Origin of the sequence: Planomonospora antibiotica (assembly GCF_014647955.1) — a bacterium.
Lineage (GTDB): Bacteria > Actinomycetota > Actinomycetes > Streptosporangiales > Streptosporangiaceae > Planomonospora > Planomonospora parontospora.
This window is the reverse complement of the sequence record NZ_BMQE01000014.1, coordinates 57,082-114,752: the sequence shown is the minus strand read 5'-3', so window position 1 is coordinate 114,752 and position 57,671 is coordinate 57,082. Positions and strand designations below refer to the sequence as shown.

The window sequence follows — 57,671 nt, the reverse complement described above, 5'->3', positions numbered from 1 at the left end:
GCTCGACCTGCTCAACGGCAGCTTCGGCGCGCTGGCCTGGATCCTGCTCAACGCGCTCGGCGCCGCCGTGCTGGCGGGGTCCGCGCTGGTCGCCTACTACGGGGTCATCCCGATCACCGCGGGGGACGTGTTCATGCTGAGCACCTTCTTCGCGACCCTGACCTCGGCGGTCACCGCGCTGCTCAGCCTGACCCCGGTGATCAGCAGGGGCCTGGCGTCCGTGCGCTCGGTCGGCGAGGTGCTCCAGGCGCCCGACCTGGAGCACAACTCCGGCAAGGCCGCGGTGGACTCCGTCCGCGGCGAGGTGGAGTTCCGCGACGTCGGCTTCGCCTACGGCGGGCGCGGCGACGGCGACGGCCACGGGGCGGACGGGACCGCCGAGGCGCCGGCCGTCGACGGCTTCACACTGAAGGTCGCCCCCGGCGAGACGATCGCGCTGGTCGGGCCGTCCGGTGCGGGCAAGTCCACCGTGCTCAGCCTGGTCATCGGCTACCTGCGGCCCACCTCCGGGCGGATCCTGCTCGACGGCCGCGACATGGAGGAGATCGACCTGCGCAGCTACCGCAGGTTCCTGTCGGTCGTGCCGCAGGAGTCCATCCTGTTCGAGGGCAGCATCCGGGAGAACGTCACCTACGGACTGTCCGGCGTCTCCGAGGAGCGGGTGCGGCAGGCGCTGCGGGACGCCAACGCCCTGGAGTTCATCGACCGCCTGCCCGGCGGGCTCGACACGGTGGTGGGGGAGCGCGGCGCCCGCCTGTCGGGCGGGCAGAAGCAGCGCCTGGCCATCGCCCGCGCCCTCATCCGGGACCCGCGCGTGCTGATCCTGGACGAGGCGACCTCCGCCCTGGACACCCGCTCGGAGGCGCTCGTGCAGGAGGCGCTGGCCCGGCTGGTCGCCGGCCGCACGGTGTTCGTCGTCGCCCACCGCCTCTCGACCGTCAGGGGCGCCGACCGGATCGTGGTCATGCGCGACGGGCGCATCGAGGAGATCGGCACCCACGAGGAGCTGATGCGGCTGCGCGGCGTCTACGCCGGGCTCCAGGGCGCCCAGCTCGCCTGAGGGACGGCGGGAAGCCCGGCCGTCACGAGAATTTTGCCGTCCCCGGTCACGGGTAGGGGCGGACCGAGGAGGATGCCATGCGAGCACTGGGAATCGACATCGGCGGGTCGGGGATCAAGGGAGCCCCGGTGGACCTGGAGAAGGGGGAGCTGACCGAGGAGCGGCTGCGGATCCCCACCCCCGACCCCGCCGGGCCCGAGGCGGTCACCGAGGTGGTCGGGCAGATCGTCCGGCACTTCGACTGGACCGGGCCGATCGGGGTCACCTTCCCCGGCGTGGTGCTGAACGGGACCACCATGACGGCCGCCAACGTGGATCCCCGATGGGTCGGGGCGGACGCGTGCGGGCTGTTCTCCGCGACGGCCGGGCGACCGGTGACGGTGCTCAACGACGCCGACGCGGCCGGGCTCGCCGAGGTGGAGATCGGCGCGGCCAAGGGCGAGTCGGGGGTCGTGCTCATGCTGACCTTCGGCACCGGCATCGGCAGCGCCCTGTTCGTCGACGGCCGCCTGGTGCCCAACACCGAGCTGGGCCACCTGGAGATCCGCGGCAAGGACGCCGAGCGGAGGGCCTCCGACAGCGCCCGGGAGCGGCACGACCTGAGCTGGGACGAGTGGGCCGAGCGGGTCGAGGAATACCTCCGCCACGTCGAGATGCTGTTCTCCCCCTCGCTGATCGTCATCGGCGGCGGGGTGAGCAAGAAGTCCGAGAAGTTCCTGCCGAAGATCAGTGTGCGGACCCGGGTGGTCCCGGCGGCGCTGCGCAACGAGGCGGGCATCGTCGGCGCCGCCATGGCCGCCGCGCACCTGTGACGCGTGCCTGCGCCGTACGCCCGCGACGCGTGCCCGTGACGGGTGCCCGCGACGCGTGCCCGTGACGGGTGCCCGCGACGCGTGCCTGCGGCGGGTGCCGGAGAGGGGCCGGCGGGCCCCTCCCGTACGGGACCGGGCGGCCTGACGTGGGGGGCCGCCCGGTCCCGCGAGGGAAAAGGCCGCCCGGATTTTGATCCCGCTTGGCGGGCGCGACCTGCCGCTCCGGGTATGTAGCCGGGGTCAGCAAGATCGTATGCGGCGGGAACGGGAAAGACGTGACACGGCCGACGGGTGCGCAGAGTCGTTCGACCGTACCGGCCTGGGCGGTGGTGCTCGGGATCCTGCTGGCGGCCGCGGGCTGCAGGGAGCGGGGGCTGCGGGAGGCGGGCCCCGGTCCGGCCCCCTCCTTCCCCGTGGTGGCGCCGGGCGGACCGCCGACCGCCGCGGCAGGGGCGGCCGGGGCGCGACCCGGACCGCGGCGGAGGGGGTGGCCGGCCCCGCTGCCCGGGACGCCCCGCAGATCCGAGCCGGTGGCGATCGCGGTGCCGCGCGCGGGGGTGGACGCGCAGCTCGTCGAGAGCGGCCTGCTGCCGGACGGCCCGCCCGGCGCGCCGCCCCTCTGGCGGGCCGGACCGGCCCGCTGGGAGCGCGGGGGACCCGCACCGGGGGAGCCCGGGCGGGCGGTCGTCTCCGGATACCTGGGCGGCGGGGACGGGCCCGCGGTGTTCGCCCGGCTGCCCTCGGTCAGGCGGAACGACACGGTGGCGGTGACCCGGCAGGACGGGACCGTGGTGGTCTTCGGGGTGACCTCCGCCCGGTGGAGCCGGAAGCCGGTCGCGGCCCGCGGGGAAAGGGGCCGGGGCGGCCCGCCGTACCCGGCGATCAGGCTCGTGGGCCACGGCGGGGGACCCCGCAGGCTCGTCGTCCACGGACATTTCGCGGGGTGGTACCGGCTGGAGGACTTCGCGCCCCGGCGGCCGTCCCGCCCGGAGCACGGCCAGCGCGTCCCGGATCCGCGCGTCCCGGATCCGCCCGGAGTGAGACGCGCGGACCGTGCTCCGGGCGGTCCGCGTGTCCCGGAGCCGCCCGGGGCGGGACGGCCGTACCCACAGTGGGGCGACCGCCCGTACCGGAGCGGGGCGGGCGGGCCGCATCTGAAACTTTCATCGAACCCGAACGGCATTCGCTGAGGTCAGCCGAGGGAAGGACTTCGCGGCACCGCCTCCGGCAGGCAACATGCTGTACACATCCAGGAAACATCCGGACTATGGGAGCGCTCCCACCCCTCGTCTGGAGATGACACTCATGAGAGATCATCCGCGCCGCCACGCCTGGCGGAACCGGGCTGCGACGACGGCGGCTCTGCTGGTCGCGGCCGCCGGCCTGGCCACCGGCCAGGCGGCGACGGCCCACGCGGCCGTCGCCTGCGACGTCACCTACACGTCCAACGACTGGCAGGGCGGTTTCACCGCCAGCGTGAACCTGAAGAACCTCGGTGACGCCCTGGACGGCTGGACCCTCGGCTTCAGCTTCACCGGCGGCCAGAAACTCGTGCAGGGGTGGTCGGCCACCTGGGCTCAGGACGGGACCAAGGTCACCGCCAAGAGCCTGGACTGGAACGGCAAGCTCGCCACCGGCGCCTCCACCAGCATCGGCTTCAACGGCTCGTGGAGCGGCTCCAACCCCAAGCCGACCGACTTCACCGTCAACGGGACCGCCTGCGGCGGCGCGCCCGGCAACCAGGCCCCGACCGTCAGCCTGACCAGCCCGGCGAGCGGCTCCTCGCACGCCGCGGGCGCGGCCGTGCCGCTCGCCGCGACGGCCTCCGACGACGGCGCGGTCAGCAAGGTCGAGTTCTACGTCGACGGCGCGCTGGTCAACAGCGACACCAGCGCCCCCTACTCCTACTCCGCCACCGGGCTGGCCGCCGGGTCCCACACCGCCAAGGCGGTGGCCTACGACAACGGCACCCCGGTCCTGAGCAAGGAGAGCGCCGAGGTCCCGTTCACCGTGACCGGCGGCGGCACCCCGTCGATCGTCGCCTCCGCCACCTCGGTGAGCGTGCCCGAGGGCGGCAGCAAGACCGTCGGGTTCAAGCTCAGCCAGGCGCCGTCCGGCAACGTCACGGTCAACCTGACCAAGACCGGTGACTCCGACGTCACCATCGCGCCCTCCACGCTGACCTTCACCGGCGCCAACTGGAACACGGCGCAGAACGTGACGGTCTCCGCGGCCGAGGACTCCGACGAGGCGAACGGCACCGCCACCATCGCGGCCGCCGCCACCGGCCACACCGGCGCCTCGGTCACCGCGACCGAGGAGGACAACGACGGCGACACGCCGCCGGTCGGCGAGCACGTCGACAACCCCTACGAGGGGGCCACCGGCTACGTGAACCCGGACTGGTCGGCCAAGGCCGCCGCCGAGCCGGGCGGCGACGCCGTGGCGGACATCTCGACCGGCGTGTGGATGGACCGCATCGCGGCCATCGAGGGCAGCTCCTCGGCCAAGGGCCTGCGCGCCCACCTGGAGGAGGCCCTCAAGCAGGACGCCGCCAACGGCAGCAAGCCGCTGACGATCCAGTTCGTCATCTACAACCTGCCCAACCGCGACTGCTCGGCCCTGGCCTCCAACGGTGAGTTGAAGATCGCCGAGAACGGCCTCAACCGCTACAAGACCGAGTACATCGACCCGATCGCCGACATCATGGACGATCCGAAGTACGCCGCGCTGCGGATCGTGACCGTCATCGAGATCGACTCGCTGCCGAACCTGATCACCAACCTCAACGTGGCCAAGTGCCAGGAGGCCAAGGACAGCGGCGCCTACGTCAACGGCGTCCGCTACGCCCTGGACAAGCTGCACGCCATCCCGAACGTCTACACCTACGTCGACGCCGGCCACCACGGCTGGCTGGGCTGGGACACGAACTTCGGCCCCTCCGCCGAGCTGTTCGCCACCACCGTCGCCGGCACCGCCAAGGGCTTCGAGAGCGTCGACGGCTTCATCACCAACACCGCCAACTACTCCGCGCTGAAGGAGCCGTTCTTCTCCGCCAGCACCAACGTCGACGGCCGGACGGTCCGCCAGTCCAAGTGGCTCGACTGGAACTTCTACGCCGACGAGCTGTCCTTCGCCCAGGCCTTCCGGCAGGAGCTCGTCCGCAGGGGCTTCAAGTCCGACATCGGAATGGTCATCGACACCTCCCGCAACGGCTGGGGCGGCTCCGCCCGTCCGACCAAGGCCAGCACCTCCACCAACGTGGACACCTTCGTCAACGAGTCCCGCGTCGACCGCCGGATCCACGCCGGCAACTGGTGCAACCAGAGCGGTGCGGGCCTCGGCGAGCGGCCGCAGGCCAACCCCGCCGCCGGTATCGACGCCTACGTCTGGATCAAGCCTCCGGGTGAGTCCGACGGCTCCAGCAAGGAGATCCCGAACAACGAGGGCAAGGGCTTCGACCGGATGTGCGACCCGACCTACGAGGGCAACGAGCGCAACCAGCACAACATGAGCGGCGCGCTGCCGGACGCCCCGGTCTCCGGCCACTGGTTCTCCGCGCAGTTCCGGGAGCTGCTGAAGAACGCCTACCCGCCCGTCCAGTAGTCACCGTGAGATGAGGGTCCCGCCGCGAGACGGGGCCCTCCCGGGACCGGCCCCCACCGGTACCGGAACGCGGCCCCGCCGCCTCCCCGAGAGGCTGCGGGGCCGTCCGCGTCTCCGGGGCCCGTCCGGCGCTCCGGCCCCCGGAGCGGCCCGCACCGCCTGAACCGCCCCGGACCCCGCCCCCTCAGGTACGGTGGCCGCGGATATCGGGATGCGCCTGGGGAACAGGTCAGGCAGCATGGGCGGTTGGCTCCTGACGTACGGGCTGAAAGTATCCTGATCTGCAGTATGGGAACGCCTCCTTTGACCTCGCCGCTCGCCGACCTCCACACGCGCCTGCCCGGGCTGACACTCCGCGACCAGCGGCGGCTGGGCCGCCGGCTCGACGGCGCCCGCCGGGTGCGCAACCGCGCCGCGCAGCAGAAGATCGCCGCGGAGATCGGCGCCGACATCGAGCGGGCCGAGCGCCGGATCGCCGAGCGGCGGGCCGGCGTGCCCGCGGTGACCTACCCGGAGGCGCTGCCGGTCAGCCGCCGCAGGGACGACATCCTGGAGGCGATCCGCGACCACCAGGTGGTGATCGTCGCCGGTGAGACGGGCTCGGGCAAGACCACCCAGCTGCCGAAGATCTGCCTGGAGCTGGGCCGGGGCGTCAGGGGCCTGATCGGGCACACCCAGCCCCGCCGGATCGCCGCCAGGACCGTGGCCGAGCGCGTCGCCGAGGAGCTCGGCGGCTCCCTCGGCGAGGCGGTGGGCTACAAGGTGCGCTTCACCGACCAGGTGGGCGAGGGCACGTTCGTCAAGGTGATGACGGACGGCATCCTCCTGGCCGAGCTGCAGGGCGACCGCGACCTCGCCCAGTACGACACGCTGATCATCGACGAGGCGCACGAGCGCAGCCTCAACATCGACTTCATCCTGGGCTACCTCAAGCAGCTCCTGCCCAGGCGCCCCGACCTGAAGGTGATCATCACCTCGGCGACCATCGACCCGGAGCGCTTCTCCCGGCACTTCGGCGACGCGCCGATCGTGGAGGTCTCCGGCCGGACCTACCCGGTCGAGGTCCGCTACCGCCCGGTGGGCGAGGACGACGACCAGATCCAGGCGATCGGCGACGCGGTGGACGAGCTCTGCCGGGAGGGGCCCGGCGACGTCCTGGTCTTCCTCAGCGGCGAGCGGGAGATCCGCGACACCGCCGACGCCCTGTCCAAACGCAAGGACATCGAGGTCCTGCCGCTGTACGCCCGGCTCTCGGCGGCCGAGCAGCACAAGGTCTTCGCCCGGCACACCGGCCGCCGGGTGGTGCTGGCCACCAACGTGGCCGAGACCTCGCTGACCGTTCCCGGCATCAAGTACGTCGTGGACACCGGCTTCGCCCGCATCTCCCGCTACAGCCACCGGACCAAGGTCCAGCGCCTGCCCATCGAGGCGATCTCGCAGGCCTCGGCCAACCAGCGAAAGGGCCGCTGCGGCCGTGTCTCCGAGGGCGTCTGCATCCGGCTGTACGAGGAGGAGGACTTCCTGGCCCGCCCGGAGTTCACCGACCCCGAGATCCTGCGGACCAACCTCGCCTCGGTCATCCTGCAGATGACCTCCATCGGCCTGGGCGACATCGCGGCCTTCCCGTTCGTCGAGCCGCCGGACCAGCGCCAGGTCAAGGACGGTTTCGACCTGCTGGTGGAGCTCGGCGCGTTCGACGCCGCCAAGCGGATCACCCCGCTCGGCCGCAAGCTCGCCGGGCTCCCGGTGGACCCGCGGCTGGCCCGGATGGTGCTGGAGGCCGACCACAACGGCTGCGCCCGCGAGGTCATGGTCATCGCCGCGGCGCTGTCCATCCAGGACCCGCGCGAGCGCCCGGCGGACAAGCAGCAGGCCGCCGACGAGATGCACCGCCGCTTCGCCGACAAGGAGTCGGACTTCATCTCCTACCTGAACCTCTGGAACCACCTCCAGGAAAAGCAGCAGGAGCTGTCCTCCAGCGCGTTCCGGCGGCTGTGCCGGGCCGAGTTCCTCAACTACCTGCGGGTGCGCGAGTGGCAGGACGTCTACAGCCAGCTCCGCCAGATGTCGAAGTCCCTCGGCGTCACCCTGAACAGCACCCCCGGCGACGAGCAGAAGATCCACATCTCGCTGCTGTCGGGCCTGCTCTCCCATGTCGGCGTCAAGGACATCGACAAGAAGGGCCCGCAAGAGGGCCAGCGCCGTCCCATGACCGAATACATCGGCGCGCGCAACGCCCGCTTCGCCGTCTTCCCCGGCTCCGCGCTGGCCAGGAAGCAGCCGCTGTGGGTGATGTCCGCCGAGCTGGTGGAGACCTCCCGGCTCTGGGCCCGGGTCAACGCCAAGATCGAGCCCGAGTGGGTCGAGCCGCTGGCGCAGCACCTGATCAAGCGCACCTACTCCGAGCCGCACTGGGAGAAGAAGCAGGCCGCCGTCATCGCCTACGAGAAGGTCACCCTGTACGGCGTGCCGATCGTGGCGCAGCGCAAGGTCAACTACGGCCGCATCGACCCCGAGCTGAGCCGCGAGCTGTTCATCCGGCACGCCCTGGTCGAGGGCGACTGGGAGACCCACCACGCCTTCTTCGCCGAGAACCGCCGGCTCCTGGAGGAGGTCGGCGAGCTGGAGGAGCGGGCCCGCCGCCGCGACATCCTGGTGGACGACGAGACCCTCTTCGACTTCTACGACCGGCGCGTCGGGCAGGAGGTCGTCTCCGGCCGCCACTTCGACTCCTGGTGGAAGAAGATCCGGCAGACCGATCCCGACCTGCTCAACTTCGAGAAGTCGATGCTGATCAGCGAGACCGCCGGGGACGTCAGCCAGCGCGACTACCCCGACGTCTGGCGCCAGGGCGGCCTGCGCTTCCCGCTGACGTACCAGTTCGAGCCCGGCGCCGACGCCGACGGCGTCACCGCCCACATCCCGCTCTCCCTGCTCAACCAGGTCAACGTCGAGGGCTTCGACTGGCAGATCCCCGGCCTGCGCGAGGAGCTGCTCACCGCGCTGATCCGCTCCCTGCCGAAGAACATCCGGCGCAACTTCGTGCCCGCCCCCAACTACGCCAGGCAGGTCCTGCAGCGGGCCGAGCCCACCCAGGAGCCCCTGCTGGCGGTGCTGGAGCGGGAGCTGCTGCGGCTCACCGGGATCCAGGTCCCGCGCGAGGCCTGGCAGCTCGACCAGGTCCCCGACCACCTGAAGATCACCTTCCGGGTGCTCGACGGCCGCAAGCACAAGCTCGCCGAGAGCAAGGACCTGGCCGAGCTCAAGCGGAGACTGGCCCCCAAGCTCCGCCAGACCCTGTCCAAGGCCGCGGGCATGGAGCGCACGGGCCTGACCGACTGGAGCCTCGGCGAGCTGCCGAAGACCTTCGAGCAGCGCAGGATGAAGGCCTATCCGGCGCTGGCCGACGAGGGCTCCAGCGTGGCCGTGCGCATGTTCGAGACCGAGGCGGAGCAGCGCCGGGCCATGTGGGAGGGCACCCGCAGGCTGCTGCTGCTCGGCATCCCGTCGCCGGCCAAGTGGGTCCTCGGCCGCCTGGGCAACCAGGCCAAGCTGACGCTGAGCCGGAGCCCGCACGCCGGCGCCACCGCGCTGTTCGACGACTGCATCGGCTGCGCCGCCGACAAGCTGATGGCCGAGCACGGCGGGCCGGTCTGGGACGAGGCGGCGTTCGCAGCCCTGCGCGACAAGGTCAGGGCCGACCTGTTCGACACCACCGCCGAGGTGGTCTCCCGGGTGGAGGGCATCCTGGCGGTCTGGCACACCGTCTGCGGCCGCCTGGCCGAGGCGCGCTCCACCCCCGCGGTGGAGGACGTCCGCGACCAGGTGGCGAACCTCGTCTACCCCGGCTTCGTCACCGACACCGGGTACGGCCGGCTGCCCGACCTGCTCCGCTACCTGAAGGCGGCGGAGCGGCGCCTGGACAAGCTCCCGGAGGATCCGTACCGCGACGAGCAGCGGATGCACCAGGTCCACGATGTCGAGGACGACTACCACGACCTGGTGGAGAAGCTCCCGCCCGCCCGCCGCGGGGACGAGGAGGTCCGCAGGATCCGCTGGATGATCGAGGAGCTCCGGGTCAGCTACTTCGCGCAGTCCCTCGGCACGCCGTACTCCATCTCCGACAAGCGCATCCGCAAGGCGATGGAGGGCATCGACCTGGGCGTGTCCTTCCAGCGCTGAGACCGGTGGCGGCACCGCCGGTCGCGCCGGAGCCGCCCCCGCGCACGCCGCCGGTCGCGCCGGGGAGCGCCCCGCGCACGCCGCGGGGCGCGGCTCCGGCCGGGCGGTCCGGCCGGAGCCTCCGGAGGCGGGCTACGCGGTCCGGCCGACGTACTCGCGCAGGTGGACCGCCGTCAGGGACGTGCCGGTGGCGACGAGCTCGGCGGGCGTGCCGGAGAAGACCACCCGGCCGCCGTCGTGACCGGCGCCGGGGCCGATGTCGATGATCCAGTCGGCGTGCGCCATCACCGCCTGGTGGTGCTCGATGACGATGACCGTGTTGCCGTCGTCGACCAGCCGGTCCAGCAGGCCCAGCAGGTGGTCGACGTCGGCCAGGTGCAGGCCGGTCGTCGGCTCGTCCAGGACGTACGTGGTGCCGTTCCTGGCCATGTTGACGGCCAGCTTCAGGCGCTGCCGCTCGCCTCCGGACAGGGTGGTGAGCGGCTGGCCCAGGCCCACGTAACCCAGTCCCACCGCCGACAGGCGGTCGAGGATGACCCGCGCCGGGCCGGTGGTGAAGAACTCGGCCGCCTCGGCGACCGGCATCTCCAGGACCTCGCTGATGTTCTTGCCGCGCAGGGTGTACGACAGCACCTCGGAGGTGAACCGCCTGCCCTCGCACTCCTCGCACACCGTCGCGACCCCGGCCATCATCGCCAGGTCGGTGTAGATGAGGCCGATGCCCTTGCAAGCCGGGCAGGCGCCCTCGGAGTTCGCGCTGAACAGGGCCGGCTTGACCTTGTTGGCCTTGGCGAAGGCCGTGCGGATCGGGTCGAGCAGGCCGGTGTAGGTCGCCGGGTTGCTCCGGCGCGAGCCGCGGATCGGCGACTGGTCGGCCACCACCACGCCCTCCCGGCCGGAGACGTAGCCGTGGATGAGCGAGCTCTTGCCGGACCCGGCGACGCCGGTGACCACGGTCAGCACGCCGAGCGGGACGTCGACGTCGACGTCGCGCAGGTTGTGCAGCGTGGCGCCCCTGATCGGCAGGTGCCCGGCAGGCCGGCGGAAGGTCTCGCGCAGCCCGACCCGGTGGTCGAGGTAGCGGCCGGTCAGGGTGCCGGACTTGCGCAGCCCCGCCAGGTCTCCGGCGTAGCAGAGGCGGCCGCCCGCGGCGCCGGCGCTGGGGCCGAGGTCGACCACGTGGTCGGCGATCTGGATCATCTCCGGCTTGTGCTCCACGACGAGCACGGTGTTGCCCTTGTCGCGCAGCTGGAGCAGCAGGCCGTTCATCCGCTGGATGTCGTGCGGGTGCAGCCCGGCGGTGGGCTCGTCGAAGACGTAGGTGACGTCGGTCAGGCTGGAGTTGAGGTGCCGGACCATCTTCACCCGCTGGGCCTCGCCGCCCGAGAGCGTGCCGGACTCCCGGTCCAGGCTCAGGTAGCCCAGGCCGATCTCCACCAGCGAGTCCAGCGTTGACCGCAGGTTCTCCAGGACCGGCTTGATGGCGGGATCGCTGATCTTCCGGACGAACTCGGCCAGGTCGTTGATCTGCATGGCCGAGCACTCGGCGATGCTGAGCCCCTCGACCTTCGCCGAGCGCGCCGCCTCGTTCAGGCGCGTGCCGTCGCAGCCGGTGCAGTGGACGAGCTTGACCGTCCGGTCGGCGAACGCCCGCGCCTGGCCCTTCATCGACTCGCGGTCCTTGCCGAGGTACTGCCGGCGGATCTTGGGGACCAGGCCCTCGTAGGTGAAGTTGTTGGCGCCGAGCTTGACCTTGACCGACGGCTTGTGCAGGAAGTCCTCCCACTGGGCCGGCGTGTAGTCGCGCAGCTTGACGTCCGGGTCGAACCCGTACGCCACGATGATCTGCCAGGGCCAGGTGTCGACGCCGTAGCCGGGCGCCCTGATCGCGCCCTCGTTGAGCGACAGGTCGCGGTCGACCAGCTCGTCGACGTCGATGTCGGTGATCATGCCGAGTCCCTCGCAGGCCGGGCACATGCCCTGCGGGGTGTTGAAGCTGAAGGCGTAGGCCGGGCCGACGTGGGGGACGCCGATCCGGCTGAACACGATCCGCAGCATCGTGTAGGTGTCGGTGGCGGTGCCCACGGTGGAGCGGGCGTTGGCGCCCATCCGCTCCTGGTCGACGATGATCGCGGCGCTCAGGTTGCGCAGCGCGTCCACGTCGGGCCGGTTGAGGCTCGGCATGAAGCCCTGGATGAACGCCGTGTAGGTCTCGTTGATCAGCCGCCGGGACTCCGCGGCGATGGTGTCGAAGACGAGGGAGGACTTGCCGGAGCCGGAGACCCCGGTGAAGACGGTGAGCCGCCGCTTGGGGATGTCGAGGGAGACGCCGGTGAGATTGTTCTCCCGGGCGCCACGGACCTGGATGAGGTCGTGGCTGTCCGCGGCGAGGTGAGAGGTCAGGTCTGACGCGTTACCGCTGTTGCCGACAGTCATGCCTTCAAGTCTCTCATTCAAGTTCCTATGAAGACTTTCGTTCGGATTTCGCGGTTATGCTGAGGAACCGAGCAGGCAACCTTCAACTCCCTGGTAACCCCCTCACTGGAAGGACGGCCGCGTGGACCGTACGGGGCCGGGGCTGCGCCCCATCGACCTGGCGCGGGCCGCGGGCGTCTCGACCCAGCAGATCCGCAACTACGCGGCGGCGGGCGTCCTGCCCCCGGTGCCCCGCACCGCCGCCGGCTACCGCAGGTTCGACACCCGGCACCTGCGGGCCCTGCTCGCCTACCGGGCGCTGGCCAGGGGACACGGGCCGGACACCGCCCAGTCGATCATGCAGGCCGTGCACGCCGGGGACGTCCCGCTGGCGCTCAGGCTCATCGACGCCGGTCACGCCGCGCTGCACGAGCAGCGCCTCTCCCTCCAGGCGACGGGCGAGGCGCTCGAGACGGTCGCGGAGCAGACGCCGGAGACCCCGGGAACCCCGGAGTCGCCGCGGTCCGGCCTGCGCGTCGGGGAGGTGGCCGCCCGTCTCGGGGTGCGCCCGTCCGCGCTGCGCCTGTGGGAGTCCGCCGGGCTGCTGGCCCCCAGACGCGAGCCGGGCACCGGCTACCGCCGCTTCGGCCCGGCCGACATCCGGGACGCGCGGATGATCGGCATGCTCCGCCGCAGCCGCTATCCCCTGGACCAGATCCGGTCCGTCCTCGACGGCCTGCGCCGCAACGGCAGCAGCGACGCGCTCCGCGCCGCCGTCGCGCAGCGCCAGGAGGAGCTGACGCGGCGGGCGGCGGCCATGCTCGAGGGCTCCGGCCACCTGCACCGCTACGTCACCGCCGGAGAACCGGACGGAGGGGAGGGAGAGCGGTGCTGACCGGGCGGACCGCCGGACCGGGGACCGCGGAAGCACTCGAGGAAAGTACTTAAGCACGTCAGATTCCCCGCCGCCCCCGTCTCCCTAACGTGGTGGTCACAGGAGAGCACGACCACCGAGGAGAGACATGAGCGAGACGAACGAGCTGGTCCAGCGCTACCTCGCCGCGTGGAACGAGACCGACGCCGATGCGCGGCGGGCCGTGCTGGCGGAGGTCCTGGCCGAGGACGCGGTGTACACCGACCCGCTGGTCTCCGTCCGGGGCAGGGACGGGCTGGACGCCACCATCGCGGCGGTCCAGGGGCAGTTCGGGGGGCTGGTCTTCAGCCTCGGCGGCGCCGTGGACGCCCACCACGACATCGTGCGGTTCAGCTGGCACCTGGGACCCGAGGGCGCCGAGCCGGTCGCCATCGGCTTCGACGTCGCGGTGATCGGTGACGACGGGCGGATCAGCCGGGTGCTCGGCTTCCTCGACAAGGTGCCGGCCGGAGTCTGACCACCTCGGGGCGGATCGCCGGACCGGTCCGCCCCGGCCGTCCACGGAACGCAAGGAGAAACCATGACCGCCTATGTGATCGCGCATCTCCGTGACCCGGAGGAGCTCCACCCGGAGGTGCTGGAGTACATGGAGAGGATCCAGGCCACGATGGACCCGTTCTCCGGCCGCTTCGTCGTCCACGGGGGAGCGGTGGACGTCCGCGAGGGCCGGTGGCCCGGGAACGTCGTCATGCTGGAGTTCCCGTCAGTGGAGAACGCGCGGGACTGGTACGGGTCGGCCGCCTACCAGGAGATCCTGCCGCTGCGGACGGACCACCTGGAAGGCGATCTGATCATCGTCGAAGGCGTCGGGCCCGGCTACGACCCGGCCACCAAGGCCGCCGCGCTCAGGAAGGGACTCTGACGTCCGTCAGGCGGTGACGTCGTGGTTGAAGCCGAAGACGCGCGCACCGGTCTCCGTGCGGGGCCGGTGGCTCGTCTTCGGGCCGAAGGCGACATAGGTGCCCGGACCGTGGACGCGGTCGCCCTCGATGACCTCGCCGCTCACGACGAAGTACGCCTCGCCGCAGGTCTCGTGGACGTCGAGGTCCGGCCATTCGGCACCCGGGGCGAGGTCGATCACCCACGTTCTGATCCCCGGCATGCCCGGAAGCGTCCGCACGCGGACACCGGGACCCGGCTCCACCGGCGGGACCCCGTCGACGTCCACGGAGAGCATCCGCCCGGACGGCACCTGCTCCGGAATGATCATCGAGACAGGGTCTCACACTCCCAGTCGATCGGCGACCTCCTTGAGCTCGCTCCGGGAGGCCACGCCGAGCTTGGGGTAGGCCTTGTAGAGGTGGTAGCCGACCGTCCGGTGACTGAGGAAGAGCTGCGCGGCGATGTCGCGGTTGGACAGGCCCTGCGCGGCGAGCCGGGTGATCTGCAGTTCCTGCGGGGTGAGGCCGGAGGCCGTGCCTCCGGCGGGCCTGGGGCCCCGGTCCTGGGCGCCGGTCGCGGTGAGTTCGGCGCGGGCGCGCTCGGCCCACGGCCGCATGCCGAGCCGGTCGAAGACCTCCAGGGCGTCGTTCAACGGTCCGCGCGCCTCGGCCTTCCGCCGGGCCCTGCGCAACCACTCGCCGTGGAGCAGCGCGGTCCTGGCGTACTCCAGCGGACGGCCCTCCAGATCGTGCAGCTCGAGGGCCGCCGTGTAGCACGCCTCGGCCCGGTCGTCGGCGGCGAGCAGCCCACGGCAGCGCAGCACGAGCGCGTCGGCCCACGGCTGCCCGACCGACCCGGCCCACCGCTCGAAGCGCGCCAGGGGCTCGGCGGCGCGTTCCGGAGCCCCCACCCGCACGGCCGACTCCACCAGGTCGGGAGTGGAACGGGTGGCACAGATGTGATGCCGCATCGGCTCGCGGGTCAGGCGCTCGAAGCGGGCGAGTGCCGCCTCGGCGCGGCCCAGGCCGAGATCCAGCAGTCCGAGCGACCAGTGCGCCCACGGCGCGCCGGGGGAGACGGCCCCGGGGGCGGCCCCCGCCAGTCCCTCCTCGGCGTTGCGCCGGCAGGCCGCCTCGTCTCCCCCGGTCGCGTCGAGGTAGGCGAGCACGCCGCTGAACTGGCTGACCCACTGCTGCTGGCCGGTGTCGCGGGCGAGCCCCAGGGCCTCGGTCGCCGTGGCGAGCGCGTCCAGGTGCCGTCCGGTGAAGATCTCGCCCTCGGCGATGAAGAACAGCACCGTCGGCAGCCGCCCGGCACCGCCCCGGGCGCGGTGTCCGGCGGCGAGCGCGGTGGCGAGCTCGTAGGCGTCGGTGTCCTGGCCCAGCGCGAGCGCCGCTCCGCAGAGGATCGTCAGCGCCTGGTCGGGAGCCCGGCCCCGCCGCCGCACCGCCGCGAGGGCGTCGCCCAGCGGCGGCGGCCGCTCGCAGCGGCCCCGGTCGAGATGGGCGAGGTAGGGCCGCACCGGCGCGAGCGGGTCCGCGTCGGCCAACGGCAGCGCGGCCAGCCGGTCCAGGGTCGCCGCGAGCTGTCGTTCTCCCAGGTACCAGGAGGTGTGAACGGCCTGGATCAGCAGCATGGCGGCCTGGCCCGGATCGGTGTCGCGGACGAGATCGGCGCCGTCGAGCAGCGACCGGTGGGCGGCGGCGTAGGAGCCCTGCCAGAAGTCCGCGAGCGCCCGCACGTGGGCGATCCGCGCGTTCACCGCCGGGGCCCCGTCCAGCCGCCGGGCCGCGCGGTCTCCGAGGGCTCGGGCACGCCCCAGATCGCCTGCCTCCAGCACCGCCTCCGCCGCCAGGACCTCGCGGTGCGCCTTGGCGGCCGGGTCGGCGCTCAGCCGGGCGGACCGTTCGTACGCCGCCGCGGCCGCCTCGTGGCCGCTGCGCCTCCGGGCGCGGGCGGCGGTGCGTTCCAGCGCGGCAGCGGCCTCCTCGTCGGTTCCGGTGGCGGCTGCCGCCAGATGCCAGGCCCGGCGGTCGGCCTGCTCGGGCGAGCCGAGGGCGGCGGCGAGCGCGCGGTGGACGGCGAGGCGCTGCCCGAGCGGCGCCCGCTGGTAGACGGCGGCGCGGATCAGCGGGTGGCGGAAGCGGAGCGTGGTGCCGTCCGCGTCGCCGCGGAGCACCAGGCCGGCCCGTTCGGCGGAGGACAGGTCCTCGACGCCCGCCCCCAGGGCGGCGGCGGCGCGCAGGACCACGGCGAGCTCGCCGGTCTCTTCGGCCGCCGCCACCAGGAGCAGGCTCTGGCAGGACTCCGACATCCGGCTGACCCGGCCGTGGAAGGCCAGTTGCAGGCGGCCGGTGAGGGGGAGCGCGCCCGATGGGAACGCGCCGCCGCCTTCGGCGGCCAGGGCGACCGGCAGCTCCAGCAGGGCCAGCGGGTTGCCGCCGGCCTCGGCGAGCAGGCGATGGCGTACGGCGGGCGCGAGCGGATGCCGGTCGAGCAGGGCCGCGGCCGCCTCCGGGGCCAGCCCGGACAGGCGCAGCTCCGGAAGACCGGGGGCGGGGAAGGACCCTTCGCCGTCACGGGCGGCGAAGACCATGGCCACGCCCTCGGCGTGCAGGCGCCGGGCGGCGAACACGAGCGCGTCCCGCGACGCCCGGTCGAGCCACTGCGCGTCGTCGACGAGGCACAGCAGCCCGGTCTCGCCCGCGTGCTCCGCCAGCAGGGAGAGCACCGCCAGCCCCACCAGCATCGGCTCGGAGCCGGCCGCGGACCCGAGCCCGAACGCCGCCTCCAGAGCCTCGCGCTGCGGGCCGGGCAGCGCGGCGAGGGATCCGAGCGCCGGGCGCAGCAGCAACTGCAGCCCCGAGAACGGCAGCTCCGCCTCGAACTCGATCCCGGTAGCGCGGAGCAGCCGCATGTCCCCGGCCGCCGCGGCGGCGTGGTCGAGCAGCGCCGTCTTGCCGATGCCCGGCTCGCCGCGGAGCACCAGCGACGAGCTGGCGCCCGCCCTGACCCCCGCCAGCAGCCCGGCGATCGCGCCCTCTTCGGGCTCTCTCCCGTGCAGTCCCCCCGCAGCCATGATCCGATCCTGGCACCATCCCGCGGAGCCCGCGCCGCCGGCTCCGGCCGGACGGCGCCGGTCCCGCCCGCTCCTCCTGGACCGGCTCTCCGGGCTCACGGGAGAGCCCTTAGGATGCGGTGGGCCCGTCCGAAGGGCCATCGAGGGGGAGGACGCCGTGATCCGGACGCTGGTGTTCGACGTCGGGGAGACGTTGATCGACGAGACGCGGATCTGGTCGCGCTGGGCCGACCGGCTCGGCGTCACCCGGTTCACGATGCTCGGCGTGCTGGGCGGCATGGCGGCCCTCGACCGCTCCTTCACCGAGGCCTTCGAACTGCTGCGGCCCGGCTTCGACCTGGAGGCCGAGCAGGAGGCCTGGAAGCGGGAGGACCCGGAAGGGCTCCGGGTGAACTTCGACGCGGCCGACCTCTACCCGGACGTACGGCCCGGCCTGGCCGCGCTGCGCGGCCTCGGCTACGGGCTGGTCATCGCGGGGAACCAGCCGCCGCAGGCCTACGACGCGCTGATGGCGATGGACCTGCCGGTGGACGCCGTCCACACCTCCGACGGCTGGGGCGTGTCCAAGCCCGACCCCGCGTTCTTCGCCGAGGTCGTCGCGGTCTCCGGCCGGGAGCCCGGGGAGATCCTCTACGTGGGCGACCGGCTCGACAACGACGTCCTCCCGGCGCGGAAGGCGGGCATGCGCACCGCGCTGATCCGCCGCGGGCCCTGGGGCCACCTGCACGCCGCGCGCCCGGAGGCGGCCGAGGCCGACCACGTCGTCGACGGCTTCGCCGACCTGGTGGCCGCCCTGGCCGCGGATCCGCCGCGCTGACCGGGGCCGGCTCAGCGGTACGGCTCGATTCAGCGGTACGGCTCGATTCAGCGGTACGGCTCGATTCAGCGGTACGGCTCGATTCAGCGGTACGGCTCGATGTGGATCGCACGCTCCTCGGCCGACAGGTCGCCGTCGTCGCGGCCGACGTCGGTGGCGTACGCCTGGGAGGTCTCGTGCGGCCCGGTTCCCTGGTCGGGCGCGACCAGCCGGCTCCACTCGCGCGCCTTCCGCGGGTGGTCCGGTGCCTCGCGCCGGAGACGCTCGCCGAAGTCGTCCCGGTGCCGGGGGTCGTCCTCGACGATCATGTGGTTGAGGCCCAGGTCGTTGGTCGCCTGCTCGACTTCGAGCGCCTGCTCGTCGCTCATCCCGTAACGGTCCGGGGGTGATTGGCTCATACTGGGGCACTACCCCCTGAAAAGCGGAAGAACCGCAGGTCGCCTCCTCCCCCGGCGTCCCGGTCACAGACCGGCGGCGGCCCCGATGACGGAGCGCGGATCGGCCGCCCCCGCCAGCACCCCGGAGGGCAGCACGTCGATCAGGTGGGCGTGCCCGAACGCGGAGCCGTACGGCAGCGCCGCGACCGGGTGGCCGCGCCGCGCCAGGCCCTCGCCCCACGGGCCGCCCTCCTCCACCTCGACCACGACCTCGTCGGGGGCGTTCCAGGTGTCGAATCCGGTGCCCCCGGTGCCCAGCCGCCAGCGGGGGGCGCCCACGGCCTCGCCGGGCTCCCGGCCGTGCAGGAGCAGGCGGGTCAGGAGCTGGAGCACGATCTGCGGCTGCCCGTCGCCGCCCATGGTGCCGGCGACCGAGCGCAGCGACCCGTCCGGCCGGGTGACCAGCGCCGGGACCAGCGTGTGCGGGGGGCGCCGCCCGGGACCGTACTCGGCGGGATGGCCCGGGACGAGGGAGAAGCCGATGCCCCGGTTGTGCAGGTTGATGCCGGTCCGGGGTTCGAAGAGCAGGCTGCCGAAACCGGCGGCGTTGGACTGGATCAGCGAGACGCCCATGCCGTCGCCGTCCACCGCGCACAGGTAGGTGGTGTCACCGGGCGCGGCCAGGTCGCGCAGCTCGGCCCGCCGGTCCCGGTCGACCAGGGCCCGGCGCTCGGCGGCCGACTCCAGGACCGCGTCCACGCGGGCGCCGTCGAACAGCAGCTCCGGCCGGTCGTGCCCGGCGACCCGCGACGCCTCGACGAGCAGGTGCGCCCAGAGCGGGTCGGCCGGGTCGGCGGGCAGGTCCAGGCCCTCGGCGACGGCGAGCGCGAGCAGCAGCAGGTAGCCCTGGGAGTTGGGCGGCATCGTCCACACGTCGTGGCCGAAGACCCGGGCGCGGAGCGGCTCGGCCCACTCCGCGCCCGGCCGGGCCAGGTCGTCCTCGGTGTACTCCCCGGCGCCGAGGGCGAGCAGTCCTTCGCCGAACTCGCCCAGGTAGAAGCCGTCCCGGCCGCCGGTCAGCGCCTTCAGCGCCCTGGCCACCCCCGGCCGCCGGACGAGGTCACCGGCCGAGCGGGCGGAGGCGAAGTCCTCGCAGAGCGGGCCGACGGTCGTCAGGCCGGGCACCAGCAGCGGCGAGGCGGGGAACCCGTCCTCGGCGTACCCGATCGCGGGGGCGAGCACCTCGGCCAGCGGCAGCCTGCCGTACCGGCCGTGCAGGGCCAGCCAGCCGTCCGCGCAGCCGGGCACCGGGGCGGACCGGACGTCGTGGTGGAACGGCATGCGGTCGTGGCCCTCGGCGCGCAGGCGCTCCGGATCGGCGCCCGACCCGGCCCGTCCGGAGGCGTTGAGCGCCGCGGGGACCGGGGACCCGTCGTGCACGAGCGCGAACAGGTCTCCGCCCAGCCCGCACAGGTGCGGCGCGGTGACCGCCAGCACGGCGTTCGCCGCGACGGCCGCGTCGGCCGCCGACCCTCCCCGCTCCAGCATCGCGACCCCGGCCCTCGACGCCAGGTGATCGACCGTGCAGACCATTCCAGACCGTGCATATCGGGTGTTGCGCATGGCTCAGAGCGTACGGCGGGGCCCTTCCGCGCCTGACACCGGGAACGGCTTCCGGGCCGGACGGAAGACGCCTTCCCGTCCACGGGAGGCGTTCGTCCCGGTCCCGCCGGCCTCCCCCGGCCTCCGCCGGGGGACGCCCGCAGCCCGGGAACCGCGACGCTAGTCGGAGCGGACCTCCAGGCCGAGCAGGCCGGCGATCGTGACCGCCTGGCGGATGTCGATCACCGCGTCCTTCAGCTTGACGGTGAGCGGGTCCATCGACGACAGGTCGCTCCCGCGCAGGTCGCAGCGGGACAGGTCGGCGCTGTGCAGCCAGGCGCCGGACAGGTCGACCCGCTGGAGCGCGGCGCCCTCGCACCGCGCGCCGGTCAGGTCGGCCTCGCGCATCCGCACGTCGGTGAAGGAGGCGCTGCCGAGGGCCGCCCCCGGGAGCCCGGCGAACGACCAGTCCCCTCCGGAGACCTTCAGCAGGTCGAAGGTGCAGTCGCTGAACATGCTGCCCACGAACTTGCAAGAGGTGAAGGTGGCGTCGAAGAACGTGCACCGGGTGAAGGTGCAGTTCAGGAAGGCCGACTCGGTGTGGACCGAGGCGTTGAACCGCACGTCGCGGAAGGAGCACTCGGAGAAGACGGCCCCCTGGCTGGTGGCCTCGGTCATGTCCACGTCGACGAAGGCGACCTGTTCGTGGGTCTGACCCGACAGGTCCTCGCTGTCCCAGTCCGCGGATCGGACGGTGGTACGGGTCTCGGGCGCGGGCACGCCGTACTTGCGTTCAGCCATGCGGTGATCCAAGCAGACGGGTACGACGGAAACCGCCCGCCCGGACGGGCTTCCCCCGGCCGCCGCCCGTCACCCCTGGGAGGCGATCTGGATCAGGTTGCCGCAGGTGTCGTCGAACACGGCCGTCGTCACCGGTCCCATCGCCGCGGGCTCCTGGGTGAACCGCACGCCGAGCCCCCGGAGCCGGTCGAACTCCTTGTGCACGTCGTCCACGGCGAACGAGTTGAAGGGGATGCCGTCGGCGACGAGCGCCTCCTTGAAGGGCCGGACGGCGGGGTGCTCGCTGGGCTCGAGCACGAGTTCCACGCCGTCCGGGTCGTCGGGGGAGACCACGGTCAGCCAGCTGTGCTCGCCGAGCGGGACCTCGGTCTTCTTCACGAAGCCGAGCACCTCGGTGTAGAAGCGCAGGGCCTTGTCCTGGTCGTCGACGAAGACGCTGGTCAGGTTGATTCTCACGGGTCCTCCTGGGAGTCGGTGCCGAGCCACCGGTCGGCGAGGTGCCGGAGCGGCCGGGTGTCGAGGTGGTGGAACTTGTAGCGGCCCTCCCGCCGCGTCTCGATCAGGCCCGCGGCCTCGAGCACGTCGAGGTGCTGCGAGATCGCCTGGCGCGACGAGGAGAGCCGGTGCCTGGCGGCCAGCCGTGAGCAGATCTCGAACAGGGTCTGCCCGTTCCGCTCGGCGAGCTCGTCGAGGATCGCCCTGCGGGTGGGATCGGCGAGCGCTTTGAAGATGTCCGCCACGCCCCGAGTATAGGCAAGCCTCCGCTTGCATATCAATGCTCGCACGGGGAATCGGCGGCCGGATCCCACCGGCGCGGCAGGTGCGGAAAACGGGGCTAGCGGAGCGGGACCCGCCACTCGAGCCGGGTCCCGCCGCCGGGCGGGCTGACCGCCTCGAAGACGCCGCCCAGCGCCCTGGCCCGCTCGCCCAGGTTGCCCAGCCCGCTGCTGCGGGTCGTCTCGCCGAGGCCGCGCCCGTTGTCGGTGACCTCCAGCGCCAGGTCGGACCCCGCGCTCAGCAGCACTTCGGCTCTCGAGGCGCGGGCGTGGCGGACGATGTTGGACAGCGCCTCCCGCAGGACGGCCAGCAACTGGACCGCGACCTCGTCGGGGACGGCGGAGTCGATGGGCCCGTCGAAGGCGACCGCGGGGGAGAACCCGAGCCGCTCGGCCGCCTCGGTCGTCAGCTGGAGGATCGCGGCCCGCAGCGTGGTCTCCTGCTGCGGGGGGTGCTGCAGGTTGAAGATCGCGGTGCGGAGCTCGTGGATCGTGACGTCGAGCTCGCCGATGACCTTCCGCAGGCGGTCCTCCGCCTGGGGATGCCTGATCATGCCCGCGGTGGCCTGCAGGGCCAGCCCGGCGCCGAAGATCCGCTGGATCACCATGTCGTGCAGGTCCCTGGCGATCCGCTCCCGGTCGGTCAGCACCTCCTGCTGGGCGCGCGCGGCCGCCAGCTCGGTCTCCAGCCGGAGCCGGTCGGTGAGGTCTCGGGCCACCACGGAGAAGCCGGTGGGCGCGCCGCCGGGATCGCCCATGGGGGAGACCGCGACGGCGGCGTCGAACAGGCGGCCGTCACCGCGGCGCAGCCGGGTGTCGTAGCTCCGGGCCTGGGCCGTGGAGCGGACCCGTTCCAGCACGTCGCCGAACGGGTGCAGCGACGACTCGGGGACCAGCATGTCGGCGGGCCGCCCCACGGCCTCGGCCGCGCCGTAGCCGAACAGCCGCTCCGCACCCGGATTCCAGGTCTGGATCTCTCCGTGCACGGTCATCGAGAACATGGCGTCGTCGGAGAACTGGACGATCGCGGCGAGCCGGGCCTCGGCCTGCCGGGCGTTCTCCAGTTCGGCGTGGAGCGCGATGAGGCCCCGGCTCGTCGCCTCGAGTTCGGCGTCCAGGTCGGCGACCTGCCGCCGGCAGTCTTCGAGCTCGGCCTCTCTCCGGGAGAGCGCGGAGAGGGCCTCGGTGAGTTCCTCGGGCTGTCCTGCTGTCACGATCCACCACTCCGCGGGGTTCCGGCGGGACTGTCGTCTTCCCGCACATCCGGTACGGCGGGCTCCCGGACGTCCCGCACGACGAGTACGGTCGAGTCGTCGCCGTCGCGTCCGTGGTCGCGCTGGAGGACGGCGGCGATGACCGCGGGGTCCCGCTCCAGCAGGCCGGGGTAGGCCAGCGGATCACAGCGGCTCGTGATCCCGTCGGAGGTCACGACCAGTACGGCGCCGGGCCCCCAGCCGTAGGCGGAGACCCGGGTCCGGGGCGGGGCGAGCTGGACGCCCAGGGTCCCGTGGTGGGACAGCAGGCCGTGACTCCTGCGGGGGTTCTCCCCGGCGGGCAGCAGCCGTCCGGCGATGTTGCCCACCCCCGCGAAGCTCAGCCGGTCCGGCCCGATCGTGCAGACCCCCAGCACCCCGCCGCGGGTGCCGCGCATGGCCTCGTGCGCGCGCCGTACGAGGCCGTCGAGGCCGGTCGAGGGGGAGTGGCCGGGCATCGGGTGCTCCAGCGCGGAGACGGCGGCCCGCGACGCCTGGGCGGCGGCCGGCCCGTGGCCCAGCCCGTCGGCGACGAGGGCGGTCAGACACCCGTCGGCGGCGACCGCCCAGGCGTCCCCGGAGTCGCCGGCGCCGCCTAGCGGGACGTTCACCCCGCCCCATCGCCAGGCTCCGGCGGAGGCGGGAGCACACGGGCCGATCCGGATCAGCACGACCGTCCCGCCCGGACCCGAGTAGCAGTCGAAGGCCGAGGCGCGGCGCCGTACCGCGCCCAGCCCCACACCCAGTCCCCCACCCAGTCCCCCGCCCGGCCCCACATCCGGCCCTGCGCCCGGTCCCATGTGGGCCCGGCCGCCGAACGGCGGCAGGGGCGCCTGCTCGCCGAGGCCGGGCACCGCCCAGCGCGGCACGCCCGGTGAGGCGCCGCCCGGTCCGCGGTCGACCGCGAGGAGTTCGAGCCCCTCTCCCGTGGGCCGGTGCAGGACGTACCCGCCGGCTCTCGCGTGCCGCAGGACGTTCGTGGCGAGCTCGGTCGCCACCAGCTCCGACTCGCCCTCGCGCAGGCGGGGCAGCCGCCGGGCCGTCGCGGCGACCGCCCGGCGCACCGCGCCGACGTCCTCCTCGGCGGAGATCATGTGGCGCTGGTGTTCCGCCTGGGTCAGCGTGCCCACTTCACGATCACCACCGTGGTCCCGGATCCTTTGACCGAGGTGATCGTCAGCTCGTCGGTGAGCCGCCGGGCGCCGGGCAGGCCGAGACCCAGGCTGCGGGCCGTGCTGAAGCCGTCGGTGAGTGCCAGCTCGATGTCGTCGATGCCGGGGCCGGAGTCGGAGAAGGCCGCCTGGACGCCGCGCCGGCCGTTCGCCCGCACCTGCTCGACCCGGAGCGTCCCGCGGGAGCCGGTGGCGTAGGTCACGATGTTGCGGGCGAGTTCGCTGCCGGCGGTGATGAGCTTCGTCTGGTCGACGAGGCCGAGCCCGGCCTCCAGCGCCTGCGCGCGCAGCACCTGGCGCACGTGGATGAGGTCGGCTCCCGCGGCGATCGTCACGACCACCGGGGCCGTGCCGGTGAGTTCAGGCACCATGGTCACGCAGCCGCGCCAGCAGTGCCATGCCCTGCTCGGCGTTGAGGGCGGTGTGCAGGTGGCCCATGGGCACGCCGAGCTCGACCAGGGTGATGGCCACCGCGGGCTGGATCCCGACGACGGCCGCCTGGGATCCGAGCAGCCGGATCATCGCGACGACGCGGGTGAGGACCCGGGCGATGAACGAGTCGACCACGGCCAGGCCGCTGACGTCGATCAGGGTGCCCGTCGTGCGCGTCCGGGCGACCTCCCGGGAGAGCTGGTCCTCGACCCGGAGCACGGCCTCGTCGTCGAGGTCGCCCTGGAGGCTGACCAGCAGCGTCTCTCCGATCCGCATGATCGGGACGATCTCGCTCACACCGCTCCCTGTCCCATGGTCGTCGCGGCCCCCATGACCGTCGTGGCGGCGCTCCGCGCCGTTCCCGCCTGGTCGGAGACGATCTGCAGAGCCAGTTGCAGCGCGTCGCGCAGCGTGTTGCGGCTGCGCAGCCGGCCGATGTCGATGCCCAGGTGCACCATCGCCTGCGCCGTCTCCGGCCGCACACCGCTCAGGATGCTCGTCGCCCCCATCAGCGTGGCCGCCTGCACCGTCTTGAGGAGGTGCTGAGCCACCTGGGTGTCGATGGTGGGGACGCCGCTGATGTCCAGGATGATCACCTCGGCCTGGTTCTCGGAGATCCTCTCCAGCAGGCTCTCGGTCAGCCGGGCGGCGCGCATGGAGTCGAGGGTGCCGATGATGGGCAGCGCCAGCACCTTGTCCCAGACCTGGATCACGGGAGTGGACAGCTCCATGATCTCGTCGCGCTGGCGCTGGAGCCGCAGCTCCTGCTCGCGGCGCTCGGTGACGTCGCGGATCGCCGCGGACACGAGTGTGCCCTTCTCGGTCTCCAGGGGGCTCAGGCTGATCTCGACGGGGAACTCGGTGCCGTCGCGGCGCAGGCCGGTCAGCTGCAGGCCGACCCCCATGGGACGGGCCTGCGGGTGGGTGAAGAAGGTGTCGCGGTAGAGCGGGTGCCGCTCACGGAAGCGCTCCGGCACCAGGAGCTCGACCGGCCGGCCGACCAGTTCCTCCCGGGTGTGGCCGAACAGCTGCTCGGTCTGGCGGTTGACCAGGACGATGCGGCCGCCGGAGTCCACGATCACCATGGCGTCGGGCGCCGCCTCGAGCAGGCCGCGGAACATCGCGTCGGTCTGGCGGCGGTCCGTCACGTCGCGGGTGACCTCGACGAAGCCGGCGGGCGCCCCGCTTCCGTCGCGGACCGAGGTGATGATCGCGCTCGCCCAGAACCGGGTGCCGTCCTTGCGGACCCGCCAGCCCTCGGTCTCGAACCGGCCCGTCTCGCGGGCCGCGGTCAGGGCGTGCTCGGCGAGGCCCGCGGCCCGGTCCTCCTCGGTGTGGAACAGCGAGATCGGCCGTCCGAGGACCTCCTCGGCGGTGTAACCCCGAAGACCCTGCGCGCCCCGGTTCCAGCTGATGATCCGGCCGCCGGCGTCCAGGGTGACGATCTCGTAGTCGACGATGGAGTCGAGCACCGTCTGGAGATCCTTCAGGCGCTGGCCCGGTTCCTGTCCATCGGCCGGCGGCGCGTCCATAAGAAAACCTCCCATATCCAACGATTTCCGCCACCTTACCGTCGGCGCCGTTCGGAAATCGATCGGTGAGCAGGGCAGGGGCCGCCGGGGGCCGCCTGAGGGCCGTCCGGGAGGAGGAACGGCGGGAACGCGGTGAGACCGGTCGAGCCCGCGGGTGGTCCGGGGAGGCGGCCGGGTCGCCTCGCGGCGCGGGATCACCCGGCCGCGCTGCCCTCCATCCCGTCCGCCCCGGTCGTCCCGTCCGCCCGGACGGCGGCCCTGTCCGCACCCGTACGGCGCCAGGCGGGGCGGTCGGCGGTGAACGTGGCCACGCACCGCCCCGGGCCCTCGTGGAGCAGGGCGGTGCAGGCGCTCTCCGCGTCGGCCTCGACGTCGAACACGGCGAAGTCGGCGCGGCAGCCCGGTTCCAGGCGGCCCAGCCTGCCGGGTCCCTCGTCCAGGCCGAGGGCCCTGGCGCCGCCGAGGGTCAGGGCCTCCACCAGGAGCCGGTCCGTGCCGGGATCGCGGGCGAGCGCGCGGGCGAGCGCCAGTCCCAGGCCGGCCAGGGCGGCCGCGGCCGTGAGATCGGGGCATGCGTCGTGGCCCGCCCCCGGGCCGGTGCCTCGGCTGCTGTCCGGACCGATGTCCGGACCGATGTCCGGACCGATGTCCGGACCGATGTCCGGACCGGCGTCCCGGACGATGTCGGGACCGCCCTCCGGGCCGGGACGCGGGGCCGGGTGCGGGGCGGTGCCCGGGCCGGGGCGGGGAGCCGGACGCGAGGCGGTGTCCGGGTCGGGGACGACGCCGGCGATCGCGGTGACGCCGTGGGCGAGCGCCGGGGGGAGCCGGGGGCCGAGCCGGACGTGCGCGTCGACGAGTCCCGGAACGATCATGCCCGGCCAGCGCACGGGATCGAGGGCGGGGTAGAGGGCCTCGATCCGTCTACGGGGACCGATCCGGAGTACCCGGCCCGCGCGGACGGCCAGGGCGCCGTCTTCGATCGGCGGCCCGGAGACGGGCAGGAGGAGCGGGGCGGTGTGCACGGTGACGGCCTGGAGCGTGCCCGTGCCGACGCTCCGGTCGGCGCGCGCAGGCATGTCACCCCCAGCTGATCGTCCCGTTAGAGAGGTTACAGGGGTACGATCCGGATTTCTCCACTTTCATCCCTGTCTCTCGCTATGTGAGAGACAGGTGACCGGCGGGTGGGACCTGCTCACGGGTGGGACCTGCTCAGCCCAGCATCACGCCGAGGAACAGCGCCGCCAGCGCGGACAGGCCGCTGAGCGCGCCGAACGCGGCCAGGGCGCCCCGGGTCTTCGCGCGGGCGTGCAGGAAGGCGGTGACGCCGGAGACGACCACGACGGCCACCTTCACCTCCAGGGTGCGCCGGTAGGCGGGATCGTCGCCGATCCCGTCGAGCAGGTTCCACACGCCGGTGGCGAGCAGGATCGCGTAGGCGGGCCAGGCCACCCGGTCGAAGGCGCGGGCGGCGGCCTTGGTCACCCCCTCGCCGGTCGCGCGCAGCGCCGGGACGAGGAAGGCGAGGGTCAGCTGGCCGCCGACCCAGACGGTGGCGGCCAGCACGTGGAGGAAGACACGCAGGGTGTCCAGCGATACGGAGAGCACGTGGACACCGTAGTGTCCGCGCCTCCCGGCCCCTGTGCGGGGCCGGGACCGGGGGCTCCGGCGGACATCCGAAGACCGGCGCGGACCGCCGGGATCTAAAGACCCAGGTCCCGGCCGATGATCTCGCGCATGATCTCGTTGGAACCGGCCCAGATGCGGGTCACCCGGGCGTCCATCCAGGCGCGGGCGACGCGGTACTCCTTCATGTAGCCGTAGCCGCCGAACAACTGCACGCAGGCGTCCAGCACCTCGCCCTGCACCTCCGAGGTCCACATCTTGGCCTTGGCGGCGTCGACCGCGCCCAGCTCCCCCTCGGCGTGGGCCACCACGCACTGGTCCACGAAGGCCTGGGAGACCTCGACCTTGGTGACCAGGTCGGCCAGGACGAACTTGTTGTGCTGGAAGGAACCGATGGCCTGGCCGAACGCCCTGCGCTCCTTGACATAGGACAGGGTCTCGGTGAGCACCGCCGCCGCGTGCGCGAGGTTCGCCACCGCGGAGCCGAGGCGCTCCTGCGGGAGCCGCTCCATCATCGCGATGAAGCCCCGGTCGACCTCGCCGATCACGTTCTCGGCGGGGACGCGCACGTTCTCGAAGAACAGTTCGGCGGTGTCGGCCTCCGGCTGGCCCACCTTGTCGAGTTTGCGGCCCCGGGTGAAGCCCTCCATCCCGGTCTCGACCGCGAACAGCGTGATGCCCTTGGCCTTCTTCTCCGGGCTGGTGCGGGCGGCCACCACGACCAGGTCCGCGCAGTAGCCGTTGGTGATGAAGGTCTTGGACCCGTTGAGGATCCAGTCGGAGCCGTCGCGGACCGCGGTGGTGCGCAGCGCGGCCAGGTCGGAGCCGCCGCCGGGCTCGCTCATGCCGATGGCGGTGATCATCTCTCCGGAGCAGAAGCGCGGCAGCCAGCGCTTCTTCTGCTCGTCGGTGGTCAGTTCCACGAGGTACGGCGCGACCACGTCGTAGTGGATGCCGAAACTGGAGGAGAGGGCCGCGCCGACCCCGGACAACTCCTCGCCCAGCACGGCGTTGAAGCGGTAGTCCCCGGCCGCGCTCCCGCCGTACTCCTCCGGGACCTCCAGACCGAGGAAGCCCTGCCGTCCGGCCTCCAGCCAGACCTCGCGGTCGATCAGCCGGTTCTCGATGAACTCCTCGGTGCGCGGCGTGACCGACCGGGCGATGAACTCCCGGACCGACTCGCGGAACGCGTCGTGGTCGGGGCCGTAAACAGTTCGCTTCATGAAATGTCAGTATACCGACCGGTAGGTATGTTCCCGAGGCGGGATCGGCCGCTCCGCTTCCGCTCGGACGTGCCCGGAACGCCGCACCGGCGGTACGGGCGGGATGCGGATGACCCCGTACCGGCCTCCGATGGTCGCCTCCAGCCGCCTCGGTGTTCACCGGACGGTCATATGCCCATGTATAGACTCATCGTGATGAACGACTTCATGCGATGGATCGATCTCGAAGGCGCCGTCAACGTGCGCGACCTCGGTGGGCTCGCCACGGTGGACGGCGGGACCACGCGCTTCGGCCGGATCTACCGGTCGGACAATCTGCAGGGACTGACCGGGCGCGACGTCGAGCGGCTCGTCGCCGAGCTGAAGCTCCGTCACGTCATCGACCTGCGCTCCGGCCCGGAGGTGTTCATGGAGGGGCCGGGCCCGCTCACCCGCGTCCCCGAGGTGAGCGTCCACCACCACACGCTCTTCGCCGAGGGCGGCCGGCACACCGACGCGGAGGCCGACACCGTCGACGTCGACCGGGTGCTGCCCTGGCAGGAGCGGGTCGAGGAGGAGAAGCTGGCCGAGCTCCGGGTGACCGGCTTCTACTACGGCTACCTGCGCGAGCGCCCCGACTCGGTGCTGGCCGCCCTGCGGGCCATGGCCCACGACGACGGCGCGGCGATCGTGCACTGCGCGGCCGGCAAGGACCGCACGGGCGTCGTCTGCGCCCTGGCGCTGGAGGTCGCCGGGGCCACCCGCGAGGCCATCGTCGCCGACTACGCCGCCAGCGGCGACCGCATCGAGGCCATCATGGGCCGCCTGCGCGCCAGCAGCACCTACCGCGACGACCTCGACTCCCGCCCGGCCGACGAGCACCGGCCCCGGGAGAAATATCTGGAGCAGTTCTTCGGCGTGCTGGAGGACCGCTTCGGGGGTCCCATGGAGTGGCTCGCCTCCGAGGGCTGGACCGACGACGACACCCGCGCCCTGCGGTCCCGTCTGCGCGATTAGGGAAGGGACGCTCCGGGCGGCGCCACGAGGCGCCCCCGAAGGGTACGGTGCGGCGGACGCGCGGGCGTCCGGGCGGTCAGAGCGTGACGACCGCGCCCTCGGTGGCGGAACGGCGGGCCGCCTCCAGCACGGTGAGGGCGGCGACGACCTCCTCCGGATCGACCGGCGGCGGGGCGCCCTCGCGCAGGGCGGACGCCACGGACCGGTAGAAGGCGAGGTAGTCGCCCGGCTCGGTGCGGATCCGGCGGCCGGCCTCGTCGGTGCCCAGCACGCCCCAGCGGTCCTCGGGGTCGTCGCCGAAGCCGGCGGAGCCGGGTGCCAGGCCCGCGCGCAGCCGGTCCTCCTGGACGTCGAGGCCGTGCTTGACGTAGCCGGCCCGTGAGCCCAGCACCCGGAAGCGGGGGCCGAGCCGCGAGGCCACGGCGCTGGCCCACAGGTGGGAACGGGCGCCGCCCGCGTGGGTGAGGGCGATGAAGGTGTCGTCGTCGGAGGCGACCCCGGAACGGCGGACGTCGGCCTCGGCGTAGACGGACGTCACCGGGCCGAGCAGGCGCAGCGCCTGGTCGACCAGGTGGCTGCCCAGGTCGTACAGGAGGCCGCCGACCTCCTCGGCGCCGCCGAGCTCGCGCCAGCCGCCCTTCGGGACGGGCCGCCAGCGTTCGAACCGGGACTCCAGCCGGTGCACCGTGCCGAGCTCGCCGGCGGCGGCCAGCCGCTCGATCGTCAGGAAGTCGCCGTCCCAGCGCCGGTTCTGGAACACCGTCAGCATCCGGCCCCGCTCCCGCGCCAGGTCGATCAGGCCGCGGGCCTGGCGGGCGGTGGCGGACAGGGGCTTGTCCACGACCACCGGCAGCCCGGCCTTGAGGGCGGCCTCGGTCAGCGGGACGTGGGTGCGGTTGGGAGAGGCCACCACGACCAGGTCGACCGAGTCCCACAGCTCGGCGGCGTCGGGGACGACGCGCGCGCCGTACCGGGAGGACGCCTCGGCGGCGCGCCCCGGGTTTCCCGTCACCACTGCGGACAGCCGCAGGCCGGGTGTGGCCGCGATCAGCGGGGCGTGGAAGAACGCGCCCGCCACGCCGTACCCGATGAGGCCGACGCGCAGGTCAGTCATTGTGGCGATCCTCGCGTTCGGCGAGGAAGGCCTCGAACTGGGCGGCGAGCTCGTCGCCGGTGGGCATCTCGGCGGGCTCGGCGATGAGGTTCTCCCGCGCGGCGCCGGCCGCGAACGCGTCGTACTGCTGCTCCAGCCCGGCGATCGCGGTGGACAGCTCCTCCGAGGCCTCGATCTGCTCGGCGATCTCGGAGATGGTCTGCTCGGCGGAGGCGCGCAGGCCCTCCAGCGGGAACACCAGACCGGTGCCCCGGGTGACCTCGTCCAGGGCGGTCAGCGCCGCCGTGGGGTATTCGGCCTGGGCGAGGTAATGGGGGACGTGCACGGCGTAGCCGAGGGCGTCGTGGCCCGCCTCGCCGAGCCGGAACTCGATCAGGCCCGCCACGCTGCCGGGGACCTGGACCTTGCCGAAGGTGCTGGTCCGGCCGGTGATGAGCTCGGGACGGCTGGCGTGGGCGGTGACGCCCAGGGGGCGGGTGTGCGGGACGGCCATCGGGATGCCGTGCGCGGTCACCAGCCTGCCGACGCCCAGCCGGGTGGCGAGCTCGCCGAGGGCGGCGGCGAACAGCTCCCACTCACGGTCCGGCTCGGGGCCGGTGAGCAGCAGGAACGGGGTGCCGGTCGAGTCGTGGGCGAGGCGCAGCGCGATCTCGGGGACCTCGACGCCCGTCCACCGGTCGGTGTCGAAGGTCATGATCGGACGCCGGGAGCGGTAGTCGAGCAGCCGGTCCACGTCGAAGGTCGCGATGACCCGATGCTCCAGTTCGGTCAGCAGGTGACCCAGGGCGAGCCGGCCGGCCCCGCCCGCGTCCACGAACCCGTCGAAGTGGTAGAGGAGCACCGGATCGGTCAGCTCAGGGACGTCCTCACTGAGCCGGTAGAGATCCGTCGGGTCGAACACCGTTTCCAGCCTTTCGTCGATCGTCTCTTGAGAAGAACCCGCGGGGTGCCCGGCGCATTCCGCGGTCGCCGTGACTTCCGGTGACCCCGGCGATCCCTGGCGCCTTGCCGAGGGCGACGGTCCCCGTGCGGAACGGTCCCGCTACAGACGGTGCCCGCCCGCAGCGGAGGACCGGCGCTCGGACACCAGGGCTACGGAGGGTCAGACAAGAGGACTATCCGCAATGGTTTGGACATTAGGGTCCAACACTTAATACCTCATCATTCAATGACGTATAGGAAAACTTGTGCTTGTCGGCCATGCTGGGGAAGGTGGGAACCACATCTGCGCATCGATCCGATCGGCAATCCCTCCGGGTTCCGCCACTGCCGTGCCCCTTCCCCAGTGAGATCAACCCCTGCGTCGAAGAGGTGGACGAGGAGAGCCACGCCTGGCTCGCCGCCTCCCGCATGCTGGAGGGGGAGGGCGTGCTGGAGCACTTCCGGCGGTCCCGGATCGGCTGGCTGGCCGCCCGGACCAACCCGCTGGTACCGCGCGACAGCCTCCGCCTGATCAACGACTGGTACAACTGGCTGTTCGCCTTCGACGACGCCTTCTGCGAGTCGGAGACGATGGGCCACCGGGCGGCCGCGCTCGTGCGGGCGCTCCCCCCGCTCCTGGAGATCCTGGACGAGCGGCGCGAACCCGCGGCCGACGACCCCTTCGGCGCCGGTCTGCTGGAGCTGCAGCGCAGGATCGCCGGGGCCGGCACCCCCGCCCAACTGGAACGCTGGCGGACCACCGTCCGCGAGTACCTGTTCGCCCAGGTGTGGGAGGCGGGCAACCGCGAGGCGGACCTGATCCCCACCCCCGAGGACTACGTCCTGATGCGCCGCATCACCGGCGCGACCTACACCTGCTTCGCGCTGATCGACGTCGCCGGCGGGTACCGCCTCGAATCCGAGGAATGGTCCCATCCGGATGTCCGTACGCTCAGTGACCTCGCGTGCGACCTCATCGGCTGGGACAACGACCTGCTCTCCTACGCCAAGGAGCGCGGGAGGGACTCGGCCCGGCACAACCTGGTCACCGTCCTGCGCTTCCACCGGACGGGATCGCTCCAGAAGGCGCTGGACGAGGTGGCGTCGATGCACGGCACCGCCGTGGAGAACTTCGTCGGGACCCGCTCGTCCGTGCAGCGGTGGGCGTCGCAGCCCGTGCTCAGGTACGTGCGGGGACTGGAGCACTGGGTCCGCGGGCACATCGACTTCTCGCTCGGCAGCGCCCGCTACGTCCACGCCTGGCCGGAGGGGACGAGCTGGCCGGCACCGGACTGACCCGCCTCCCACGCCCGCCGACCGGGTGGCCCCGGCGCGGGACCCGGGTCACAGGTCCGGGCCGGCGTCCTCGCCGATCGCCAGCTCGATCAGCTCCTCGAGGTTGAGCCGCTTGCCCGCGGCGAACGCCGCCTCGTGGGCCTGCTCGCCGAGGAGCTTGCGGCACTCCTTGACGCACCGGTCGTGCTCGGCGTTGAAGAAGGGCGAGTTCATCTGGGGCATGCCGAAGGAGCGCCAGTTCTGCTGGCCCGCGCCGAGCAGCCGGGCCGCCAGGTCGGCCTGCCCCTGGTCGAGGACCAGCCGGGCGACGATCTCGATCACCAGGCCGATGCCGAGCACGTCGTGGAAGTAGCGCTTGAGGCGGAGCGACTCGCGGGCGTTGCGCAGCGCCTCGGTGGAGCGGCCCATCGCCTGCTGGGCCATCGCCAGGGCGTACATCGCGTAGGAGCGCAGCCACAGCTCGCCGCGCTGGGTGCACACCGCGATGCAGTCCTGCAGGAGGACCTCGGCCTCCGCCGGCTCGTTCTGCATCGTCAGCACCAGCGACAGCTCGACGATGGAGGGGAGCAGACCGGGGTTGAGCTCCCGCCCCGTCTTGTGGAACTCGATCGCCACCCCGAGCAGGGCGCTGGCCTTCTGCAGGTCGTTCTGGAGCACGGCCGCGGTGCCGAGCATCTTGGTCGCCAGGATGACCGCGCCCGAGTCGCCGACCCGGACCGCGTCCGAGCTGCACCGCTCGGCGGCCTCGACGGCGCCCGCGGTGTTGCCCTGGCCGCTGTGGACGTAGGAGAGCACCCACAGGGCCTTGCAGCGCACGGAGCTCGGCTGGGTGACCAGCTCCAGGGCCTTCTCCAGGTAGAGCCTGCCCTCGCGGGCCAGCCCGCAGGCCACCCACATGAACCAGAGCGACGACAGCAGCCGCAGCCCCGCCTCCGCCTCGCCCGGGGTGCGCAGGCAGTAGTCGAGCGCGACCCGGATGTTGTCGTGCTCGTGCCGCATCCGGACGAACCAGTAGACCTGCCGGGCCCTCGACCACGCCTCCTCGCCGCGCATGGCGAGCTGCAGGTAGTAGTCCCGGTGCCGCTCCTGGATCCGCTGCTTCTCGCCCAGCTTGTCCAGCCACTCCTCGCCGTAGCTGCGCAGGGTGTCGATCAGCCGGTAGCGGTGCCCGGAGGGGGTGCCCTCGCTCAGCAGGATGGACTTCTCCACGAGGCTGGAGACGAGGTCGGTGACGTCCTCGGCGGGCAGGCCGTCCCCGGCGCAGACGTAGCGGGCGGCCTCCAGCTCGAAGTCCCCGGCGAAGACCGAGAGCCGCGCCCAGAGCAGCCGCTCGGCGGGCTCGCACAACTCGTGGCTCCACCCGATCGCGGCGCGCAGCGTCTGGTGCCGGGGCAGCGCCGTACGGCTGGCGCCGGCCAGCAGGCTGAACCGGTCGGTCAGCAGCGCGAGGATCTGCTCCACCGACAGGGCCCGCAGGCGGACCGCGGCCAGCTCGATCGCCAGGGGGATGCCGTCCAGGCGGCGGCAGAGCTCGGAGACCGGCTCGATGTTGCGCTCGTCGAGCTCGAAGGAGGGCACGACCGCGCTCGCCCGAGCGGAGAGCAGCTGGACGGACTCGTTGGTGAAGACGTTCTCCCCCGGGACGTCGCCGGGAACGGCCAGCGGCGGGACGGAGAGGGTGTATTCGCCCTGCGCGTTCAGCGACTGGCGGCTGGTGGCCAGGATCCGCAGCCGCGGTGAGGTCTTCAGCAGGTCCTCGAACAGCCGGGCGCAGGCCTCGACGAGGTGCTCGCAGGTGTCGATGATCAGGAGGATCTCGCGGTCGCCCACCCACTCGGAGAGCGTCTCGTCGGCGGAGCGGGACGACTGGTCGGCGATGCCCAGCGCCGAGGTGATCGTGTGCCGGACCATCCCCGCGTCCTGCAGCCGGGCCAGGTCGGCGAACCACACGCCGTCGGAGAACTGATTGCGCACCATGTGCGCGATGCGCAGCGCGGTGCGGGACTTGCCCACGCCGCCGATGCCGGTCAGGGTGACCAGCCGCGTCTCGGGCTCCTGGAGCCGCTGCCTGAGGTTCGCCAGCAACCGGGTGCGCCCGACGAAGTTGGTGAGCTCGTTCGGGAGATTGCCGTCTCGCCGCCATCCAGCTGTTGGCGTTGCCATGGCCGCCTCACGGGGGGTAGCTGACACCTGCCCTGGCATCGTACCGCCTGGGTCGTTGGCTGTCCTTTGCGCGGAAATCATGGTGGAAGGCTTTGCTGACGGGGAAATCACCCGCCGCGGCGGGCTGGATAGCATGGGCCCGTGACAGAGCACCATCCAGACGATCTGCGCCCGGTCGACCTCTCGGAGGACGGCCCGGCCATCCTGCCCGACCAGACCTCCGACGACACCGATCTCGGGTGGGGCGAGTGGCGTGACTCCGGCGGCAACGACGACCGGCTGCTGGAGGACCGCCCGCCCCACTGGTGAGCGCGTCCCGCCGGCAGGGCGGTGGTGACGGATCCGGTCAGCGCTGTCCGGCCAGGGGGATTGTCGTGCGGAGCGCGCCGTCGTAGCTGCGCGCGCCGGAGAACGCCCCGGTGGCCTCGGCCAGTCCGTCGAGCACCGTGACCGCCTGCGCCCGGGCCGCGGCGTCCAGGTTGCGGGCGAGCGTCACGTGCGGGAGCCACTGTCCCGGCGCGTGCAGCGGGTTGCCGTCGCAGGAGCCGCCCAGCACCCGCCACACCCCCGCGTGTACGGCCAGCAGCCGGGCCTCCGGCACCACGCCCCAGGCCAGCACCCGCGCCCGCCCGGCGAACAGCAGCAGCGGCCCCAGCCTGACCGGCACCGGCAGGCCGCCGAAGGCCTCGGCGAACGCCATCGGCGCGTCGGGCGGCAGCCGTTCGCAGACCGCCAGCGTCAGGTGGGGGCGGTTGGTCGGGTGCGGGTGCCGCGCCTGGCTGGGCAGTCCCTCGGCCGCCAGCCGGTCCCAGGCCGCGCGCACCGCCGAGTCGAGCACGTCGTCGCAGGTCAGCTCGATGGTGTGCATCCGGCAACGGTAACGGGCGCACCGTGCCCGGCGGCGGATCCCTGCCCCGCGGGCGCGAACCTTTTGCGCGGACCGCCCGTCTCACCGTGCATGGGACCGGAGCACGGATGCGGAGGAGTCACCATGGCGGGCACGGGGCGGACGACGAATCGAATGGCGGCGGTGGCGGCCGGGGCGCTCGCCGCGGTCGTCCTGGCGGGCGGCGGCGCCGCCGGGGCGGCCACCGGGGCGGCCACTGCGGAGAAGCACGCGGGAGCGGGGGAGACCGGCTGGAAGCTGCCGAGGAACTTCCTGCTCCACGAGGCCCGGGCCCGCAAGCCGGTGGCGTACCCGGAGGAGGAGAAGTGGACGATCAGCGACCGGCACGAACGCCTCAGCCTCTGGCCCTGCGGCGTGGGCCGTTCCGAGGACCGGGGCCGGGTGAGCACCCGGACGGTCACCTACACGGCGCCGGAGCTCTACCGGGCCGAGCAGGTCGTGATCTACCGCTCCGAGCGGGCCGCGCGTGCGGCCATGGCCGACCTGCGGAGGCGGGCCGGCAGATGCGAGGCCGACGAGGGCGACCAGGTGGTCGCCAGGGGCCGGACGGAGAAGATCAGGGCGGGGGACCAGGCCGTCCGGGTGATCGTCCAGAACTACGACCGCGAGGGCGGGGGTCCCGCCATCGGCGGCCAGCGGGGCGTCGTCGTGCGCAAGGGCCGCGCCCTGGTGAGCTACGTGCACGCCGGGGAGTACGGCGGGGTGCGCGCCTCGGACTTCCACCGGCAGCTGAGGGACGCCCGGAAGATGGCGGTGAAGGTCTGCTCGCTGCCCGGCGTCTGCTGACCGGCGTCTGCTGACCGGCCGCCGTCGTCTTCGCCGCTCCGGCCGCGCAGGCGTCGTCCTGCGGATCCGGAGCGCGGGCCCTTCCGGGACCCGCGCTCCGGACGGACCTAGGAGACGACGTCCCTGCGCCGGAAGCGGCGGAAGGCGAAGGCGGTCAGCACGGCCGCGTAGGTCACCGACACGGCCACGCCCTTGACCATGCCGCCGAAGTCGGGCTCCGGCGCCAGGGCGTCCAGCCAGGCCGTGTTCCAGAACGTCGGCAGGAACTCCCGGAGCGAGCCGAGCGCGTCCACCGCCTGCAGGATGGTGCTCACGATCACCAGGCCGACCGCGCCGCCGACCGCGCCCAGCGGCGAGTCGGTGCCGACCGAGAGCAGGAAGGCCAGCGCGGCCACCACGAGCTGGCTGACCAGCACGTAGCCGATCACGACCCCGAACCTCGGCAGCACGTCCAGCGCGGCGATCGTCTCGCCCGTGCCGGGCACCCGGACGTCGTGCCAGCCGAAGGCCAGCGTCCCGGCGAGCAGCGCCATCACCGGCAGGCAGACCACCGCCGCCGCCGAGTAGCCCAGCGCGACGACCAGCTTCTGACGCAGCAGGCGGTCCCGGGGGATCGGGGCGGCCAGCAGGTAGCGCAGCGACGACCAGCCGGCCTCGCTGGCCACGGTGTCGCCGCAGAACAGCGCCACCGCGACGACCAGCAGGAAGCTCGCCGAGACCGAGAGCGCGAACGCGGCGAAGTTCAGGCCGCCCTCGGTCGCCAGGTCGGAGATGCGCAGGGACGATCCCCCGGGACCGCCCGACCTGACGCCGATCTTGAACGCGATCACCAGGACCCAGGGCAGCGCGAGCAGCAGCCCGAACATCACCATCGTCCGGCGCCGCCTGAACTGGCGGACGATCTCCACCGCCAGCGGCAGCGTGCGCCCCGCCGCGTAGCCCCGCGCCGAACCGTCGTCGTTCACGCCCCGCGCGCCGGTCCCCCCGGCCGCGCCGCCGGTGCCCCCGGTGGTGAGCGCCGTGCCGGCGCCGCCCGCGTCCTTCATGACTTCTCCCCGATCAGGTCCAGGAACACGTCCTCCAGGCGGGTGCCCGACCCGCCCGGCCCGCCCGCCGGCACGCGGTCGCTCAGCAGGTCGCCCACCGGGCCGGCCGTGACGAGCCGGCCGCGGTGCATGACCACCACGTGGCTGCACGTCTGCTCCACCTCGGCGAGCAGGTGGCTGGAGACGATGACGGTACGGCCCCGCGCCGCGTAGCGGATCAGCACCTCGCGCATCTCGCGGATCTGGGGCGGGTCCAGGCCGTTGGTGGGCTCGTCGAGCACGAGCAGGTCGGGCAGGCCGAGCATGGCCTGGGCGATGGCCAGGCGCTGGCGCATCCCCTGGGAGTAGGTCCGCACGGCGCGCTCCAGGGCGGAGCCGAGCCCGGCGATCTCCAGGGCCTCCTGAAGGTGGGCGTCGGCGGCGGGGCGGCCGGTCGCCTTCCAGTAGAGCTCCAGGTTCGCCCGGCCCGACAGGTGCGGCAGGAACCCGGCGCCCTCCACGAACGAGCCCAGCCGGGACAGGACGGGCGCACCGGGCACGACCCGGTGGCCGAAGATCCTGATCTCGCCCGCGTCGGGGTGGATCAGGCCCATCATCATGCGCATCGTGGTGGTCTTGCCCGCGCCGTTGGGACCGAGCAGCCCGAGCACTTGGCCCTGCTCGACGGTGAACGACAGGTCGTCCACCGCCCGCTCGCCGTTGCGGTAGGCCTTGGTCAGCCCCTCGATCCGCAGCGGCACCGCGTCCAGGGCGGGGATGTGCTCGCGGGCGGGGCGGCGGCGGCCGGTGAGGATCAGCGCCGCCGCGGCGACCAGCGCGGCCAGCGGCAGGGCCCAGGTCCACCAGGCGGGGCCGGTGGCCGGGGTGCGCAGCGCGGCGTGCACGGGCGCGGTGAGCTCGGGGGAGGCCAGGGCGACGGTGTAGACGGCCGGGGCCGCGGGGGTGCTGTAGCCGAGGTCGGTCGTGGTGAGGGCGACGCGGAGCCGGTGCCCGGCCTCGAAGCGGTGGTCGACGGCGGGCAGGGTGACCGTGGCCTCGGCGGTGCCGCCCTCGGGGACGGTGATCCGCACGGGGGCGACCAGCCCCTCGGGCAGGATCGGCGCGGAGGCGCCGCCGTTCACGTCGTACAGCTTGGCGAACAGCGTCACGTCCCTCCCGGCGCCGGCCTTCTCCGCGTCCCCGGCCTTCTCCGCGTCCCCGGCCTTCTCCGCGTCCCCGGTGTCCTCGGTGTCCTCGGTGTCCCTGATGTCCTCGGCGTCCCCGGTCCTCCCGGCGCCGCCGCCGGAGGCGATCCCGACCCGGACCCGGACGGTGGAGCTCCCGGTGACCTGGAGCGGGGCGCGCAGGGGAGCGGACTCGAAGGCCGCGCTCTGGCCCGCCATGTCGACCGACACGCTCAGGTTGCCGGAGCCGGTCAGGCCGCCGAAGCCGGGAACGGCCGAGATCGAGGAGGGGGAGCCGCCGGGCGGGTTGGCCACCGGCTGCTCGGGGCCGGCCAGGGGGACGGCGGTCGTGGAGGTGCCGGACAGGCCCGGGTAGGCGCCGGCGGTGGCGTGCAGCCGGACCGGGCGGCGGGTGCCGGGGTCGCGGCCGCCGTCACGGGTGACGGTGAACACGCCGACGCCGGGCGGCCCGGCGGGGGCGCCCGCTCCGGCGGACGCGGCGGCCGTGTTCCCGGAGGCGCCCGCGGAACCCGCCGCGGCGTCCTTCAGGTAGTGGTCGAACCAGCCCAGGGTCTGCTCGTGGAGCCAGTCGATCTCGCCGTCACCGCCGTCGTGGCCGCCGTCGAACCAGGCGACGTGCACCGGCGTGCCGGTCGCGGCGATGGCGCGCGCGTTGGCGTCCGCGTGGCCCAGCGGGAACAGCGAGTCGCGCTGCCCCTGCAGCAGCAGGGCCGGGACCCTGATCCTGCCCTGCACCGAGATCGGGCTGGACCTGCGCAGGGTCTCCACGGCGGCGGCGGTGGCCCGGCCGGTCTCGGCGACCTGCTGGTACATGTCGCAGATCTCCGGCAGGAACCGGCCGCACCGGACCTCCTCGGCCGTCGGCGGCCGGGCCGCCCGGCGGTCCTCCCCGGCCCCGGCGGACCCGCTCCCGTCCTCGCCGTCCTGCCCGTCGCGGGAGCCCTGCCCGCCCTGCCCGCCCTGGCCGGAGAGGGCCGCCAGGCCGTCGCCGGGCTGCGGGCCGCCCCGGCTGAAGAACAGCCCGGCCCACATGCGCTTGAACACGCCGCTCTCCGGGCCCTGCCCGGTGGCGTTGGGGAACAGCGCGTCGGCCAGGTCGTACCAGGTGATCTGGGGGACGATCGCGTCGACGCGGTCGTCGTGGGCGGCGGCCATCAGCGCGATGGCGCCGCCGTACGACCCGCCCGCGATGCCCACGCGCGGGTCGCCGCCCGCGTCGAGCCGGACCTCGGGCCGCTTCGCCAGCCAGTCGACCAGCTGCCGGACGTCCTTGACCTCGTAGTCGGGGGAGTTGAGCGCGATCTGCCCGGTGGAGCGGCCGAAGCCGCGCGCCGACCAGGTCAGCACGGCGTAGCCCTCGCGGGCCAGCCGCAGCGCGGCGTCGCGGACGCTCTGCTTGCTCCCGCCGAAACCGTGCGCGAGCAGTACCGCGGGGGCCTTCCCGCCCCCGGCGGGCGGGAAGAAGCTCGTGTCGAGCACGACCCGCTGGTCGTCGGCCGGGCCGTCGACCACGGTGATCATCTGGTTCTGGACCCGCACCTGCGGCTCCGACGGCCACACCAGCCACACCGCGACGCCGGCGACGAGCACGGCGGCCACCGCGATCCAGACGGTCGCCCTTCCCCTGAGCTTCATGGGCTGGAGCCTACTGTCCGAAACCGGATGCTCCCTGAGAGGAATCTCAGGCGGACGGCCGGTCCGGCCGTGTGGGCGGACTTTCCCGGCCGGATATCGGCCGCGCGCCACCGGGTCCTGAGGGCGTCCGTATCCCGCCGCGCGGGGTCGGGCCGTTGGCGGGAGCCGCCTCGCCGTTCAGAATCGGGTGATGAGCGATGATCACCGTTATGTCGGGGCGCGGGTCCCGCGCCGGGAGGACGCCCGGCTGGTGACCGGGCGGGCGCGGTTCGTCGGGGACGTGCGCCTGCCGGGCACGGCGCACGCGGTCGTGGTGCGCAGCCCGGTCGCGCACGGGCGGCTGACCCGGTGCGACGTCAAGGCGGCGCTGGCCGCCGACGGGGTGCTGGACGTGCTGACGCCCGCGGACGCCGCCGGGGTGCGGCTGCCGTGCGTGGCGCTCGCCCCCGGCCAGCGGATGGCGGACTACCCGGTGCTGGAGGAGACGGTCCGCTACGCCGGGCAGCCGGTCGCCCTCGTGGTGGCGCGCAGCGAGGCGGCGGCCCGGGATGCGGCCGAACTGCTCGACCTGGACTTCGAGGAGCTGCCCGCGGTGGTCGGCGCGCACCTCGCGCTGGCCGCCGGCGCGCCCCTGCTCCACCCGGAGTGGGGCTCCAACCTGGTCACCGACTTCGCCCTCGGGGACCCGGCCGACGAGTGCGAGGCCGTCTTCGCCGCCGCCGGGCACGTGGTCGAGCTGACGACCCGGCTGGGCCGGGTCGCGCCGTACCCGGTGGAGCCGCGCGGCGTCGTGGCCTCCTTCGAGGACGGCGCGCTGACCGTGTGGACCTCCACGCAGGCGCCGCACCACGTCCGCGACCACGTCGCCGCCGCGCTCGGGCTCGGCTTCGACCGGGTGCGCGTGCTGGCGTGCGACACCGGCGGCGGCTTCGGCGGCAAGGAGCACGTCTACCCCGACGAGACGCTGGTCTGCCTGGCGGCGGTACGGCTGGGCCGCCCGGTGCGGTGGACCGAGTCGCGCGCCGAGCACCTGACCGCCACCCTGCCGGCCCGCGACGCCGTGCACCGGGCCAGGCTCGCCTTCGACGGCGACGGCCGGTTCCGGGCGCTGCACTGCGACATCCTCGGCGACCTGGGCGCGCACCCGTCCAACGTGGGCATCTCCCCGATCGCGGTCACGGCGGTCTCGCTGCCCGGGCCGTACCGGTTCGACCGGGCGGGCGCGCGGGTCCGCGCCGTGGTGACGACCACCACGCCGACCGGCTCCTACCGGGGGTTCGGGCAGCCCGAGGCGACCTGGACCCGGGAGCGGCTGGTGGACGAGGCCGCCCGGCGGCTGGGCGCCGACCCCGTCGAGCTGCGCCTGCTCAACCTGCTCCGCCCCGACGAGCTGCCGCACACCTCCCGGACCTGGCAGCCCTACGACTCCGGGGACTACCCGGCCGCGCTGGAGAGGCTGCGGGCGATGGTCCGGGAGGGCCGGCCGGCGCGCCCGGCCGACGGGCGGCGGCGCGGGATCGGGTTCTCCTGCCACGTCGAGTCCACCGGCATGGGTCCCTCGGAGGCGATGCGGCAGGCGGGCATCCAGTCGGGCGGCTACGAGACCGCGGTGCTGCGCATGGAGCAGGACGCCTCGGTGGTGGTCGCCTGCGGGGTGGCGGCCATCGGCCAGGGCATCGAGACGGCGCTGGCCCAGCTGGCCGCCGACCACACCGGGGTGCCGCTGGAACGGGTGCGGGTGCTGCTGGGGGACACGGCGGCCACGCCGTACTCGCCGGTGGGCTCGATCGCCAGCCGGTCGCTCGCGCTGGGCGGCGCGGCGTTGATCGGCGCGGCGGCGCGGCTCCGCGAGAAGATCGTCGCGATCGCCGCCCACCAGCTGGAGGCGGCCCCCGGCGATCTGGAGGTGTCCGGCGGCGCGGTGCGGGTCAAGGGGGACCCGTCGGCCCGCCGCACGCTGGCGGAGATCGCGCTCTCGGCGTGGCGGGCCTGGGACCTGCCGGAGGGAATGGCACCGGGGCTGGAGGAGCGGGTGACCTACGATCCGGCGGCCTACACCTACGCCTTCGGCGCGCACGCGGCGGCGGTGGCCGTCGACCCGGAGACGGGCGCGGTCGAGGTGGAGGGCTACTGGGCGGTCAACGACTGCGGCGTCGTGGTGAACCCGGCGATCGTCGAGGGGCAGATCCGCGGCGGCGTCGTGCAGGGCATCGGGATGGCGCTGACCGAGGAGGTCGTGTACGGGCCCGGCGGGCAGCCCGCCGCCGACTACCTGCCGCCGTACGCGCCGGACGCGCCCCCGGTCGAGGTGGCGCTGATGCGGACGCCGTCGGCGGTGACGCCGGGCGGCATGAAGGGGGCGGGGGAGGCCGGGATCATCGGGCCGCCCGCGGCGGTCGGCAACGCCGTGGCCGCCGCGCTCCCCGAGGCCGCCGACCGGATCACCGCCACCCCCCTGACCTCCGCCGCGGTCTGGTCGGCGCTGTCCGAGCCGGGGGGCGGGTAGGGCCGGAGGCGGGCTCCCGGCCGGGCGGCGGCTCCGGGGGCCGCCGCGTTCCGCGCCCCGTCCGCGACACGGTCCCGACGCCGCCGGGACCGCCGCGCCGTACCGGAACAGGCATAACTTGAGGTCTTCTGGCGAAACCCGGGGATGTCCCCGATTGCGGTCTTCGTAAACGCCAGGCATCATTTCGACGCGTGAAGCCTGCAGCGAGCTTGAGAAGAAGAGCCACGTCGGTCGTCCAGTGGGCCCTGCCGTACTGGACCCGGGGGAAGGCAGGCCGGGAGACGCCCGCCGACCTGTTCCGCGTCCTGTACCTCGGGTGGGTGGTCGCCTTCTCCTTCAAGGTGCTGGGGGCGTCCTGGGACGTCTCCTGGCACTTCAAGTGGCTCCGCGACGACCTGGCGCCGCCGCACCTGCTCAACAGCGTCGGCACCGCCATCGTGGTCGCCCTGACCATCGTGCACGTCTACACCGGCTACGGCGTGGACCGCACGGCGCAGCGCCTCATCCAGTGGGGCACCGGCCTCTTCCTGGTCGCCGTGCCGCTGGACCTGATCAACCACCGCGTCAACGGGCTCGACATCACCTCGTGGAGCCCGTCGCACATGCTGCTGTACATCGGCACGTTCTTCATGATCTGCGGGGTGATCCGGGGCTGGTTCGTCGGCGCGCCCCCCGGTCGCACGCGCACGCTCGTCCTCGGCGGGCTGTTCGTGTTCATGTTCGAGAACGTCTGGTTCCCCGCCCAGCACCAGGAGTACGGCGTCTTCGCGATCAGGTCGTGGGACGCGGGCAAGCCGGAGGCCGAGCCGATCCTGCTGCAGTTCGCCGCCGACCAGATGGGCCGTGGGGTGGACCGGGAGATGGCGGTCAACTTCGCGCTCCCGGTGCCCGACCAGGTCTACCCCCTCTACGGGGTGGTCGCCGCGATGATCGTGCTGGTCTTCGCCCGCGCGATGATCGGCCGCAGGTTCGCCGCCACCGCCGTGGTCGGTGCCTACGTGGCCTACCGCGCGCTGATCTGGCCGATCCTGGCGGTGGCCGACTTCCCGCGCTCGGCGGTTCCGGTCTTCCTGATCGCCGGGGCGCTCGCGATCGACCTGGCGTTCCTGATCCGGATCCCCGTCGTCCGGGCGCTGGCCGGTTCGCTCGTCGCCACCCTCGCGGTGGACCTGGCGCTCCGCTCGCAGCACTTCTGGGCGTCCCCGCCGCTGATCTCCCCGGCGACCATGGCCGCCGGCGGGGCCGCGCTCGCCGCCCTGTGGCTGGGCGGCGAGTGGTTCCTCGGCCGCCACGGGCTGCGGGCCGCCGAGGAGAACGAACCTCAGGAGATGGTCGCCGTGGTCAGCGCCACGGCCACCCCGTAGGCGAGCCCCATCACGGTGAGCTCGGCCGCCGCCCACGCGGCGACCGCCGTGGCCTCCTGCCGCTCGACGCGCGGCAGGAGGCGGAACCGGATGTGGGCCGCGAGCGGGACGAGCAGCGCCACGCTCGCGGTCTTGGCCACCACGAGCAGGCCGTACTCGCTGGTCAGCAGCGAGCCGGGCAGCGCGGTGCCGGGGGTCAGGGCGATCGTGGCCAGGCCGTTCACCAGTCCCGACAGGGCGACCACGGCGAGCGCGAGGCTCGCCAGCCGGGAGAACCTCGGCAGGACCTCGGCCAGCAGTCCGCGGTCCCGCGCGACCAGCAGCATGACCATGAGCAGCCCGCCGGTCCACGCCGCCGAGCCCATCACGTGCAGCTCCATCGAGATCATGATGGGGTCGTGCCAGACCGAGTCCACCGCGTGGCCGGTGACCGGGATCGGCAGCAGGCCGAACAGGGCCACCAGGATCCGCAGCTCGGCCGGGACCTTCTCGCCGAACCGCACGGCCAGCAGGCCGATCCCGGCGTAGGCGAGCGCGCAGGCGGCGCTGAACAGCATGCCCTGGCCCGCGCCCACGTTGTCGACGTACTCGGCGATCATGCCGGGGGTGGGGACCGACCCGGGGTTCAGCTCGGCGGTCTGGAACACGATGACGGTCAGCGCCAGCAGCGCCCAGGCCCAGGCGAACGAGACGGCCATCGGCCGGGCCCGGCGCATCACCGGCTCGGTGCGCTCGGGCTCGTCGAACCCGAGCAGCTTCGGCAGCAGGCTCAGCCCGACCACCGCGACCGCCGCCAGGTCCAGCAGCACCCGCAGCACCGGCAGGCCGTAGGCCACCACCGGGCCGGGCAGCTCGATGCCGGGCACCGGCTCCTCGGCGCCGAGCGCGGTGGCGACGACCACGGCGAGCAGCGCCCCGGAGACGAGCCCGCCGGCCAGCAGCCTGCGGACCGCGACCGCCTCGGGGGCGCGTTCTGCGACGGCGGTCACGGCGCGTCCGTCCGCTCACGGGTGCGGCGCATCGCCACCACGGTCGCGCCGCCCAGCAGGACCAGGGCCGCGGCGATCCAGACGACCGCCATCCCGGCGCCGCCGTTCTGCGCGGCCTCGGCCGCCTGCGCGCTCAGACCGGGGTTCTCCGCGGGGTCCTGCGCGGCGGCACCGGAGGCGGCGGGCACGGCGGGGGCCGACGCGGCCGGGACCGGCTGCGCGGAGCCCGGCCCCGGGGCGGTCAGGGTGAAGGCCACCTTGCCGGAGACCGGGTGGCCGTCGGAGGAGAGGATCCGGTAGCCCACGACGTACTCCCCGGCCGGGCCGAGGGGCCTGACCCCGACGCTGACCTTCGCGCCGTCGACGGCGGTCTTCCCCTCCTCCCACCGGGTGCCGTCCGGGCCGGTCAGGGTGATCTGCGCGAAGCCCTGCCGCGCGGGCTGGTCGAAGGTGAGCGTGATCCTCTCCGGCCCGGCGGCGATCGAGGCGCCGTCCTCGGGATCGCTGCCGATCAGTACGTTGTGGGCCTGGGCCGGGGCGACCGCGCCGAGCAGCGCGGCGCAGGCCAGCAGCAGGACCGTGAGTGACCGCCTCAACGATCGAGACCTTCCGTCGGGTTCGTCATGACCCGAACATATTCGCACTTCAGGCGCTCACCCCGGGAATCGGCGGCCGCCGGGGTGCGCGGGACGGCCGGCGGCCCCGGCGCCGCCGGGAGTTCAGTCCCCGGTCCCGGGCGACTCCAGGGCCGACCGCAGCGCGCCCAGGAACTCCGCGGCCTCGCGGCCGTTGACGAACCGGTGGTCGTAGGCCAGGCCGAGGGAGACGACCCTCCGGGTGGTGAAGACGCCCTCGGCGGTCTCGACGACCTCGGGGCGCGGCGCGGTGAGGGACAGGGCGCAGGTCTGGCCGGGGAAGACGACGGGGACGGCGGTGACGACGGCCTCCTCGGTGTGCAGGGTGACCATGATGGAGCCGCCCCGCAGGTCGTCCTCCCGGAAGCTCCCGCCCAGCGCCGCCTGGCGCAGCCGCATGAGGTCGCGGGCGATCTCCACGAGCGGCCGTCCGCCCGCGTCCTTCACCACGGGGACGACCATGCCCCGGCCGACGTCCATGGTCACGCCCACCCCGGCGGCGGCGGGCAGGCGGGCCCGGTGCGCGCCGGCCGGGGCGGCGAAGCAGAGGGGGAAGCGGCCGAGCAGCCCGCCGGTCGCCTTGACCAGCAGCTCGGGCAGGCCGATGAGGGCGCGCAGCCGCCTGGTCTCCTGCCGGGCGAACGCCAGCGCCTCCGTCACGTCGACCCGCATCGCGGTGAACGCGGCCGGGATCTCCCGGTGCGAGCGCTCGACCACCTCGGCGACCCGCCGCTGGGCCCGCGACAGCTCGACCAGGCCGGTCCCCTCCTCGTCGTCCCGGGCCGCGGCGGGCTCCGGGCTTGTGGTCTCCGCGTCGGCGGCCTCCGCGTCGGCGGCCTCCGCGCCGGAGGCGGGGACCGGCGGCTCCGGTGCCGAGGCGGGGACGGACGCCGGTCCGGGGGCGGCCCCGGCCACCGGCAGGAGGCGCTCCAGGTCGGAGCGGCGGACCACCTTCACCCCGAGCGCGCGCACCTGTTCCACGGAGATGCCGTGCTCGTCCATGAACAACCGGGCGGGTGCGGTGATGACCTGCGCGCCCGCCTCCGGCTCCGTGCCCGTGCCCGATTCCGCGACCGGCTCCGTGCCCGCCCGCGCGCCCGTGCCGGCGTCCGCCTCGGGGGCGGGGCCGGGCGCGCCGCCGTCCGCGCCGAGCCGGGCGATGACCTGGCCGGGCGCGCACTCGGCCCCCTCGGGCAGCAGGTGCCGCAGCACCCCGTCCTGCGGGGCGGTGAGCTCCTCGACCGCCTTGGAGGTCTCCAGCTCCGCGATCGGCTCCCCCGCCCGTACGGCCTCCCCGTCCTTGACGGTCCACGCCGTCAGCAGGTAGGCGCTGTCGTTGTTGTTGAGCTTGGGCACCGGGATGTCGGTCAAGAGAGGGCCTCCGTGATCGCGCGCTTGATGTGGTCCGGCTGGAGGAGGACCTCCCGCTCCAGGTGCGGGGCGGCCGGGATGACGCTCGCGGCGGCGCTGAGCAGGGTGATCGGGCGGCGCAGCGCGGGCCAGAGCCGGGGGTAGAGCACCCGGGCGACCTCCGTCCCCCAGGTCCCGCCCTCGGAGCCGTCCTCCGCGACGCACACGTGCCGGGCCCGCTCCAGGCCGGGCAGCTCGGGCACCGGGTACAGCCGCGCCGGGACCAGCAGCTCGCAGAGCAGGTCCTCCTCCAGCAGCAGCTCCCGCGCGGCGGCCAGCGCCCGGTGGGCCATCCCGCCGGGGACGACGAGCGTGCAGTCGGGCTCGCCGCCGCCCTCCACGAAGACCCGCGCGGTGCCGCCCGTCCCATCCACGCCGCCGGTGAGCTCGTAGCGGAACAGGTCGTCCACCACGCCGCCGGTGAACATCCTGCGGGTGTAGAGGACCTTATCCTCGAAGAGCAGGCAGGGCTGCCCGAGCGCGAACATGGCGGCCAGCAGGTCGCCCGCGTCGTGGAACGGGGTCAGCTCGAACAGGTGCAGGCCGGGCACGCCCAGGAAGTGCTTCTGCGGGCTCTGGCTGTGGGTGGGGCCGTAGCCGCGCCCGCCCCCGGAGGGGCAGCGCACGACCAGCGGGACCGGCACGGGCCTGCCGTACATGGCGGTGGACTTGGCGGCGAAGTTCACCAGCTGGTCGAAGGCGAGGGCGGCGAAGTCGGCGAACATGATCTCGACGACCGCCTTCTCCCCGGCCAGCGCCAGGCCGGCGCCGACCCCGACGATCGCGCCCTCGCTCAGCGGCGTGGAGCGCACCCGCTCGCCGAACCGGTCCGACAGGCCGCGGGTGACCTTGAAGGCGCCGCCGTACGGGTCGGCGATGTCCTCGCCGAGGACGTGCACGTCCGGGTCGGCGGCCAGCAGGTCGTGCAGGGCGCGGTTGAGGTGCTCGGCGACGCGGGTCACGGGCGCTCCCAGACGGAGAGCGGGCGGGCGGCGACCTCGGCCGCGACGTGCTCGACCAGTTCGCGTGCCTCGCGGTCGAGCCGGTCGAAGAGCTCGGGGAGGAGCCGCGCGTAGCGGGCGTGCCAGTCGTGGTCCGCGGCCAGCGCGATCTCCTCGGCGCTGCGGGTGTCGTCGCCCTTGCTGTGCGGGCCGATCCGGTGGGTGGCGAACTCCACGACCAGCGGGAGCGACTCCTCGCGCACCCGGGCGACCAGGGGCGCCAGCTCGGCGCGGATCTCGGTGATCTCGGTGGAGGCCGTGCGGTGGTGCGGGACGTCGAACGCGGCGGCGCGCCCGGCGACGGTCCCGGCCATCTGCACGCGGGTCGGGGTGGACTGGGCGATGCCGTTGTGCTCGACGACGACCAGCAGGGGCACCCGCCAGAGCCGCGCCATGTTGAGCGCCTCGTAGACCGAGCCCTCCCCCCAGGTGCCGTCGCCGATGTAGGCGCAGGCCAGGGCGCCGCTCCCCTTCAGCGACAGCGCCGCGCCGACCGCGACCGGGAGGCTCTCGCCCTGCACGCCGGTGGACAGGAAGCGGCGGTGGTAGACGTGCTGGCTGCCGCCGACCCCCGCGCACAGCGCGCCCTCGCGCCCCATGATCTCCGCCAGCAGCCCGTGCGGCTCCGCGTGCCGGGCCAGGAAGTGGCCGTGGCCGCGGTGGTTGCTGAAGACGAAGTCGTCGTCGCGGAGCAGGGGGGCCAGCGCGACCGGCACGTACTCCTGCCCCAGGCAGGTGTGGGTGGTGCCGCTGAGCTCGCCGGCCTCGAACAGGCGGAGCAGGGTCAGCTCGAAGTGCCGGATGAGCAGCAGGCGCCGCAGGTCGTCCTCCGGAGGGGGAGGGGCGTTCCGCGGGTCGGCGGAGGGGATGGTGACGGTCACGTGTGCGCTCCTGGCGTGGGCGACCGCGGGCATGGCTCGGCCGCCCTGGGTGAGAGGACAGGGTGGGAGCGCTCCCATGGGAGCGTAGAAGGCGCCGGGGAACGCTGTCAACGGATCTGTGAGACCGGAAAAACTTGGTGAAACCGGCAAATCCGTCTTTTGTCTAAGAACGTGGACTAACTACTTCTTTACTGGGTTTGTCCATAATCGAAAACCTCGGAGAAATCTTGACGGCCTTGTCAGCACGTACCTAGCCTCCTCCGTGGGAACGCTCCCACCGCATCGAAACGAACACCTGTACGAGAAATCCCGCCCTCCGGGGCGGTCTCGTCGGCTCATCGGAGCCTCCGCACCATCTCCGGCCCACCCTGGCCGCCGCACCGAGCGGCCGGTGGTCACCTCTGCTCGATCCCGCGCGGGACCGGCACCCTCTACAGGCCGCCCTGCCCCTCGCGGCCACCGCTCTCCGGGACCGCCCTCCGGGCGTCCCCGCCCCATGACCCGGGAACGCACCTGGTTCCCCCAGCCGCAGCACGGAGGTGCCGTGACGCACACCGCCCTGTCGCCGGCCAAGCAGGCGCTGCTCGCCCAGCGCCTGGGCGGCCGTGCCGTCACCGCGGCCATCCCGCCGCGCCCGCCCGGCACCCCGCCGCCGCTCTCCCCGGCGCAGGAGCGGTTGTGGTTCCTGGAGCAGTACGCGCCGGGGACGGCGGCCTACACCGTGGCGTTCGCCGTCCGCCTGGAGGGCGAGATCGGCGAGGAGGCCCTGCGCCGGGCGCTGACGGAGGTCGCGGCCCGGCACGAGAGCCTGCGCACCCGGCTGATCACCACGGCCGACGGCCGCCCGGAGCTCGTCGTCGACGACCTCCCCGCGGCGGAGCTGCGCGTCGCCGACGGGGCCGAGGGCACGGCCGCGATCGACGAGGAGCTGGCCAGGCCCTTCGACCTGGAACGCGGCCCCCTGCTCCGGGCCCTGCTGGTCCGCCTCGCACCCGGCGCCCACGTGCTGCTGCTCACCATGCACCACGCGGTGACCGACGGCTGGTCCTGCGACGTCGTCATGGAGGAACTGCTCGCCCTGCACGCCGCCCACCTGGCCGGGAGCGAACCGCACCTGCCCCCGGTACGGCTGCAGTACGGGGACTACGCGCACTGGCTGCGCGAGCGCGCCGGGGACGGCTCCCACGACGGGGACGTCCGCTACTGGCGCCGCAAGCTGGACGGGCTGCCGCCGCTGGAGCTCCCCGCGGACCTGCCGCGCCCGGCCGAGCAGCGCTGGGAGGGCGCCGCCTGCGGCCTCGACCTGGACGCCGAGCTCAGCGAGGCCGTCGCCGCGGTGGGGCGGGCCCACGGCGCCACGCCGTACATGACGCTGCTGGCCGCCTTCCAGGTGCTGCTCGCGCGCTACTCGGGGCAGCACGACTTCGCGGTCGGCTCGCCGGTCTCCGGGCGGGACCTGCCCGAGCTGGAGCGGGTGGTCGGCGTCTTCGTCAACTCCCTGCCGATGCGCGCCGACCTGTCGGGCGACCCCACGTTCGCCGAGCTCCTGGACCGGGTGCGGGAGACCGCGCTGGACGCCTACGCCCACCAGGCGCTCCCCTTCGACCGGCTTGTCGACGAGCTGGGCGTGGAGCGGGACGTCAGCCGCTCGCCGGTGTTCCAGGTGATGTTCGCGCTGCAGAACTACCGGTCCAGGCCGCTGGACACCCCCGGCCTGACCATGAGCCCGTTCCCGATCGAGACCGGGGTCAGCCGGTTCGACCTGGCCGTGTACCTGTTCGAGACGCCCGAGGGGCTGCGCGGCCAGCTCACCTACAGCACCGCGCTGTTCCGCCCGGACACCGTCGAGCGGATGGCGGCCTGCCTGGAGAGCCTGCTGCGGTCGATCGTGGCCGACCCCGGGGCGCGGATCTCCGAGCTGGAGCTCCTCCCGGCCGAGGAGCGCCGCCGGGTGCTGGCCTTCGGCGAGTCCGTCCCGGCGACCCGCTTCGACGCGGAACTGGTCCACGAGGCCGTCTCCGCGCAGGCCGCCCGGACGCCGGACGCGGTCGCGGTCGTCGCGGGCGCGGGAGGCACCGGAGACTTCGGGAGCACGGTCTCGCTGACCTACGCGGAGCTGGAACGGCGCGCCGGGCTGCTCGCGCGCCGGCTGCGGCGGCGGGGGGTGGCGGTGGGCGACCGCGTCGCGATCTGCCTGGAGCAGTCGGCGGACCTGGCCGTCGCGGTGCTCGGCGTGCTCAAGGCCGGCGCCGCCTACCTCCCGCTGGACCCCGACCACCCGGCGGAGCGGCTCGCGTTCGTGCTCTCCGACGCCGGCGCCGCCGCGGTGGTCACCTGCCCCGAGCTCCGCGACCGGGTCCCGGACGACCTGGCGGCCGTGTGGGTCGCGGAGGGGGAGGCGGCGGAGGAGCACGGCGGCGGGACCGGCGGACCCGGGGACGCCGGAGCCGCGGCGGGCCGCGCGGACGGGGACGACCTGCCGCCGGGCGGCGGGGCCGTCCCGGGCGACCTGGCCTACGTCATCTACACCTCCGGGACCACCGGGCGGCCCAAGGGCGTGGCCGTGCAGCACCGGGAGGTCATGACCTACCTGGCGGGCGTGCGCGAACGGCTGGCGGTGGAGCCGGGAGGCTCCTACGCGCTCCTGCAGTCGCTGGCCTTCGACTTCGGCGTGACCGTCTTCTACCTGTGCCTGATGACGGGCGGCACGCTCCACCTCGTCCCGCCCCGTACGGCGGGGCGCGAGCTGGCCGCCTACCTGCGCGAGCACCGCGTCGGCCACCTCAAGATCACTCCATCCCACCTGGCGGCGCTGCTCACCGACGCGACCCCCGGCGAACTGCTCCCGAGCGAGCTGCTGATCCTCGGCGGCGAGGCCGCCCCGCAGGGCTGGGCCGCCGAGCTGGCCGCGGCCGGCCGGTGCCGGGTCGTCAACCACTACGGTCCCACCGAGGCCACGGTCGGCGTCACCACCTACGCGGTGGAGCCGCCCGCGGGGACCGCCCCGGGGGCCGGTCCCCGGGACACCGCGCGCGCCTCCGACAGGACGCCGGGCCCCGGGGCGGTCCCGGGCTCCGGGACGGCCCTGCCGATCGGGACCCCGCTGCCCGGTGCCCGCGTCCACGTGCTCGACGACGCCCTGCGGCCGGTGCCGGTCGGCGTCCCCGGCGAGATCTACCTCGGCGGCGACCGCCTGGCCCGCGGCTACCTGGGGCGTCCCGGGCTCACCGCGGACCGGTTCCTGCCCGATCCGGAGGGCGGCCCGGGGGCCAGGATGTACCGGACCGGCGACCTCGGCCGCTGGCTGCCGACCGGGGACCTGGAGTTCCTCGGCCGCCGCGACCTGCAGGTGAAGATCCGCGGCTACCGGGTGGAGCTGTCGGAGGTGGAGGCCGTACTGGCCGAGCACCCCGGGGTGGCGCACGCGGTCGCGGAGTTGCGCGGCGAGCGCCTGGTCGCCTACCTCGTCGCCCCCGCCGGAGCGGCCCGGCCGGACCCGGCCGAGCTGCGGTCCTGGCTGGCCGAGCGGGTCCCGGACTACATGGTCCCGGCCCGCCAGGTCTGGCTGGACGAGCTGCCGCTGAAGTCGCACGGGAAGGTCGACCGGTCCAGGCTGCCCGAACCCGAGGCCCTCGGCGGCGGGGACGGCGGAGGGCCGGCCGAGTTCGTGCCGCCCGCCGCCGGGGCGGAGGAGACCGTGGCCCGGATCTGGGCCGAGGTCCTCGAGACCGACCGGGTGGGCGCGCTGGACGACTTCTTCGACCTGGGCGGCCACTCGCTGCTGGCCATGCGGGTCATCGCGCGGCTGCGCAGGGAGGTCCCCGAGCGGACCGTGACCGTGCTGGAGCTGTTCAAGCACCGCACGGTCCGGGACCTGGCCCGCCTGCTGGAGGGCGGGTCCGGCGGCCCGGCCCGGCTGCTGCACCGGCTCACCCCGGCCCGGACGGCCGCCGCGACCCTGGTCTGCGTGCCCTTCGGCGGCGGCAGCGCGGTCGTCTACCAGCCGCTGGCCGACGCGCTGCCCGCCGACTGGGCGCTGTATTCGGTGGCGGTGCCCGGTCACGAGCTGGGGGAGGAGTCCCGGCCCGTCGAGGAGGTCGCGCGCGGGTGCGCGGAGGAGATCCTCGCCGGGATCACCGGGCCGCTGGTCCTCTACGGGCACTGCGGTCTCGGCGTGATGCTGGTGGCGGAGACCGCCCGGCTGCTGGAGGCCGCCGGGCGGGAGATCGAGGCGGTCTACCTGGGCGGGGTGTTCCCGTTCGCCCGTCCCGGGCGCGGTCTGGGCCGACTCGGCCACCTCATGGACCGGCTCACCAGCGACCAGGGGCGGATCAACGCCCTGGCCGCCGCCGGGCTCGACGTCGAGGAGTTCGACCGCGACCAGCTCAAACTGATCATCCGCAACCGCCGCGAGGGCACCCGTACGGCCGAGCGGTACTTCACCCGGCTGTTCGAGGAGCGGTCCGGCCGCCTGCGGGCGCCGGTCATCGCGGTGGCGGGGGAGCGGGACCCGGCGGTGGAGTTCTACCAGGAGCGCTACCTCGAATGGCTCCGGCTCTCCGACACGGTCGCCTGCGTCGTCCTCGACGAGGCCGGGCACTTCTTCGTCAAGTACCGTGCGGAGGAGCTCGCCGACATCCTGACCGGGACCCACCGGGCCGTCGCCTCGGGCGGGACGGCCGCGCTGGAGCGCACGGAGGAGTCCACCTGGTGGCTCCAGGCGGTCACCCGGGCCGGAGAGGAGGACGGCGACGGGGCCGGGGACGGAGCCGGGATCGCGGACGGGACCGGGATCGCGGACGGGATCGCGGACGGGACCGGGATCGCGGACGGGACCGCGGAGAGCCCGGCCGGGCCGGATGGAACAGGCGGACCGGACGGGTCGGGCCCGCCGGACGGGAAGATCCGGAAACGGAAGCCGGACCGGGGCGGGCGCTCGGCGCGGGCCGCGGGAGGAGCGCCCGGCGCGACGGACATCGGCATGCGGCGCTTCCTGCTCGTCTCGACGGGGCAGCTCGTCTCGATCACCGGATCGGCGCTGACCGAGTTCGCCATCCCGATCTGGATCTACACCACCACCGGGTCGCTGGCGCGGTTCGCGCTCTTCGCGGTGCTCGGCCTGGTGCCCGGCATGCTGGTGGCGCCGCTGGCCGGGGCGATCGTCGACCGCTACGACCGGCGCCGGGTCATGCTCTGCGGCGACGTCGCCGCGGGCGGGACGCAGCTCGCGCTGGGCGTCCTGCTCTGGACCGGCAACCTGGAGATCTGGCACATCTACCCGCTGCTGGTGTGCCTGTCGATCGCGCTCACCTTCCAGCGCTTCGCCTACGGCTCGGCCATCCCGCAGCTGGTGCCCAAACGCTTCCTGGGCCACGCCAACGGCGTCGTGCAGACGGCCAACGGCACCGCCCAGCTCATCGTGCCGCTGGTCGCGACCGGCCTGATGGCCACCATCGGGCTGGAGGGCATCCTCATCATCGACGTGGCGAGCTACGCGGTCGCCACGCTGATCCTGCTCTTCGTCAGGTTCCCCGCCGCGATGCCGTGGCGGCGCCGCGAGGGCGTGGCCGCCGAGATGATGAACGGCGTCCGCTACTCCTGGGGCAACCCCGGCTTCCGGGGCATGCTGCTGTTCTTCGCGGTGCTCAACGTCTTCCTGTCGCCGCTCTTCCTGATGATCTCCCCGCTGGTGCTCTCGTTCGCGACGCTCGACGACGTCGGCCGGGTGTCGTTCGCGGGCGGGCTGGGCGTCCTGCTCGGCGGGCTGCTGATGACCGTCTGGGGCGGGCCGCGCCGGCGCAGGCTCCACGGGGTGCTGCTCGCCACGCTCGCCCTGTCGGTCTTCTGCGTGCTCACCGGCCTGCGGCAGGACCTGGTCGCCATCGCGGCCGGCGCGTTCGGGATGTCGTTCTGCCTGACCATGCTCAACGGCGTCTACGCCACGATCATCCAGGTCAAGGTGCCGCAGCGGTTCCACGGCCGGGTCATCGCGCTCAACACGCTGGTCGCCTGGTCCACGCTGCCCATCGGCTTCGGCCTGGTCGCGCCGTACGGCTCGGCGGTGTTCGAGCCGCTGCTGGCGCCGGACGGCCCGCTCGCGGGCACCGTCGGCGCGGTGATCGGCGTCGGGGAGGGCCGCGGCATCGGCTTCATGTACGCCTGCTTCGGCCTGGCCATCGCGCTCATCGCGCTGGTGTCGATGCGGGTGCGGGTGCTGGCGCGGTTCGACGCCGAGGTCCCCGACGCGGTCCCGGACGACCTGGTCGGCGCCGAGGCGCTGCGCGGCCGCCTGCGGACGGAGCGGCGCGCGGACGGCACGGCGAAGGACGCGGACAAGGCGAAGGACACGGACGCGCACGGCATGCCGAAGGACGCGGACAAGGCGAAGGACACGGACGAGGACACGGACAAGGAGGAGGTCCCGGTATGAGTTTCCTGGTGGTGCTCAACGAGGAGGAGCAGTACTCGGTCTGGCCCGCGGACCGGGAGCTGCCCGAGGGCTGGCGGGCCGAGGGGTTCGCGGGGGAGCGGGAGGAGTGCCTCGCCCGCATCGAGGAGGTCTGGACGGACATGCGCCCGCTCAGCGTCCGGCGGGCGCACGGATGACCGGGCAGGTGGCGTCCCGGCTCGCCGAGATGGTCGAGGCGGCCTCCGGCGGGCGGCTGCCCGCCGGGGAGGTGCTGCGCTCCGAGGGCTCCCTGGCCGCCCTCGGGCTGGCCTCGCTGGAGCTGCTCCGGCTGGTCGACGCGGTCGAGGACGAGTTCGGCGTCGTCCTGGACCTCGGCGGCGGCGCCCACCTGGACAGCTTCCCGCTGCTGGCCGGCCACGTGGCGGAGAACCTGCCGTGACCCCCTCGACCCCCTCGACCCCCTCGACCCCGCAGGCCCCCCGGTCCCCCCGGGTCCCGCGGACCCCCCCGGCCGCGCCGGCGCCGCGGACGGTGCCGGAGATGCTGGCGCTGCGCGCGGAGCAGGAGCCGGAGCGGACCGCGATCATCGTCGAGGGCGAGGGGACGCTGACCTTCGGCGAGTGGGAGCGGCGCTCCCACGCGGTCGCGCACGGCCTCCTGGACCGCGGCGTGCGGCCGGGCGACCGGGTCGGGCTGCTGTTCGGGAGCCGGGACTGGGCCGACTTCGCCGTGGCCTACTGCGCGGTCCAGCTGGCCGGGGCGGTCGCCGTGCCGCTCTCGGACCGGCTCGCCCCCGCCGAGCTGCGGTACATGCTCGGCCACTGCGAGGCCTCCGCCGTGCTGTGCGGCCGGGACCTGGAGGCCCCGGACGGCGACCGCTGGACGGCCGCCCCCGCGGAGCTGGAGGACGCGGGGAGCGGACCGGCCGGCGTGCGGGTCGCCCCGGAGGACCTGGCCCAGATCCTCTACACCTCCGGGACCACCGGCACGCCCAAGGGCGTCGGCGCCTCCCACGCCAACCTGGCCTTCGGCTGCGAGACGCGCCCGAACCGCCGCCGGTTCGGGCACTCGCGCCACCTGCTGCACGCCTTCCCGATCGGCACCAACGCCGGGCAGACGATGCTGCTCAACGCGCTGGACGCCCGTCCGGCGATGCTGACCCCGGCCCGCTTCACGCCCGGCCGGTTCGCCCGGCTGATCGAGTCGTACGGGGTCGGCACCGTGTTCCTCGTCCCGACCATGGCGATCGAACTGCTCAACGCCGGACTGCACGAGCGCCACGACTTCTCCAGCGTGGTGCTGCTCGGCTCGGCCGCCTCGGCCCTTCCCCCCTCGGTGTCCGTACGGCTCACCGCCGCCTTCCCCAACGCGACGGTGACGAACTACTACACCTCGACCGAGGCGGCCCCCGCCCAGACCATCATGATCTTCGACCCGGCCCGGCCGGGCGCGCTCGGGCGCCCGGCGTCCGGCGGCGCGCTGCGCGTCGCCGGACCGGACGGCGAGCCGCTCCCGCCGGGGGAGACCGGCGAGGTCTGGATGCGCTCGCCCGCCCCCCGCTCCTACTACCGCGACGAGCAGGCGAGCGCCGAGGCGTTCCGCGGCGGCTGGGTGCGGATGGGCGACCTGGGCTACCTGGACGCCGACGGCTACCTCCACCTCGTCGACCGGGAGGGCGACGTGGTCAAGTCCGGGGCGTTCAAGGTCTCCACGCTGCAGGTGGAGGCCGCGCTGTACGAGCATCCGCAGATCGCGGAGGCCGCGGTGGTCGGCGTCCCGCACCCGGTGCTGGGCACCGCGATCGCCGCGGCCGTCGTGCCCCGCTCCGGCGGGGAGGTGTCCGTCAC

General features: G+C 73.7%; 46 protein-coding genes (2 of these 46 only partly in view). 19 read left to right on the top strand and 27 right to left on the bottom strand.

All coding sequences use genetic code 11. From position 1 onward, the window contains the following. The 5 genes from IEZ06_RS15610 to hrpA all read left to right on the top strand — a co-directional run. Positions 1 to 1,060 carry the 3' portion of an ABC transporter ATP-binding protein gene (locus IEZ06_RS15610; RefSeq protein ID WP_189237413.1) on the top strand. The gene continues 734 nt to the left of window position 1, outside the view, so only the last 1,060 of its 1,794 coding nucleotides appear in the window; its start codon lies beyond the left edge, outside the window; it ends in the stop codon at positions 1,058 to 1,060. 77 nt (positions 1,061 to 1,137) lie between these two features. Further along, positions 1,138 to 1,872 (top strand): polyphosphate--glucose phosphotransferase, encoded by a 735-nt coding sequence (ppgK, locus tag IEZ06_RS15605; RefSeq protein ID WP_189237412.1) that lies wholly within the window; start codon positions 1,138 to 1,140, stop codon positions 1,870 to 1,872. 275 nt (positions 1,873 to 2,147) lie between these two features. Then, entirely contained in the window at positions 2,148 to 3,062 is a 915-nt protein-coding gene (locus IEZ06_RS15600; protein WP_189237411.1) for a sortase domain-containing protein, read from the top strand. Positions 3,063 to 3,177: 115 nt separating this feature from the next. Continuing rightward, entirely contained in the window at positions 3,178 to 5,478 is a 2,301-nt protein-coding gene (locus tag IEZ06_RS37485) for a glycoside hydrolase family 6 protein (RefSeq protein WP_189237410.1), read from the top strand. Between the two features lie 288 nt (positions 5,479 to 5,766). Continuing rightward, positions 5,767 to 9,660, top strand: coding sequence for an ATP-dependent RNA helicase HrpA (hrpA, locus tag IEZ06_RS15590; RefSeq protein WP_189237409.1), 3,894 nt, complete (start codon positions 5,767 to 5,769; stop codon positions 9,658 to 9,660). 132 nt (positions 9,661 to 9,792) lie between these two features. On the opposite strand, the gene IEZ06_RS15585 is transcribed toward hrpA, so the two are convergent. Beyond that, complete coding sequence (locus IEZ06_RS15585; protein ID WP_189237408.1) at positions 9,793 to 12,096, bottom strand: ATP-binding cassette domain-containing protein; 2,304 nt, start codon at positions 12,094 to 12,096, stop codon at positions 9,793 to 9,795. A 121-nt stretch (positions 12,097 to 12,217) separates the two neighbouring features. Here IEZ06_RS15585 and IEZ06_RS15580 point away from each other — a divergent pair, with 121 nt between their 5' ends. The 3 genes from IEZ06_RS15580 (at position 12,218) to IEZ06_RS15570 (ending at position 13,871) form a co-directional block, all read left to right on the top strand. Then, complete coding sequence (locus tag IEZ06_RS15580) at positions 12,218 to 12,970, top strand: MerR family transcriptional regulator (RefSeq protein ID WP_189237407.1); 753 nt, start codon at positions 12,218 to 12,220, stop codon at positions 12,968 to 12,970. A 127-nt stretch (positions 12,971 to 13,097) separates the two neighbouring features. Then, the gene (locus IEZ06_RS15575; protein WP_189237406.1) at positions 13,098 to 13,466 is read left to right on the top strand and encodes a nuclear transport factor 2 family protein; all 369 of its coding nucleotides are present in this window, start codon (positions 13,098 to 13,100) and stop codon (positions 13,464 to 13,466) included. Positions 13,467 to 13,529: 63 nt separating this feature from the next. Further along, positions 13,530 to 13,871 (top strand): DUF1330 domain-containing protein, encoded by a 342-nt coding sequence (locus IEZ06_RS15570; protein ID WP_189237405.1) that lies wholly within the window; start codon positions 13,530 to 13,532, stop codon positions 13,869 to 13,871. Positions 13,872 to 13,877: 6 nt separating this feature from the next. On the opposite strand, the gene IEZ06_RS15565 is transcribed toward IEZ06_RS15570, so the two are convergent. Both IEZ06_RS15565 and IEZ06_RS15560 read right to left on the bottom strand, forming a co-directional pair. Then, positions 13,878 to 14,219, bottom strand: coding sequence for a cupin domain-containing protein (locus IEZ06_RS15565; protein ID WP_189237404.1), 342 nt, complete (start codon positions 14,217 to 14,219; stop codon positions 13,878 to 13,880). Positions 14,220 to 14,231: 12 nt separating this feature from the next. Continuing rightward, a complete protein-coding gene (locus IEZ06_RS15560; RefSeq protein ID WP_189237403.1) occupies positions 14,232 to 16,970 on the bottom strand; it encodes an AAA family ATPase in 2,739 nt (912 codons plus the stop codon). 157 nt (positions 16,971 to 17,127) lie between these two features. Between IEZ06_RS15560 and IEZ06_RS15555 the strand changes: the two genes are divergently transcribed. After that, a complete protein-coding gene (locus IEZ06_RS15555; protein WP_189237402.1) occupies positions 17,128 to 17,787 on the top strand; it encodes an HAD family hydrolase in 660 nt (219 codons plus the stop codon). Positions 17,788 to 17,870: 83 nt separating this feature from the next. Here the strand turns inward: IEZ06_RS15555 and IEZ06_RS15550 are convergent, their stop codons facing one another. From IEZ06_RS15550 to IEZ06_RS15490, 13 genes are all read right to left on the bottom strand, one after another. Beyond that, positions 17,871 to 18,155, bottom strand: coding sequence for a DUF5709 domain-containing protein (locus tag IEZ06_RS15550; protein ID WP_229798193.1), 285 nt, complete (start codon positions 18,153 to 18,155; stop codon positions 17,871 to 17,873). A gap of 93 nt (positions 18,156 to 18,248) precedes the next feature. Continuing rightward, positions 18,249 to 19,787, bottom strand: coding sequence for a gamma-glutamyltransferase family protein (locus tag IEZ06_RS15545; RefSeq protein ID WP_189237400.1), 1,539 nt, complete (start codon positions 19,785 to 19,787; stop codon positions 18,249 to 18,251). A 159-nt stretch (positions 19,788 to 19,946) separates the two neighbouring features. Continuing rightward, the gene (locus tag IEZ06_RS15540) at positions 19,947 to 20,567 is read right to left on the bottom strand and encodes a pentapeptide repeat-containing protein (RefSeq protein WP_189237399.1); all 621 of its coding nucleotides are present in this window, start codon (positions 20,565 to 20,567) and stop codon (positions 19,947 to 19,949) included. 69 nt (positions 20,568 to 20,636) lie between these two features. Beyond that, positions 20,637 to 21,023, bottom strand: coding sequence for a VOC family protein (locus IEZ06_RS15535; protein ID WP_189237398.1), 387 nt, complete (start codon positions 21,021 to 21,023; stop codon positions 20,637 to 20,639). Next, positions 21,020 to 21,307, bottom strand: coding sequence for an ArsR/SmtB family transcription factor (locus tag IEZ06_RS15530; protein ID WP_189237397.1), 288 nt, complete (start codon positions 21,305 to 21,307; stop codon positions 21,020 to 21,022). Before IEZ06_RS15530 ends, IEZ06_RS15535 begins: the two co-directional genes overlap by 4 nt. A 95-nt stretch (positions 21,308 to 21,402) precedes the next feature. Then, positions 21,403 to 22,557 (bottom strand): PAS domain-containing sensor histidine kinase, encoded by a 1,155-nt coding sequence (locus IEZ06_RS15525; RefSeq protein WP_203871962.1) that lies wholly within the window; start codon positions 22,555 to 22,557, stop codon positions 21,403 to 21,405. Beyond that, positions 22,554 to 23,726 (bottom strand): ATP-binding protein, encoded by a 1,173-nt coding sequence (locus IEZ06_RS15520; RefSeq protein ID WP_203871963.1) that lies wholly within the window; start codon positions 23,724 to 23,726, stop codon positions 22,554 to 22,556. The genes IEZ06_RS15525 and IEZ06_RS15520 overlap by 4 nt, the downstream gene beginning before the upstream one ends. Further along, complete coding sequence (locus IEZ06_RS15515; RefSeq protein ID WP_189237453.1) at positions 23,714 to 24,139, bottom strand: ATP-binding protein; 426 nt, start codon at positions 24,137 to 24,139, stop codon at positions 23,714 to 23,716. Before IEZ06_RS15515 ends, IEZ06_RS15520 begins: the two co-directional genes overlap by 13 nt. After that, the gene (locus IEZ06_RS15510) at positions 24,129 to 24,497 is read right to left on the bottom strand and encodes an STAS domain-containing protein (protein ID WP_203871964.1); all 369 of its coding nucleotides are present in this window, start codon (positions 24,495 to 24,497) and stop codon (positions 24,129 to 24,131) included. Before IEZ06_RS15510 ends, IEZ06_RS15515 begins: the two co-directional genes overlap by 11 nt. Next, positions 24,494 to 25,732 (bottom strand): PAS domain S-box protein, encoded by a 1,239-nt coding sequence (locus IEZ06_RS15505; protein WP_189237396.1) that lies wholly within the window; start codon positions 25,730 to 25,732, stop codon positions 24,494 to 24,496. The genes IEZ06_RS15510 and IEZ06_RS15505 overlap by 4 nt, the downstream gene beginning before the upstream one ends. A 194-nt stretch (positions 25,733 to 25,926) precedes the next feature. Further along, complete coding sequence (locus IEZ06_RS15500) at positions 25,927 to 26,811, bottom strand: amidohydrolase family protein (RefSeq protein ID WP_189237395.1); 885 nt, start codon at positions 26,809 to 26,811, stop codon at positions 25,927 to 25,929. A gap of 133 nt (positions 26,812 to 26,944) precedes the next feature. Then, entirely contained in the window at positions 26,945 to 27,340 is a 396-nt protein-coding gene (locus IEZ06_RS15495; RefSeq protein WP_189237394.1) for a hypothetical protein, read from the bottom strand. A gap of 95 nt (positions 27,341 to 27,435) precedes the next feature. Further along, complete coding sequence (locus tag IEZ06_RS15490) at positions 27,436 to 28,581, bottom strand: acyl-CoA dehydrogenase family protein (RefSeq protein ID WP_189237393.1); 1,146 nt, start codon at positions 28,579 to 28,581, stop codon at positions 27,436 to 27,438. A gap of 195 nt (positions 28,582 to 28,776) precedes the next feature. Between IEZ06_RS15490 and IEZ06_RS15485 the strand changes: the two genes are divergently transcribed. Next, complete coding sequence (locus tag IEZ06_RS15485; RefSeq protein WP_189237392.1) at positions 28,777 to 29,577, top strand: tyrosine-protein phosphatase; 801 nt, start codon at positions 28,777 to 28,779, stop codon at positions 29,575 to 29,577. A 76-nt stretch (positions 29,578 to 29,653) separates the two neighbouring features. On the opposite strand, the gene IEZ06_RS15480 is transcribed toward IEZ06_RS15485, so the two are convergent. Further along, positions 29,654 to 30,691, bottom strand: coding sequence for a Gfo/Idh/MocA family oxidoreductase (locus IEZ06_RS15480; RefSeq protein WP_189237391.1), 1,038 nt, complete (start codon positions 30,689 to 30,691; stop codon positions 29,654 to 29,656). Then, positions 30,684 to 31,592 (bottom strand): proteasome assembly chaperone family protein, encoded by a 909-nt coding sequence (locus IEZ06_RS15475; protein ID WP_189237390.1) that lies wholly within the window; start codon positions 31,590 to 31,592, stop codon positions 30,684 to 30,686. Before IEZ06_RS15475 ends, IEZ06_RS15480 begins: the two co-directional genes overlap by 8 nt. A gap of 410 nt (positions 31,593 to 32,002) precedes the next feature. Here IEZ06_RS15475 and IEZ06_RS15470 point away from each other — a divergent pair, with 410 nt between their 5' ends. After that, positions 32,003 to 32,908, top strand: a complete 906-nt coding sequence (locus IEZ06_RS15470) for a terpene synthase family protein (protein ID WP_189237389.1) — start codon at positions 32,003 to 32,005, stop codon at positions 32,906 to 32,908. Between the two features lie 48 nt (positions 32,909 to 32,956). Here the strand turns inward: IEZ06_RS15470 and IEZ06_RS15465 are convergent, their stop codons facing one another. Continuing rightward, positions 32,957 to 35,071: an ATP-binding protein gene (locus IEZ06_RS15465; protein ID WP_189237388.1), complete on the bottom strand. Its 2,115-nt coding sequence runs from the start codon at positions 35,069 to 35,071 to the stop codon at positions 32,957 to 32,959. Positions 35,072 to 35,212: 141 nt separating this feature from the next. Here IEZ06_RS15465 and IEZ06_RS15460 point away from each other — a divergent pair, with 141 nt between their 5' ends. Next, on the top strand, positions 35,213 to 35,380 hold the full coding sequence (locus tag IEZ06_RS15460; RefSeq protein WP_189237387.1) for a hypothetical protein: 168 nt from the start codon (positions 35,213 to 35,215) through the stop codon (positions 35,378 to 35,380). A gap of 37 nt (positions 35,381 to 35,417) precedes the next feature. Here the strand turns inward: IEZ06_RS15460 and IEZ06_RS15455 are convergent, their stop codons facing one another. Then, positions 35,418 to 35,939: a 2'-5' RNA ligase family protein gene (locus IEZ06_RS15455; protein ID WP_189237386.1), complete on the bottom strand. Its 522-nt coding sequence runs from the start codon at positions 35,937 to 35,939 to the stop codon at positions 35,418 to 35,420. A 123-nt stretch (positions 35,940 to 36,062) separates the two neighbouring features. Between IEZ06_RS15455 and IEZ06_RS15450 the strand changes: the two genes are divergently transcribed. Then, complete coding sequence (locus IEZ06_RS15450; protein ID WP_189237385.1) at positions 36,063 to 36,764, top strand: hypothetical protein; 702 nt, start codon at positions 36,063 to 36,065, stop codon at positions 36,762 to 36,764. Positions 36,765 to 36,871: 107 nt separating this feature from the next. Here IEZ06_RS15450 and IEZ06_RS15445 read toward each other — a convergent pair whose 3' ends face one another. Both IEZ06_RS15445 and IEZ06_RS15440 read right to left on the bottom strand, forming a co-directional pair. Then, entirely contained in the window at positions 36,872 to 37,810 is a 939-nt protein-coding gene (locus tag IEZ06_RS15445) for an ABC transporter permease (protein WP_189237384.1), read from the bottom strand. Further along, positions 37,807 to 40,629, bottom strand: a complete 2,823-nt coding sequence (locus IEZ06_RS15440) for an alpha/beta fold hydrolase (protein WP_189237383.1) — start codon at positions 40,627 to 40,629, stop codon at positions 37,807 to 37,809. The genes IEZ06_RS15445 and IEZ06_RS15440 overlap by 4 nt, the downstream gene beginning before the upstream one ends. Before the next feature lie 190 nt (positions 40,630 to 40,819). Between IEZ06_RS15440 and IEZ06_RS15435 the strand changes: the two genes are divergently transcribed. Together IEZ06_RS15435 and IEZ06_RS15430 are read left to right on the top strand one after the other, a co-directional pair. Further along, positions 40,820 to 43,135: a xanthine dehydrogenase family protein molybdopterin-binding subunit gene (locus tag IEZ06_RS15435; RefSeq protein WP_189237382.1), complete on the top strand. Its 2,316-nt coding sequence runs from the start codon at positions 40,820 to 40,822 to the stop codon at positions 43,133 to 43,135. Between the two features lie 191 nt (positions 43,136 to 43,326). Then, positions 43,327 to 44,499 (top strand): hypothetical protein, encoded by a 1,173-nt coding sequence (locus IEZ06_RS15430; RefSeq protein ID WP_189237381.1) that lies wholly within the window; start codon positions 43,327 to 43,329, stop codon positions 44,497 to 44,499. Here IEZ06_RS15430 and IEZ06_RS15425 read toward each other — a convergent pair. The 5 genes from IEZ06_RS15425 to IEZ06_RS15405 form a co-directional block, all read right to left on the bottom strand. Then, positions 44,457 to 45,488, bottom strand: a complete 1,032-nt coding sequence (locus IEZ06_RS15425) for a CopD family protein (RefSeq protein WP_189237380.1) — start codon at positions 45,486 to 45,488, stop codon at positions 44,457 to 44,459. The two genes, IEZ06_RS15430 and IEZ06_RS15425, sit on opposite strands and share 43 nt — an antisense overlap. Continuing rightward, positions 45,485 to 46,084: a copper resistance CopC family protein gene (locus tag IEZ06_RS15420; RefSeq protein ID WP_189237379.1), complete on the bottom strand. Its 600-nt coding sequence runs from the start codon at positions 46,082 to 46,084 to the stop codon at positions 45,485 to 45,487. The genes IEZ06_RS15425 and IEZ06_RS15420 overlap by 4 nt, the downstream gene beginning before the upstream one ends. Positions 46,085 to 46,207: 123 nt before the next feature. Then, positions 46,208 to 47,494 (bottom strand): 2-oxo acid dehydrogenase subunit E2, encoded by a 1,287-nt coding sequence (locus IEZ06_RS15415; protein ID WP_189237378.1) that lies wholly within the window; start codon positions 47,492 to 47,494, stop codon positions 46,208 to 46,210. Continuing rightward, a complete protein-coding gene (locus IEZ06_RS15410) occupies positions 47,491 to 48,495 on the bottom strand; it encodes an alpha-ketoacid dehydrogenase subunit beta (protein WP_189237377.1) in 1,005 nt (334 codons plus the stop codon). The genes IEZ06_RS15415 and IEZ06_RS15410 overlap by 4 nt, the downstream gene beginning before the upstream one ends. Then, positions 48,492 to 49,415, bottom strand: coding sequence for a thiamine pyrophosphate-dependent dehydrogenase E1 component subunit alpha (locus tag IEZ06_RS15405; RefSeq protein WP_229798191.1), 924 nt, complete (start codon positions 49,413 to 49,415; stop codon positions 48,492 to 48,494). Before IEZ06_RS15405 ends, IEZ06_RS15410 begins: the two co-directional genes overlap by 4 nt. Positions 49,416 to 49,911: 496 nt before the next feature. On the opposite strand from IEZ06_RS15405, the gene IEZ06_RS15400 reads away from it, so the two are divergent. The 4 genes from IEZ06_RS15400 to IEZ06_RS15385 all read left to right on the top strand — a co-directional run. Beyond that, entirely contained in the window at positions 49,912 to 55,845 is a 5,934-nt protein-coding gene (locus tag IEZ06_RS15400) for a non-ribosomal peptide synthetase/MFS transporter (protein WP_229798189.1), read from the top strand. Next, complete coding sequence (locus IEZ06_RS15395) at positions 55,842 to 56,021, top strand: MbtH family protein (RefSeq protein WP_068898470.1); 180 nt, start codon at positions 55,842 to 55,844, stop codon at positions 56,019 to 56,021. The genes IEZ06_RS15400 and IEZ06_RS15395 overlap by 4 nt, the downstream gene beginning before the upstream one ends. Beyond that, the gene (locus IEZ06_RS15390; protein WP_068898468.1) at positions 56,018 to 56,263 is read left to right on the top strand and encodes an acyl carrier protein; all 246 of its coding nucleotides are present in this window, start codon (positions 56,018 to 56,020) and stop codon (positions 56,261 to 56,263) included. Before IEZ06_RS15395 ends, IEZ06_RS15390 begins: the two co-directional genes overlap by 4 nt. A 101-nt stretch (positions 56,264 to 56,364) precedes the next feature. Continuing rightward, positions 56,365 to 57,671 carry the 5' portion of a class I adenylate-forming enzyme family protein gene (locus IEZ06_RS15385; protein WP_189237375.1) on the top strand. It continues 163 nt past the right edge of the window, so the window shows 1,307 of its 1,470 coding nt (coding positions 1-1,307); it begins with the start codon at positions 56,365 to 56,367; its stop codon lies off the right edge, out of view.

Coding starts and splice junctions, on each gene's coding strand:
- ppgK (WP_189237412.1), top strand. CDS start 1,138: ATGCGAGCACTGGGAATCGACATCGGCGGGTCGGGGATCAAGGGAGCC.
- IEZ06_RS37485 (WP_189237410.1), top strand. CDS start 3,178: ATGAGAGATCATCCGCGCCGCCACGCCTGGCGGAACCGGGCTGCGACG.
- hrpA (WP_189237409.1), top strand. CDS start 5,767: ATGGGAACGCCTCCTTTGACCTCGCCGCTCGCCGACCTCCACACGCGC.
- IEZ06_RS15585 (WP_189237408.1), bottom strand. CDS start 12,096: ATGACTGTCGGCAACAGCGGTAACGCGTCAGACCTGACCTCTCACCTC.
- IEZ06_RS15575 (WP_189237406.1), top strand. CDS start 13,098: ATGAGCGAGACGAACGAGCTGGTCCAGCGCTACCTCGCCGCGTGGAAC.
- IEZ06_RS15570 (WP_189237405.1), top strand. CDS start 13,530: ATGACCGCCTATGTGATCGCGCATCTCCGTGACCCGGAGGAGCTCCAC.
- IEZ06_RS15565 (WP_189237404.1), bottom strand. CDS start 14,219: ATGATCATTCCGGAGCAGGTGCCGTCCGGGCGGATGCTCTCCGTGGAC.
- IEZ06_RS15560 (WP_189237403.1), bottom strand. CDS start 16,970: ATGGCTGCGGGGGGACTGCACGGGAGAGAGCCCGAAGAGGGCGCGATC.
- IEZ06_RS15550 (WP_229798193.1), bottom strand. CDS start 18,155: ATGAGCGACGAGCAGGCGCTCGAAGTCGAGCAGGCGACCAACGACCTG.
- IEZ06_RS15545 (WP_189237400.1), bottom strand. CDS start 19,787: ATGCGCAACACCCGATATGCACGGTCTGGAATGGTCTGCACGGTCGAT.
- IEZ06_RS15540 (WP_189237399.1), bottom strand. CDS start 20,567: ATGGCTGAACGCAAGTACGGCGTGCCCGCGCCCGAGACCCGTACCACC.
- IEZ06_RS15515 (WP_189237453.1), bottom strand. CDS start 24,139: ATGGTGCCTGAACTCACCGGCACGGCCCCGGTGGTCGTGACGATCGCC.
- IEZ06_RS15505 (WP_189237396.1), bottom strand. CDS start 25,732: ATGGACGCGCCGCCGGCCGATGGACAGGAACCGGGCCAGCGCCTGAAG.
- IEZ06_RS15500 (WP_189237395.1), bottom strand. CDS start 26,811: ATGCCTGCGCGCGCCGACCGGAGCGTCGGCACGGGCACGCTCCAGGCC.
- IEZ06_RS15490 (WP_189237393.1), bottom strand. CDS start 28,581: ATGAAGCGAACTGTTTACGGCCCCGACCACGACGCGTTCCGCGAGTCG.
- IEZ06_RS15485 (WP_189237392.1), top strand. CDS start 28,777: ATGAACGACTTCATGCGATGGATCGATCTCGAAGGCGCCGTCAACGTG.
- IEZ06_RS15480 (WP_189237391.1), bottom strand. CDS start 30,691: ATGACTGACCTGCGCGTCGGCCTCATCGGGTACGGCGTGGCGGGCGCG.
- IEZ06_RS15465 (WP_189237388.1), bottom strand. CDS start 35,071: ATGGCAACGCCAACAGCTGGATGGCGGCGAGACGGCAATCTCCCGAAC.
- IEZ06_RS15455 (WP_189237386.1), bottom strand. CDS start 35,939: ATGCACACCATCGAGCTGACCTGCGACGACGTGCTCGACTCGGCGGTG.
- IEZ06_RS15450 (WP_189237385.1), top strand. CDS start 36,063: ATGGCGGGCACGGGGCGGACGACGAATCGAATGGCGGCGGTGGCGGCC.
- IEZ06_RS15445 (WP_189237384.1), bottom strand. CDS start 37,810: ATGAAGGACGCGGGCGGCGCCGGCACGGCGCTCACCACCGGGGGCACC.
- IEZ06_RS15440 (WP_189237383.1), bottom strand. CDS start 40,629: ATGAAGCTCAGGGGAAGGGCGACCGTCTGGATCGCGGTGGCCGCCGTG.
- IEZ06_RS15435 (WP_189237382.1), top strand. CDS start 40,820: ATGAGCGATGATCACCGTTATGTCGGGGCGCGGGTCCCGCGCCGGGAG.
- IEZ06_RS15400 (WP_229798189.1), top strand. CDS start 49,912: ATGACCCGGGAACGCACCTGGTTCCCCCAGCCGCAGCACGGAGGTGCC.
- IEZ06_RS15395 (WP_068898470.1), top strand. CDS start 55,842: ATGAGTTTCCTGGTGGTGCTCAACGAGGAGGAGCAGTACTCGGTCTGG.
- IEZ06_RS15390 (WP_068898468.1), top strand. CDS start 56,018: ATGACCGGGCAGGTGGCGTCCCGGCTCGCCGAGATGGTCGAGGCGGCC.